Origin of the sequence: Haloarcula montana (assembly GCF_035666295.1) — an archaeon.
Taxonomy (GTDB): Archaea; Halobacteriota; Halobacteria; order Halobacteriales; family Haloarculaceae; genus Haloarcula; species Haloarcula montana.
Map to the genome: position 1 here is coordinate 228,563 of NZ_CP142028.1, position 57,671 is coordinate 286,233.

The 57,671-nt window shown below is 63.6% G+C and carries 51 protein-coding genes (2 of these 51 running past the window's edge); 24 read left to right on the plus strand and 27 right to left on the minus strand.

Features of this window, described 5'->3' with window-relative positions; genetic code table 11:
- Window positions 1-455: the 5' portion of a carbohydrate ABC transporter permease gene (locus VJ109_RS16820; protein WP_324760470.1), read on the minus strand. 406 nt of this gene lie to the left of the window's left edge; only the first 455 of its 861 coding nucleotides appear in the window; it begins with the start codon at window positions 453-455; its stop codon lies off the left edge, out of view.
- Between the two features lies 1 nt (window position 456).
- The gene (locus tag VJ109_RS16825; RefSeq protein ID WP_324760471.1) at window positions 457-1,449 is read right to left on the minus strand and encodes a carbohydrate ABC transporter permease; all 993 of its coding nucleotides are present in this window, start codon (window positions 1,447-1,449) and stop codon (window positions 457-459) included.
- A 109-nt stretch (window positions 1,450-1,558) separates the two neighbouring features.
- Here VJ109_RS16825 and VJ109_RS16830 point away from each other — a divergent pair, with 109 nt between their 5' ends.
- The 6 genes from VJ109_RS16830 to VJ109_RS16855 all read left to right on the plus strand — a co-directional run bounded on the left by VJ109_RS16830 (window position 1,559) and on the right by VJ109_RS16855 (window position 6,695).
- A complete protein-coding gene (locus tag VJ109_RS16830) occupies window positions 1,559-1,696 on the plus strand; it encodes a hypothetical protein (protein WP_324760473.1) in 138 nt (45 codons plus the stop codon).
- On the plus strand, window positions 1,696-2,673 hold the full coding sequence (locus VJ109_RS16835; protein ID WP_324760475.1) for a YeiH family protein: 978 nt from the start codon (window positions 1,696-1,698) through the stop codon (window positions 2,671-2,673). The genes VJ109_RS16830 and VJ109_RS16835 overlap by 1 nt, the downstream gene beginning before the upstream one ends.
- A gap of 57 nt (window positions 2,674-2,730) precedes the next feature.
- Window positions 2,731-3,054 carry a UxaA family hydrolase gene (locus VJ109_RS16840; protein ID WP_276223522.1) on the plus strand — a complete coding sequence of 108 codons (324 nt, stop codon included), beginning with the start codon at window positions 2,731-2,733 and terminating at the stop codon, window positions 3,052-3,054.
- Between the two features lie 2 nt (window positions 3,055-3,056).
- Window positions 3,057-4,223, plus strand: a complete 1,167-nt coding sequence (locus VJ109_RS16845; RefSeq protein WP_324760478.1) for a UxaA family hydrolase — start codon at window positions 3,057-3,059, stop codon at window positions 4,221-4,223.
- Window positions 4,223-5,227 (plus strand): Ldh family oxidoreductase, encoded by a 1,005-nt coding sequence (locus tag VJ109_RS16850; protein WP_324760479.1) that lies wholly within the window; start codon window positions 4,223-4,225, stop codon window positions 5,225-5,227. Before VJ109_RS16845 ends, VJ109_RS16850 begins: the two co-directional genes overlap by 1 nt.
- A 76-nt stretch (window positions 5,228-5,303) precedes the next feature.
- Entirely contained in the window at window positions 5,304-6,695 is a 1,392-nt protein-coding gene (locus VJ109_RS16855; RefSeq protein ID WP_324760482.1) for an ABC transporter substrate-binding protein, read from the plus strand.
- Window positions 6,696-6,819: 124 nt separating this feature from the next.
- Here the strand turns inward: VJ109_RS16855 and VJ109_RS16860 are convergent, their stop codons facing one another.
- On the minus strand, window positions 6,820-7,722 hold the full coding sequence (locus VJ109_RS16860) for a dihydrodipicolinate synthase family protein (protein ID WP_324760484.1): 903 nt from the start codon (window positions 7,720-7,722) through the stop codon (window positions 6,820-6,822).
- A gap of 64 nt (window positions 7,723-7,786) precedes the next feature.
- Complete coding sequence (locus VJ109_RS16865) at window positions 7,787-10,165, minus strand: methyl-accepting chemotaxis protein (RefSeq protein WP_324760485.1); 2,379 nt, start codon at window positions 10,163-10,165, stop codon at window positions 7,787-7,789.
- 122 nt (window positions 10,166-10,287) lie between these two features.
- On the opposite strand from VJ109_RS16865, the gene VJ109_RS16870 reads away from it, so the two are divergent.
- Window positions 10,288-11,265, plus strand: coding sequence for a DUF726 domain-containing protein (locus VJ109_RS16870; protein WP_324760487.1), 978 nt, complete (start codon window positions 10,288-10,290; stop codon window positions 11,263-11,265).
- Window positions 11,266-11,327: 62 nt separating this feature from the next.
- Window positions 11,328-12,809, plus strand: coding sequence for an aldehyde dehydrogenase family protein (locus tag VJ109_RS16875; protein WP_324760488.1), 1,482 nt, complete (start codon window positions 11,328-11,330; stop codon window positions 12,807-12,809).
- A gap of 13 nt (window positions 12,810-12,822) precedes the next feature.
- On the opposite strand, the gene gfo6 is transcribed toward VJ109_RS16875, so the two are convergent.
- A complete protein-coding gene (gfo6, locus tag VJ109_RS16880; protein ID WP_324760489.1) occupies window positions 12,823-13,908 on the minus strand; it encodes a D-xylose 1-dehydrogenase Gfo6 in 1,086 nt (361 codons plus the stop codon).
- 84 nt (window positions 13,909-13,992) lie between these two features.
- On the opposite strand from gfo6, the gene VJ109_RS16885 reads away from it, so the two are divergent.
- Complete coding sequence (locus tag VJ109_RS16885) at window positions 13,993-14,166, plus strand: hypothetical protein (protein ID WP_324760491.1); 174 nt, start codon at window positions 13,993-13,995, stop codon at window positions 14,164-14,166.
- Window positions 14,167-14,442: 276 nt separating this feature from the next.
- On the opposite strand, the gene VJ109_RS16890 is transcribed toward VJ109_RS16885, so the two are convergent.
- From VJ109_RS16890 to VJ109_RS16905, 4 genes are all read right to left on the minus strand, one after another.
- Window positions 14,443-16,125, minus strand: coding sequence for a sensor histidine kinase (locus VJ109_RS16890; protein ID WP_324760493.1), 1,683 nt, complete (start codon window positions 16,123-16,125; stop codon window positions 14,443-14,445).
- 450 nt (window positions 16,126-16,575) lie between these two features.
- Entirely contained in the window at window positions 16,576-17,820 is a 1,245-nt protein-coding gene (locus VJ109_RS16895) for an inorganic phosphate transporter (RefSeq protein ID WP_324760495.1), read from the minus strand.
- A gap of 258 nt (window positions 17,821-18,078) precedes the next feature.
- The gene (locus tag VJ109_RS16900) at window positions 18,079-20,556 is read right to left on the minus strand and encodes an efflux RND transporter permease subunit (protein ID WP_324760497.1); all 2,478 of its coding nucleotides are present in this window, start codon (window positions 20,554-20,556) and stop codon (window positions 18,079-18,081) included.
- On the minus strand, window positions 20,556-22,496 hold the full coding sequence (locus tag VJ109_RS16905; RefSeq protein ID WP_324760499.1) for a COG1361 S-layer family protein: 1,941 nt from the start codon (window positions 22,494-22,496) through the stop codon (window positions 20,556-20,558). Before VJ109_RS16905 ends, VJ109_RS16900 begins: the two co-directional genes overlap by 1 nt.
- A gap of 349 nt (window positions 22,497-22,845) precedes the next feature.
- On the opposite strand from VJ109_RS16905, the gene VJ109_RS16910 reads away from it, so the two are divergent.
- Both VJ109_RS16910 and VJ109_RS19550 read left to right on the plus strand, forming a co-directional pair.
- Window positions 22,846-23,193 carry a transcriptional regulator gene (locus VJ109_RS16910; protein ID WP_324760501.1) on the plus strand — a complete coding sequence of 116 codons (348 nt, stop codon included), beginning with the start codon at window positions 22,846-22,848 and terminating at the stop codon, window positions 23,191-23,193.
- Entirely contained in the window at window positions 23,193-23,531 is a 339-nt protein-coding gene (locus VJ109_RS19550; protein WP_434737292.1) for a DUF7521 family protein, read from the plus strand. The genes VJ109_RS16910 and VJ109_RS19550 overlap by 1 nt, the downstream gene beginning before the upstream one ends.
- Window positions 23,532-23,609: 78 nt before the next feature.
- On the opposite strand, the gene VJ109_RS16915 is transcribed toward VJ109_RS19550, so the two are convergent.
- Entirely contained in the window at window positions 23,610-24,410 is an 801-nt protein-coding gene (locus tag VJ109_RS16915) for a TrmB family transcriptional regulator (RefSeq protein ID WP_324760502.1), read from the minus strand.
- A 392-nt stretch (window positions 24,411-24,802) separates the two neighbouring features.
- On the opposite strand from VJ109_RS16915, the gene VJ109_RS16920 reads away from it, so the two are divergent.
- Entirely contained in the window at window positions 24,803-25,603 is an 801-nt protein-coding gene (locus VJ109_RS16920) for a TrmB family transcriptional regulator (protein WP_324760504.1), read from the plus strand.
- A 189-nt stretch (window positions 25,604-25,792) separates the two neighbouring features.
- Window positions 25,793-25,969: a DUF7511 domain-containing protein gene (locus VJ109_RS16925; protein WP_324760505.1), complete on the plus strand. Its 177-nt coding sequence runs from the start codon at window positions 25,793-25,795 to the stop codon at window positions 25,967-25,969.
- Between the two features lie 51 nt (window positions 25,970-26,020).
- Here VJ109_RS16925 and VJ109_RS16930 read toward each other — a convergent pair whose 3' ends face one another.
- The gene (locus VJ109_RS16930; RefSeq protein WP_324760507.1) at window positions 26,021-27,853 is read right to left on the minus strand and encodes a right-handed parallel beta-helix repeat-containing protein; all 1,833 of its coding nucleotides are present in this window, start codon (window positions 27,851-27,853) and stop codon (window positions 26,021-26,023) included.
- Between the two features lie 672 nt (window positions 27,854-28,525).
- Here VJ109_RS16930 and VJ109_RS16935 point away from each other — a divergent pair.
- The 3 genes from VJ109_RS16935 to VJ109_RS16945 all read left to right on the plus strand — a co-directional run bounded on the left by VJ109_RS16935 (window position 28,526) and on the right by VJ109_RS16945 (window position 30,945).
- Window positions 28,526-29,326: a TrmB family transcriptional regulator gene (locus tag VJ109_RS16935; RefSeq protein ID WP_324760509.1), complete on the plus strand. Its 801-nt coding sequence runs from the start codon at window positions 28,526-28,528 to the stop codon at window positions 29,324-29,326.
- 257 nt (window positions 29,327-29,583) lie between these two features.
- Window positions 29,584-30,045, plus strand: a complete 462-nt coding sequence (locus VJ109_RS16940) for a DUF7344 domain-containing protein (protein WP_324760511.1) — start codon at window positions 29,584-29,586, stop codon at window positions 30,043-30,045.
- A 156-nt stretch (window positions 30,046-30,201) separates the two neighbouring features.
- Window positions 30,202-30,945, plus strand: coding sequence for a hypothetical protein (locus tag VJ109_RS16945; RefSeq protein WP_324760513.1), 744 nt, complete (start codon window positions 30,202-30,204; stop codon window positions 30,943-30,945).
- A gap of 111 nt (window positions 30,946-31,056) precedes the next feature.
- Here the strand turns inward: VJ109_RS16945 and VJ109_RS16950 are convergent, their stop codons facing one another.
- The 5 genes from VJ109_RS16950 to VJ109_RS16970 form a co-directional block, all read right to left on the minus strand.
- Window positions 31,057-31,293, minus strand: a complete 237-nt coding sequence (locus VJ109_RS16950) for a DUF8593 domain-containing protein (protein ID WP_324760515.1) — start codon at window positions 31,291-31,293, stop codon at window positions 31,057-31,059.
- A gap of 302 nt (window positions 31,294-31,595) precedes the next feature.
- On the minus strand, window positions 31,596-32,096 hold the full coding sequence (locus VJ109_RS16955; protein ID WP_324760517.1) for an HTH domain-containing protein: 501 nt from the start codon (window positions 32,094-32,096) through the stop codon (window positions 31,596-31,598).
- 231 nt (window positions 32,097-32,327) lie between these two features.
- A complete protein-coding gene (locus VJ109_RS16960; RefSeq protein WP_324760519.1) occupies window positions 32,328-32,570 on the minus strand; it encodes a hypothetical protein in 243 nt (80 codons plus the stop codon).
- Window positions 32,571-32,616: 46 nt separating this feature from the next.
- Window positions 32,617-33,984, minus strand: a complete 1,368-nt coding sequence (locus tag VJ109_RS16965) for a nucleotide sugar dehydrogenase (RefSeq protein WP_324760521.1) — start codon at window positions 33,982-33,984, stop codon at window positions 32,617-32,619.
- The gene (locus VJ109_RS16970; RefSeq protein WP_324760523.1) at window positions 33,981-34,952 is read right to left on the minus strand and encodes a Gfo/Idh/MocA family oxidoreductase; all 972 of its coding nucleotides are present in this window, start codon (window positions 34,950-34,952) and stop codon (window positions 33,981-33,983) included. Before VJ109_RS16970 ends, VJ109_RS16965 begins: the two co-directional genes overlap by 4 nt.
- 292 nt (window positions 34,953-35,244) lie before the next feature.
- Here VJ109_RS16970 and VJ109_RS16975 point away from each other — a divergent pair, with 292 nt between their 5' ends.
- Window positions 35,245-36,147 (plus strand): polysaccharide deacetylase family protein, encoded by a 903-nt coding sequence (locus VJ109_RS16975; RefSeq protein ID WP_324760525.1) that lies wholly within the window; start codon window positions 35,245-35,247, stop codon window positions 36,145-36,147.
- A 31-nt stretch (window positions 36,148-36,178) separates the two neighbouring features.
- Here VJ109_RS16975 and VJ109_RS16980 read toward each other — a convergent pair whose 3' ends face one another.
- A complete protein-coding gene (locus VJ109_RS16980) occupies window positions 36,179-37,375 on the minus strand; it encodes a carboxylate--amine ligase (protein WP_324760527.1) in 1,197 nt (398 codons plus the stop codon).
- Between the two features lie 119 nt (window positions 37,376-37,494).
- The gene (locus VJ109_RS16985; RefSeq protein WP_324760529.1) at window positions 37,495-38,790 is read right to left on the minus strand and encodes a DegT/DnrJ/EryC1/StrS family aminotransferase; all 1,296 of its coding nucleotides are present in this window, start codon (window positions 38,788-38,790) and stop codon (window positions 37,495-37,497) included.
- Between the two features lie 330 nt (window positions 38,791-39,120).
- Here VJ109_RS16985 and VJ109_RS16990 point away from each other — a divergent pair, with 330 nt between their 5' ends.
- The 3 genes from VJ109_RS16990 (at window position 39,121) to VJ109_RS17000 (ending at window position 44,445) form a co-directional block, all read left to right on the plus strand.
- Complete coding sequence (locus VJ109_RS16990) at window positions 39,121-41,523, plus strand: right-handed parallel beta-helix repeat-containing protein (RefSeq protein ID WP_324760530.1); 2,403 nt, start codon at window positions 39,121-39,123, stop codon at window positions 41,521-41,523.
- Window positions 41,524-41,638: 115 nt separating this feature from the next.
- Window positions 41,639-42,940: a sulfatase-like hydrolase/transferase gene (locus tag VJ109_RS16995; RefSeq protein WP_324760532.1), complete on the plus strand. Its 1,302-nt coding sequence runs from the start codon at window positions 41,639-41,641 to the stop codon at window positions 42,938-42,940.
- Window positions 42,941-42,993: 53 nt separating this feature from the next.
- On the plus strand, window positions 42,994-44,445 hold the full coding sequence (locus VJ109_RS17000) for a right-handed parallel beta-helix repeat-containing protein (RefSeq protein ID WP_324760534.1): 1,452 nt from the start codon (window positions 42,994-42,996) through the stop codon (window positions 44,443-44,445).
- A gap of 29 nt (window positions 44,446-44,474) precedes the next feature.
- On the opposite strand, the gene VJ109_RS17005 is transcribed toward VJ109_RS17000, so the two are convergent.
- The 3 genes from VJ109_RS17005 to VJ109_RS17015 form a co-directional block, all read right to left on the minus strand.
- A complete protein-coding gene (locus VJ109_RS17005; RefSeq protein WP_324760536.1) occupies window positions 44,475-45,467 on the minus strand; it encodes a glycosyltransferase family 2 protein in 993 nt (330 codons plus the stop codon).
- A gap of 102 nt (window positions 45,468-45,569) precedes the next feature.
- On the minus strand, window positions 45,570-45,917 hold the full coding sequence (locus VJ109_RS17010; RefSeq protein ID WP_324760538.1) for a DUF5658 family protein: 348 nt from the start codon (window positions 45,915-45,917) through the stop codon (window positions 45,570-45,572).
- Between the two features lie 67 nt (window positions 45,918-45,984).
- On the minus strand, window positions 45,985-47,484 hold the full coding sequence (locus VJ109_RS17015) for a lipopolysaccharide biosynthesis protein (protein ID WP_324760540.1): 1,500 nt from the start codon (window positions 47,482-47,484) through the stop codon (window positions 45,985-45,987).
- Window positions 47,485-47,785: 301 nt separating this feature from the next.
- Between VJ109_RS17015 and VJ109_RS17020 the strand changes: the two genes are divergently transcribed.
- The 4 genes from VJ109_RS17020 (at window position 47,786) to VJ109_RS17035 (ending at window position 52,454) form a co-directional block, all read left to right on the plus strand.
- Window positions 47,786-48,772, plus strand: coding sequence for a glycosyltransferase family 4 protein (locus VJ109_RS17020; RefSeq protein ID WP_324760542.1), 987 nt, complete (start codon window positions 47,786-47,788; stop codon window positions 48,770-48,772).
- A 226-nt stretch (window positions 48,773-48,998) separates the two neighbouring features.
- Complete coding sequence (locus VJ109_RS17025; protein WP_324760543.1) at window positions 48,999-50,063, plus strand: DUF354 domain-containing protein; 1,065 nt, start codon at window positions 48,999-49,001, stop codon at window positions 50,061-50,063.
- Complete coding sequence (gene wecB, locus VJ109_RS17030; protein ID WP_324760545.1) at window positions 50,060-51,190, plus strand: non-hydrolyzing UDP-N-acetylglucosamine 2-epimerase; 1,131 nt, start codon at window positions 50,060-50,062, stop codon at window positions 51,188-51,190. The genes VJ109_RS17025 and wecB overlap by 4 nt, the downstream gene beginning before the upstream one ends.
- Window positions 51,183-52,454 carry a nucleotide sugar dehydrogenase gene (locus VJ109_RS17035; RefSeq protein ID WP_324760547.1) on the plus strand — a complete coding sequence of 424 codons (1,272 nt, stop codon included), beginning with the start codon at window positions 51,183-51,185 and terminating at the stop codon, window positions 52,452-52,454. The genes wecB and VJ109_RS17035 overlap by 8 nt, the downstream gene beginning before the upstream one ends.
- A 95-nt stretch (window positions 52,455-52,549) precedes the next feature.
- On the opposite strand, the gene VJ109_RS17040 is transcribed toward VJ109_RS17035, so the two are convergent.
- The 6 genes from VJ109_RS17040 to VJ109_RS17065 form a co-directional block, all read right to left on the minus strand.
- A complete protein-coding gene (locus VJ109_RS17040; protein WP_324760548.1) occupies window positions 52,550-53,221 on the minus strand; it encodes an HAD family hydrolase in 672 nt (223 codons plus the stop codon).
- The gene (locus VJ109_RS17045) at window positions 53,218-54,336 is read right to left on the minus strand and encodes an ATP-grasp domain-containing protein (protein WP_324760550.1); all 1,119 of its coding nucleotides are present in this window, start codon (window positions 54,334-54,336) and stop codon (window positions 53,218-53,220) included. The genes VJ109_RS17040 and VJ109_RS17045 overlap by 4 nt, the downstream gene beginning before the upstream one ends.
- Complete coding sequence (locus VJ109_RS17050; protein ID WP_324760552.1) at window positions 54,329-55,483, minus strand: glycosyltransferase; 1,155 nt, start codon at window positions 55,481-55,483, stop codon at window positions 54,329-54,331. The genes VJ109_RS17045 and VJ109_RS17050 overlap by 8 nt, the downstream gene beginning before the upstream one ends.
- Before the next feature lie 24 nt (window positions 55,484-55,507).
- Entirely contained in the window at window positions 55,508-56,248 is a 741-nt protein-coding gene (locus VJ109_RS17055) for a polysaccharide deacetylase family protein (protein ID WP_324760554.1), read from the minus strand.
- 75 nt (window positions 56,249-56,323) lie between these two features.
- A complete protein-coding gene (locus tag VJ109_RS17060; protein WP_324760556.1) occupies window positions 56,324-56,905 on the minus strand; it encodes a metal-dependent hydrolase in 582 nt (193 codons plus the stop codon).
- A gap of 11 nt (window positions 56,906-56,916) precedes the next feature.
- Window positions 56,917-57,671: the 3' portion of a DegT/DnrJ/EryC1/StrS family aminotransferase gene (locus VJ109_RS17065; RefSeq protein WP_324760558.1), read on the minus strand. The gene runs 340 nt beyond the window's last position; only the last 755 of its 1,095 coding nucleotides appear in the window; the start codon falls outside the window, past its right edge — the gene reads right to left on this strand; the stop codon is at window positions 56,917-56,919.

A 57,671-nucleotide genomic window follows, 5' to 3' on the forward strand; every position in this document is an offset into this window, starting at 1 on the left:
AGCCCCAGGTAGTCGTTGAGCAGGCCCCACGAGCGCGCCAGGCTGAACAGCGGGATCAGCCGGGCGATGAAGGGCAACATGGCAGTTCCGAGGATGAGCAGGAGGACGGGGAGCTTGAACCGGAAGCGGAGCCGCGAGAGGGCATAGCCCGCCAGCGCGCCCAGGAACACGTCCAGGATAGCGGTCCCGGAGGCGACGATGGCGCTGTTGAGCATATAGCGGAAGAACGGGGCCTGTTCCAGTGCTGCCTGGTAGTTCGCCAACGTCGGGTTCCGCGGGATGTACTCGACGGGGAACGTGACGACGTTGCCGGGCTGTTTGAGCGAGGTAATCAACATCCACAGCACTGGGAACACCGAGACCAGAGCGATGATGAAGATGCTCCCGTAGAAACCGACCTTCTTCCCGACCCACTGGAACCGGTCGATCTCGAGGGGGTTGGAATCGTAGCTCATCTCACCGCACCTCCGGTTCGTACAGCGTCCCGACATAGAGCATCGCGATGCCGAGCGCGATCAGCGTGATGATGCTCGCGGTCGCAGCTCCCTCTCCGAAGTTGAGGCGGTTGAAGGTGATCTGGTGGTCGAACAGCACGAGCGTGGTCGTCGCGGAGGCCGGGCCGCCGCCGGTCAGTCCGTACGGGAGGCCGAAGGCCTGGAACGCCGGGAGGGTCCGGAAGATCAGCGCTACGAGCAGCGTCGGCTTCAACAGCGGCAGCGTGATGTCCCAGAACTGTCTGATCCGACCGGCACCGTCCATCCTGGAGGCCTCGTAGAGAGTGTCCGGGATCGACTGGAGGCCGGCGAGCATGATCAGCGCCATGAACGAACTGGTCTTCCAGATCGTGATAAACAGCATCGAGAGGAGTGCGGTGTCGGGTTTCGCCAGGAACGGGAACGGGGTCTGGAGGAGGCCGATCCGGATCAACAGATCGTTGACCACGCCGTACTGGCCGTTGAACATCCAGGCCCAGATCCGGGCGTTGATGACCGTCGGGATGGCCCAGGGAAAGAGGATCGCGGCCTGAGCGAAGTACTTCCCACGGAAGTCACGGTTGAGCAGCAGTGCCAGGCCCAGTCCGAGGGCAGTCTCGATGGGGACGCTCACGAAGGTGTAGATGAGCGAGACCCGCAGCGCGTTCCAGAACCCGTCGCCGCTGAGGAACTGCTCCAGCAGGGGGCCGCTCCCGTAGAGGCTCCGGTAGTTCTCCAGACCGACGAACTCTTGCGGGGTCATCTCTAGGACGTACCCCTCGTAGAAGCTCCCGACGACGGTGTCGAAGATGGGGTAGAACGACACCGCCAACAGGAACGAAACGACCGGTGTCAGCAGGATTACCGCCAGTTCCTCCTCGGAGAACCGGAGGTCACGATACCGCTGTAATCTGTTCTGCCGTCCCGGACCGTCGCCGTAGTCGGACCCGGACGAACTCTCGACTGTATCTGCCATTCGTCCCCGACGTGGGTCGTCTTTCGTTATAAAACTACGGGGGCGCGCCCGCGGACCGTCCGCACCGGACTGTGAAATTTTATATAGGAGGCGTTCCGGGTTCACTCATATGGACGTGAAGCGTTCGCGCACTCGGACCGAGAGACTCGTGTCCCGCTGTCGTCGGAAAGTCCTGGCCGTAGACCGGGGCTGGAAGGCGACCGCGCTCGGAGTCACGATCGTCCTCGCGACGACGCTGGCTCCCTGATGAGTTCGGTCCGCGAACTGGTACCGGGACTGGTGGTCCTGTCGGTGCTGGCTGCCCTCGCCCGAGTCGTGGGTGACGCCACGCCGCTGAGTCCGTTAGTCGTCGCCATCGCCAGCGGTGCAGGAGTCGCAGCCACCGTCGGCGTACCCGAGTGGGCCGAGGCCGGGATCGACCGTCACAAACTCATGTTAGAGACCGGGATCGTTCTGCTGGGCGCGCAGTTGACCGTCGGCCAACTCGTCGAGACCGGGCCGCTGGTGATCGTACTGGCGATGGGCGTCGTCGTCCTCGGTGTCCTGTTCATCGAGACCGTCGGGAAACGGGTGGGGATCGAGTCACGGACCCGATCGCTGCTCGCTGCCGGTGCGAGCGTCTGTGGCGTCTCGGCAGTACTTGCCGTCGCCGGGAGTATCGACGGCGACGAGGCCGAGATCAGCTACGCCGCGGGCACGGTGTTGCTGTTCGACGCGATCACGTTAGTCGTCTTTCCGATCGTCGGGTCGGCGCTTGGCCTCCCGGATCGTACCTTCGGCATCTGGGCCGGACTGAGCCTCTTCTCGACCGGTCCGGCGGCGGCGGTCGGCTTCGCCGTCTCGGAGACGGCCGGCCAATGGGCGACGATCACCAAACTGGTTCGCAACACCTTCATCGGCGTCCTGGCCGTCGGCTACGCGATCTACTACGCGACCGGGACTGACCGGGCCGACGCGAGGGAGATCTGGTACCGGTTCCCGAAGTTCCTGATCGGGTTCCTGCTCGTCGCGGTCGTCGTCAACCTCGGGCTCATCGGGGCCGGGACACAGGCAGCGATCGGGACGGCCGGGGATTGGCTGTTCGCGCTCGCGTTCGTCGGTCTCGGCTTCGAACTGAACCCACGCCAGCTCAAAGCGACCGGAGCCAAGCCGATCCTGGTCGTGCTCGCGCAGTTCCTGGCGGTGAGCCTGTTGGCACTCGGCGCAGTGACGCTGGTGCTGTGAACATTCGTCGGCCCAGGAGAAAACGTTATCAACTGGGGCGTCCGTCAACCGAAGTGTATGGCCGACAGATATCTAGAGGTCGTCGAACCGGAGGATAACGTCGCGACAGCGCTTCGTGACGTTGAGGCCGGGGAGACAGTCACGGTCGCGGTCGGTGACCAGGAGCGAACGATCGAGATGCTCGACGACGTGAACTTCGGGCACAAACTCGCGATCGAGGACATCGCCGACGGCGAGACCATCACGAAATACGGCAAGAGTATCGGCAACGCAACAGAGGACATCCCGGCTGGGACGTTCGTCCACGTCCACAACGTCGAATCGAACTACGGCCGCGGTGACCTCGCGGGTGACGAAGAAGTCGAGGCGGTCAGCGAGTAACCATGTCCGAATTCCTAGGCTACGAACGGGACGACGGTAGTATCGGCATCCGTAACCACACAGTCATCGTATCGACGGCGCCCTACGCCAACGATACGGTCAAGCGCGCGGCGGACATCGTCGACGACGCGATCCCGATCACACACCCGCTGGGTCGGTGCCAGACCAAGCCCGACGTGTTCCAGACCTACCGGACGCTGCTTGGGTACGCGACCCACCCCAACACGTACGGGGCAGTCGTGGTCGCCCACGCCGGCGAGATCGTCGACGGCGATGAACTGGCCGGAGACGTCGCAGAGACCGGTCGGCCGAGCGCGTCGATCAACATCCACGAGGAGAAGGGTGTGATGAACGCGCTCGACGCCACCGTCGACGCCGCACGAGAGATGGTCCAGGACGCAAGCGCCCAGCGTCGCGTCCCGGCGGACATGTCGAATCTCACGTTCGGGATCAACTGCGCCACCTCGGACACCACCAGCGGTCTCTGCCAGCACAAGGCAACCGCCGGTGCCGTCTGGCGGCTCATCGACGAACACGGCGGTCGTGGCTGCTTCGCCGAGACGCCGGAGTTCTTCGGCGGCGAAGAGGAACTCTCGGAACGGGCGGTCAACGACGAAGTCCGCCAGGAGATCCTCGACCGTGTCGGAAACTGGGACAAGCGTCTCCAGGCCACCGGCTACGACGTTCGTGGCGCCCAGCCGACCCCGGACAACATGGACGGCGGGCTCACCACCATCGAGGAGAAGTCTCTCGGCGCGCTCGTCAAATCCGGCGACGGCCCGATCCAGGACATCGTCGACTACGGTGCGAAGATCCCCGACCAGTCCGGGATGTACATCATGGACACGCCCGGCCACGGGGCCGAGTCCGTCACCGGCATCGGTGCCGGCGGCGCCCACTTCATGGTTATCTCGACCGGCCAGGGTCACACCCTCTCGAACGCCGTCATGCCGACCCTGAAGATCACGGGCAACCCACACAGCGCCGAACGGGTACCCGAACAGACCGATGTCGACGTGAGTGAGGCGCTGGTCGGCGACGAGACCATCGAGTGGGCAACCGACGAACTCTGGGACGAGGTCATCGACATCGTCAACGGCAAAGTGACCCTCAGCGAGGCGATGGGCGAGAGCCAGTTCGCCATCCACCGCATCGGCCCCTCGACATAATGGAGGTCGACCGGCAGCGCGCGGTCGCGGTCGCCGCCGACGCCTTCCGCGCGCACGGGATCTCCGACGCCGACGCCGAGCAGACGGCCGAGGTGCTGGTGAGCGCCGACGCCCGCGGGAAACACTCACACGGACTGCTCCGACTGCCGCGGTTCGTCCGCGGCATCGAACACGGCAACGTCGACCCCGACGGCACGATCGATGTCGTCGACGACCGGGGCGGCGCGGCCACGATCAGCGGCGGCTCGCGGCTCGGTCCGGTCGTCGCCAGCGCCGCAGCCGGGGAGGCGATGGACCGGGCCGACGAGTTCGGCGTCGGCGCGGTCGGCGTCCACGACTCGAACCACCTCGGAATGTTGGGCTACTACACCGACCAACTGCTCCAGGAGGGATACGTCGGCGTCGGTATCACGAACACCGAGCCGGCGATGCCCCCCTACGGCGGCGCCGAACCGGTGTTGGGAACCAACCCCATCGCCATCGGCCTGCCGACCGAGCCGGCGTTCAATCTCGACATGTCCACGTCGGGGATCGCCCGCGGGACCGTTCTCCACTACAAGGAGACTGACCAGGAACTGCCCGAGGGCGTCGCGCTCGACGCCGACGGCCAGCCGACGACAGATCCCGCCGCTGCCCTGGACGGGACGATTCTCCCGTTCGGTGGCGCGAAAGGCTCCGGACTCGCCATCGCCGTCGAGGTGCTGGCCGGCGGCCTGGTCGGCGCCGCGATGGGAACCGACGTTACCGGGACCTACCACACGGAAGACCCCTGTACGAAGGGGGACCTGTTCCTGGCGATCGACCCAGAAGCGCTGGGCGCTCGGGAGTTCAGCGAACGGGCGAGTACGTTCCTGACGCGGCTGACCGAGAGCGAGCAGGCAGCCCACGTCGACGAGATCCGACTGCCGGGCCAGCGCTCCGTCGAACGTGACCGGACGGTTACCACCGTCGAGATCGAGGACGACCTCTGGGACGAGGTCCGAGCGATCGCCGAGAGCGCCTGAGTCCCCTTTCTTTTCCCGTAATTGTAGCATAAAAAACAATAACAATTAATAGGGGTTGTTCCGAACGTGAGTGTGTATGACAGACGAAGTCTCTGACAAGCGTAGGCGGCAGCTTATCAAGACGGTAGCCGGTGGCAGCGTCGTGATGCTCGCCGGATGTGGTGGGGATGGCGGCTCCGGCGACGGCGGGTCCGGTGACGGCGGCTCCGGCGATGGAGGCTCCGGTGACGGTGGCTCGGGCGACGGCGGCTCCGGTGATGGCGGCTCCGGCGACGGCGGTGGCGGATCGACATCGATGACCTACGTCTACCCGGGCTATTTCAGCAACGACGCCGGGAACCTGGTCCCGATGTTCGAGGAGGCCAACAGCAGCATCACCGTCGAGTCCCAGCAGACTCCTTCGGACGCATCCTCGACACGCGAGTACTACGTCAATCAGTTCGTCTCCGGGTCGTCGTCGTTCGACGTGGGGAACATGGACGTCATCTGGCCGGCGGAGTTCGCCGGAAACGGTTGGGCCGCGGAGGTCAGCGATCCGGAAGGTCACACCGACAACATGCTCCAGACGCCCATCGACTCGGTGACCGTCGACGGCACCATGTACGGGATGCCGATCCACACGGACGCCAACGCGCTCTACTACCGGACTGACCTCCTGGAGGAGGCCGGCTACGACGGGCCGCCCGAGACCTACATGGAACTAGTCAACATGGCCCAGGACATCAAAGAGCAGTCCGACGATAACCTCAACGGCTACATCTGGCAGGGTGGCTCCAACGAGGGGCTGACCATCATGTGGCTCAACTGGCTGTGGGGCATGGGCGGCAGCGTCCGTGACGGTAGCGGTAACCTCGTGGTCAACACCGAAGAGGGGATCGCGGCGCTGCAACACGCCGTCGACCTCATCCACGAGTACGAGGTCACACCGGAGTCGATCCCGGCCTCCTCGACGGACCAGAACCGGCAGACGTTCCAGCAGGGCAACACCATCTTCATGCGCAACTGGCCCTACGCCGTCGCGCTGATGAACGAGGACGGCTCGGCCGTCCAGGGGAACTTCGACGTGGCGCCGATGCCGAAAGCGGAGGGCAACCCCGACGCCCAGAACTCCTGTCTGGGCGGGTGGAACCTCTTTATCAACGCCGCGTCCGAGAACAAGGAGGCCGCACAGCAGTTCGCCAGCTACATGGCCTCGATGGAGGCCCAGGAGACGATGGCGCTGGAACACAGCCGTCTCCCCGTCCGGGAGGAACTGTACAGCGACGAGTACTACGAGCAGGCCTCCCAGCTTGAGACGTTCGCAGAGATCGTCGACCAGACCAGCGCCCGCCCGGCGACAGCCCAGTACTCGACGTTCTCCGAGATCGTCTACACCAACTGCAACGCCGCGCTCGTCCAGAACAAAGAGCCCGAAGAAGCGCTCAACGACGCCCAGGAAGAGATCGACAGCGAGGTCAACAACGCCTAACGGCCTCTTCTCGGCAGTCCGACGCCCCAGTCTGCATCACGCCGTTTTCCGGTCGCAATTCCGAGAAGCCCCCGGCTCGCCAGTGTCGTGAGTCCAGCGTCCGAGAAGAACGTGTCGCCAGTCCTCAGACCGTCTGTTCGCCGACCTGCTCGGTGATCCGGCTGTAGGTCGCCGCCAGCGACGCCCGTTCCTCGTCGGTCAGTTCCGGCAACGGCGGGAGTGGACCGCCGATCCCCAGTCCGTCTACCCCCGAGAGGTGTTTGATCGCTGCGGCGGTGGGCATGTCGCTGGTCGCGGTGACGAACGGCGTGACGATTGCCTGCATCAGCCGGCGGGCCTCCGCTAGATCGTCGGCGGCGTAGGCCTCGTAGAGGGCCGACAGTGGGCCGGGAAAGACGTTCGCCGGGCCGGCGATGAGTCCGTCGGCCCCGAGTTCGAGCGAAGCCGTCGCCAGCTGCGTCGCCCCCTGGAAGAGCAGGAAGTCCTCCGGGGTCTCACTGGCGATCCGGTGGTGATAGGTCAGATCGCCGGACGTGTCTTTCAGGCCGGCGATGGTGTCGTGGTCGGCGAGCCGCGTGATCAGATCGACACCGAGTTCGTTGCCCGTCAGCGGCGGGATGTTGTACAACAACAGCGGAAGCGGCGATTCGTCGGCGATGGCAGTGAAGAACCGTTCGAGGCCGGGCTGTGTGGTCCCGAGGTAGTACGGGGAGACGACGACGGCCGCGTCGGCGCCCGCGGCGTCCGCGGCCTCGATGTTGTCAAGGACCGCGTCGACGCTGGTGTCACAACAGCCCGCGAGCACGTCGGCCTCGCCGTCGGTCTCCTCGACCACGATCCGGACGACTCGACGGTTCTGTTCGGTCGTCAGGCTGGGGAACTCGCCGATAGAGCTCCCCGGAAAGAGTCCGTGTACGCCACCGTCGACGAGTTTTCGCGTGAACTGCCTGAGAGCTTCGTCGTCGACCGACCGCTGAGACCCATGGGTAGGCGTCGCCATGGGAACGACTGTTCCCGAGAGATTCATGACTATCGCATGGAGGAGGACTTAGTTATAATTTGGGATGACCCAACACACTCCCGCGGGAAGACTACTCCCGCGTCTCCGGGTCCGAACTGCCCGTCTCGTTCACTTCGAACGTCGAGAGCCGATCCGAGAGTGTCGTGGCACGGTCCCGAAGTTCCTGGGCTTGTTCGGTGACCGTCGAGACGGTCTCACTCTGTTCGGTAGCGGCGTCGGCGACGGACTCGGCCCGTGAGGTCACGTGTTGGCTGATCTCGGCGACGTCGTCGATGTCGCCGGCCACCTCCTGGGTCGTCCGGGCCTGTTCGCCGGTCGCGCGATCGATCTCGCGAGCGTTCTGGTCGGTCTCCTCGATGTGCTCGACGATATCGTCGATGGCAGCGAGCACCTCTTCGACGGTCCCAGCGGCCTCGCCGACGGCGCTGTGCATCTCGTCCATCGCGTCGACGGTCCTGTCGGTCTGTGATTGGACGGCCTCGATCCGGTCGGCGATCTCGTCGGTGGCGTCCCGTGTCTCCTCGGCCAGCTGTTTGACCTCGTCGGCGACGACGGCGAAGCCGTCGCCCTCTCCGCCGGCGGTCGCCGCCTCGATATTGGCGTTCAGCGCGAGCATGTTGGTCTGCTCGGCGATCTCGGCGATGAGGTCCGCCACGTCCCCGATCGCACGCACCTGCTCGTCGAGATCGTCCATCTGCTCGACGGTCTCACCGGCGTGTTGTTGCAGGGCGTCCATCTCATCGAGGGCCGTCCGGGCGGCCGCACGACCCTCGGTCCCGCGCTCGACCGACCGCTCTGCGGACTCGGCGACCTCGCTGGCGCTCGCGGCGACCTCCTCGACGTTCGCCGACAGCGTGGAGGTCTCTTCCGCCATGTTGTCGAGACGCTGGGACTGGTCGCTAGCCCCTTCGGAGATCTGGCTGACCTGACCGCTGACCGTCTCGCTGCGGTCCTCGACGTCCGCTGCCTGCTCGACCACGTCGACACTTGCGGCCGCCACGTCGTCGGCGAACCGTCGGACCTCGGCGACCGTCCCCTCCAGGTCGTCCATCATTTCGTTGAACGCGGCGGCGATCTCCGCCATGGCCTCCGTGTCGACGTCCTCGTCGAGGCGACGGTGGAGTTGTCCGTCGGCACAGGCCCGCATCGTCTCGCCATAGGCGGCCGCTCGCTCCTGGAGCTGTTCGGAGAGCCGGTGTGCGCGGTCCCGAGCGTCCTCCGCGTCGGCCTGTGCCGCCTCGGCGTCGGCGCGTGCGGCCTCTGCGTCATCCAGGGCGGCCTCGGTCTCGGCGAGTTGCTCTTTGAGCGAGGTGCGCATCCCGTCGAAACTCTCGAAGAGCCGACCGATCTCGTCGTCACGCGAGGTCGACAGCTCGACATCGAGATCGCCGGCCTGCATCTGTTCGGCCCGGCGGCGAAGCCGCGTGAGCGGGACGACAGTCTGGCGACCGAGCGCGGTGGCGACGACCCCGAGCGCCAGGATACTGCCGAGGACGATCCCCAGCACGTTCTGGCCGACCGAGCGGCCGATGGCGTAGGCCTCGCTGGTCGGGAGCGACACCGTCACTACCCAGTCGGTCTGTGCGACCGGGGCGAAGGCCAGTACCCGGTCTGCCCGCTCGACCGAACTGACGGTCCCGTTCTCCGCGGTCGCCGAGAACGCAGTGGTATCAGTCACCGTCGCGACCGAATCCGGGTCGTCGGCGGTCCTGCCGCCGGGAGCCAGAACGACATCGCCGCCCGCGTCGACGATCGTCGTCTGTGATTCGGTCCCGCCCGCGACTCCGTCGAGTTGGGCGTCGATCGAGCCGACGACAACGACGGCGCGGTCGGTGTCCGGGACAGGGCTGACGAAGGCCATCACCGTCTGGTTCGAGCGCCGGTAGGCGGCGTCACTGATCGCAACGACCGAGGAGACACTGGAGTACTGCTGGACCGCCTCGACCTGGCGCGTCCAGGGTTGGTCGGTCTCGGCGACCGACTGGCCCGCCAGGTCGAAGGCAGTGCTACTCCGGACCTCGCCGGCTTCGGTGTCGACGACGTGGACGGCGAGGATGTCGAGCGTTCCGAGGTTCTGTGCGCTCCCCAGATAGCGGTCGACGGTTCTGGGCTGTTGGGCCTGCATCGGTCCGGCTGCGGAGATGAACCGCGTCTGGACTTGCATCTCCTCGACCCACCCGCCGATCGCGGTCGCCTGCATCGACGCCCGGGACTGGAGCTGGGTCCGGGTGTCCTCTTGCAGTTCCGATTGGATCTGGAGGTAGCTACCGGTTCCGATCGCCGCGATGACGACCAAGACGACGAGCATCGAGATGGCGAACTTCGCGGCGTACCGCCGGCGCACGAACTCCGGGGTGAGACGACGCGCCACTGCCCCGGCGGCAGAGGCCACGCGGGAGCGTAGCTTTGACTCTTCGTCCGACGAGGCGGACGCTGAACTCGCTGGCATGTGTGAGGCGAGTTAATGATAGTATTTAATAATTCGCCTCCAGCTATCACGTTCGAAGCCGACCGGGCGTTGTGTCAACGATAGTCATAACAATTATGCTATCCGCGTTCGAGAGTTCGCCCGTGCCATCACGACGACAGTTCCTTACGGCACTTAGCGGCACAGCCTCGGCGATCGCTCTGGGAACGGGGACGGTTGCTGCACAGGAGAGTGACGACGACACGGGCCTTCCGGACGGGTTCCCGGAGGCCGAAGAGATCAGTACCACCAAACCGCCGTCGGTCCCGGAGTCGTTCCCGACGGTCTCGACGGACGGCCACTTCACCCCGCTGTCGGACCCCGGGGAGGCCTCGCTCGTCGACGGGGAGACGCCGACGAGCTACGACCTTCAGGGTGACTGGAGTGGGTTCGACGACGCCGACGAGATCCAGGTCCTCGTCCACGGGTTCGTCGATAGCGTCCCACATCTCTGGGGACGGTACCAGACGGACCAGGCCCGAACCGGGCTCAGAGACGCGGGGTATACCGACGCGTTCACCGCCGCGTTCACCTGGGATTCGGACGTGAGCTGGCCCGACGCCAACGAGATCGCCGAGCGGAACGCGCTCAAGTTCGGCCAGTGGGTCCGGGACATCCGCCAGTCGGACGACCGACCGATACGGATCATCGCCCACTCGCTGGGCGCACGGGTCACCTGCTCGCTGCTGGAGGAACTCCACCTGGACGTGAGCCGGTTCTACTCCTCGCAGGGCTCTCACCACACGCCCGAGGAGGGCGTCGTCGACTCGGTCGCCCTGCTGGGCGGGGCGATCGACAACGACGCCGTCCAACTGAACCGGCGGTGGGGCGAGGCCATCGAGTACTCGGCCGGCGAGTTGTACAACTACTATTCAGACAACGACGCCGTACTCGGACAGGGCTACTACGCGATCGACCAGACCGACGCAGTCGGGCACACCGGCATCGCTCACGCACCCGAGGCACCGGAGAACTACACCGACCGGGACGTTACCGACGACGTACAGGCCCACGGCGACTACGACAGCGCCGACAACGAGGTCGGTGTTCTCGACGAAGTCGTCGAGGACTTCGGCGCCTAAACGGCCCCTCCGCCGTTCGGGGCTGCGTAACACTTATAATTCTGATGACCCACCTCACGAGTATGAGCCAGCAAGCAGCGACACGTCTCGACAAGCAGATGCTCATCGGCGGCGAGTGGGTCGACGCCGACGAGCGCACGGACGTCATCCACCCGTACGACGGCGATCTCGTGGGGTCGGTCCCGATGGCCAGCGAGCAGCAGGTCGCCGACGCGGTCGACGCCGCCGAGGCCGCCTTCGAAGCCTCCGACCTGTCCGCCTACCAGCGCTACGAGTTCCTCCATGAGACCGCCCGCCTGGTCGAGGAACGCGCCGACGAGATCGCTCGCATCCTCACCAGCGAACAGGGCAAGCCGATCTCGGAAGCCCGCGGCGAGGTCGACCGGGCCGTCCAGACGCTCGACCTCTCTTCCGAGCAGGCCAAGCGGATGTTCGGCGAGTACGTCCCGATGGACGCCCAGAAGGGCTTCGCCCGGGACCACTGTTTCACCCAGCGCGAACCACTGGGCGTCGTCGCCGCCATCACCCCGTTCAACTTCCCGCTGAACCTGATGGTCCACAAGGTCGGTCCCGCTATCGCCGCCGGCAACGCCGTCGTCGGCAAACCCGCCTCCAACACCCCCCTGACTTCCATCGCACTGTTCGAGTGTCTGGACGACGCTGCCGACGCTGTCGAGTTCGATGTCCCGGACGGTCTGGTCAACGTCGTCACCGGGTCCGGATCGACGACCGGCGACGTCATCCTCGACCACGACGCCGTCGAGGCCATCTCCTTTACCGGGTCGACGCCCGTCGGGAAGTACCTCGCCGACAACAGCGGCATGAAAGAGATCACGCTGGAGCTGGGCGGCAACGACCCGACGATCGTCTGGGACGACACCGACCTCGAAGAAGCCGCGGTCCAGGTCGTCGGCGGTGCCTGTTCGAACGCCGGCCAGGTCTGTAACAGCGTCGAGCGGGTCATCGTCCCCGAACACATCGAAGAGGAGTTCGTCGACGCACTGGTCGACGCCTGTGAAGATCTGGTCGTCGGTGACCCCTTCGACGACGAAACTACCATCGCCTCGATGGTCGACGACAGCCAGTTCGAGGACGTCGTCGAACTGTTCGAGGCGACCGTTGAGGCCGGCGCGACCGTCGAGTGTGGCGGTAACTACGGTGGAGACCTCGGCCCGCGGACCTTCGAGCCGACGGTACTGTCGGGCGTGACCCCGGACATGCCGGCCGCGAAAGAGGAGACGTTCGGCCCGCTGGTCCCGGTCATCACCGTCGAGGACTTCGATGAGGCCCTCGAAGAGGCCAACAACACCAACTACGGCCTCGAAGCCGGCCTGTTTACCCAGGACATCGACCGCGCGAAACGCGCGGCCGACACGATCGACGCCGGCGGCGTCAACATCAACACGGTCAGCGGCTTCCGGGCTGACCACATGCCCTACGGCGGGTTCAAGGACTCGGGCGTCGGCAAGGAAGGCATCAAGTACGCCGTCGAACACTTCTCGCGGGAGAAACTCGTCGGCTTCCACCAGGGTTTCAACGCCTGAGTAGGTCCCGTTCTCAGTCGACGCTGACCCACCGATCCGTCTCAGCGGCTTCGTAGACGGCTTCCATGGCACGCATGTCGACCAGCCCGTGGTCGCCGTCGGCGTCGATCGGTTCGTCGCCGCGGACGCGGTCGGCGAAGTAGTCGAACTCCGCCAACATCTGGTCGACTTTCTCGATAGTCACGGAGGCGCGCCCGTCGCCCCGCGAGACGTGGAGTTCGCGGGTCTGGTCCTGGAAGAACGCCGGTTCGATCCGGACCTGCCCCTCGGTTCCGGTGACGGTGATCCCCGAGGACTGGCGGGCGTTGTGGCTCGCGTAGAACTGACCGTACACTTCCTCGGGGAACGCTACGGAGAACGCGACCGTCTCGTCGACGTCGTCGAAGGCGTCGTGAGTACTGGACGTGTTGCCGGTGACCGAACGCGGGTCGGCGTCGAGCAGGTACCGGGCGGTGTTGAGCGGATAGATCCCGATGTCGAACAGCGCGCCGCCGCCGGCCAGGTCCTCGTCCAAGCGCCACTGGTCGGGGTTCGGATCGATCCGGTCGAGCAGTCGCTGAGACATGTCGCCGGTGACCGACATCGGTTCGCCGACGTAGCCCGCCTCGATCAGGTCCCGCGCCCGCCTGACTGACGGCTCCGTATGCATCCGGTAGGCGATCATCAACTCGACGCCGGCCTCGGCAGCCACGTCCCGGAGTCGGGCGGCTCGCTCGCTGTCCCGTTCCATCGGTTTCTCACAGAGGACCGCCTTGCCCAGGTCGGCTGCTGTCTCGACGTACTCCAGGTGGAGCGCGTTCGGCGTGACGATGTAGACGGCATCGTAGGCGTCGCTCGCGACGCCGTCGTGGAACTGCTCGTAGGTGATCCCGCGGTCGGCTCCCTCCGTCTCGGCGGCGACACGTTCGGCTTTCTCCGTCGAACTGCTGACCATGACTGACGGCTCACAGCGGTCGCTCGCTTCGAGTGCGGGCAGCGCCCGCCCCTTCGTGAACCAGCCCAGGCCGATGACCGCGAACCGTACCGGCTCGACGGTATCGGGGTCGACCGTCACCCAGTCACGCGCACAGCTATCCTCGACGATTGCACTCAACTCCATATCGGCACCACTGCCCCGTGGCTCATAAATCGAACCCCTGCGGTGAACGAAACAGTTTTATGGACCAGGTGAATGAGTCTACCCGTGCCACCGGAGGATACAGATATCTGTCCGTATCCGGGCCACGATACCGTCAGGTGCCCGGAGTGCCGGGCGGATATCCCCGGTCTCGTCCCGGGCGGGACAGCCGAGGACCCACAGCCCCGCTGTCCCGCCTGTGGCGAGGTCATCGATACGGTCGTCATCACCGACGACTAACCCGCCTCACACGGCCAGCAGAGAGTAGAACGAGTCGGACGGATATTCCGTACCACGCACCTACTTTTCCACACCGAGTGCAGCTCTTCTGAGATATACGAGTAAAAACTGAATATCGATACGAAGTTTGCATATCCAGTATTAGAATGTGGGAATATAAGTCTAGATAATCATCTATTCTGGAAATACACTCCTAAACGAACCAAACTCTGAACGACCGGAGTGAGAAGACTTCCATCTTCCTTCTGAGCCGCGATCGGGAGGACGGTGACCGACCTATCCGTTCGACTCCGGGATGCCAGTTATCTCGAAACGAGCGCCCGAGCTATTGGTTACGTGAATGTCCCAGTTATGGGCTTCGACGATGTCGTGGACGATAGAGAGTCCGAATCCGGTTCCGTCATCATTCGTCGTGTATCCGTGTTCGAAGATTCTTCCACATTCCTCAGCGGGTATGCCGTCCCCATCGTCTTCAATATATACGCCGATAGACCCCTCACCGTCTGTCAGGGTTTCGTCAGCTCCGAACGTGCCAACGTGAACGGTAACCGGTGGCTCATTGTGATCGAGTGCATTCCGGAAGAGGTTCTCGAAGACGGTGAGGAGACGATTGCGGTCTGCCTCGACGAGTACGTCCTCCGAAACCCGCATCTCGAACGTGGACTGATCGGTATGTACGTGTTGCCAGGCTTCGGTAGCGACCCCCGCGAGCCGAACTGATTCCCCGGTTTCGACAGTTTCGCCGGCTCGAGCTAGCTTCAATACGTCGTCGATGATTGTCTCCATTCGCTGGAGGTTCCGTTGGATCGTTTCAAACTCGTCGGTCGAGATGTCTTCTCGGAGGAGTTCCAGACGGCCCGTAACCACAGTCAGTGGATTCCGGAGATCATGCGACACGACACTGGCGAATTCGTCAAGCCGCTCGTTCTGGCGCTGAAGCCGGTTCTCCTGGTGCTTTTGGGCAGTGATATCCCGGAATACAACGGTCTGTCCTGTCGCCCCGCGTCCGTATTCAACTCGGGACGACTGATAGGAATAGTACCGCTTGGCACCGTCGACGTGAGTGACAATGTCTTGGGGGCGCTCTTCGTCAAAGATCGGGGCTAATTCCGGATTCAGTTCTCTGAGATGCTCCGCGTCCATCCCAACCTCGATGTCAAAAACACGTCGAGCAGATGGGTTGACATCGGTAAGGGTGTATTCCGAATCGAAGTTCAGTATGGGGTCATCGATATCATTGATAGCCTGGTCCCAGGCAAAGTGATTGACACTAAATAAGTGGGGGTTGGATTCCTCTCGAATGGCGACTAAGAAAATCACGCCAGTTGCTGCGATTCCATACGCCGTGAAGTTGACAGACGTGAGATCGAGCGTATATGCTACTGAAATTACTACGGGAATACTCATGCCTCCGATTAGTAGGCCTACTTGAATTTTCCGTGCCCGGTTGTCAGCAGTCAACAGTTCGCCAACCAGGACTGCAAACGCCGCGAACGTGAGGCCGTATCCAAAAACCCAGAGGTCGAACATCCCCCAAGGGCCAAGCGTCGTCGTAAGCAGTCCGTTCGTCATAGTGACCTGGGAGTAGACGAGCCACTGAGATTGCGGTATCCATACGAAACACTGAGTTATGACTGGAACAATCAACAAGACATGAAATGTATGATCTGAAACCGTTTGTTTGTTGGCGAATTCGGTGGCGAACAGGAACCACGAAATCCCCGTGAACGTGGCTGTAAAGAGGAGGAACCTATCGAAGACCATCGATACCGTCGCGTTCCAGAATATCGTTCCGATACCACTGGTGAGTGCCCAACCCACGCCAGCGAGCATCATCAGAGAGAACCACTTTATCGCCGGTTTATCTACATCGGATCTGACTCGCAGCGCGAGGAGGCCAGTAATCGGTGCCGCTCCGATCATCACCAACCCGATGAGCGGTTTTGCAAAGAGCGGCATTACGTTCTCCCAGACGATTTGACTGCCACCCGGGCGCTATTATCCGATGTCAATATCACATTTCAAAATGCTCAACGATGACGGCGTAGTGGGATCGGCTACGTACCAACAACGATCCTCCACCGAAATCGGTCTCCCTATTCACTCCCGATTCAGGAGTGTTCGTATATAACTCCCCGGGCGCGCTTTTCAGATTTGGGAACTCCATCCCGGACGACCCGATAGTCGAACCCAATTCACACATCGGTCCACCGTCTCGTGTGATCGGGTACAAACACGTCAACATTACCGTCGTCACGTACCGGTGGAACCGGACCAGGGGACGACCGTCTCTTCACCACGGATTGTACGTGATTTTATCAAATATATGGGTATTAATACCATTTGTTAGTTAGAGACATAGAGCAGTGCGATCGACCAGTTTGTAGACACCCGCACTGGCCGGGAGAGTTATTCCAAGAACACGAACACCGGATACGAGGCGACAATCGCCAGCGACGGCGTCAACACCCACATCGTCACGATACGCTTGGCCGCCGCCGGATCGAAGAGGCTTCGCTCATCGATGTCAGCCGGTCCCTCGGCCCCGACATCTGGGATGTCCGGGATCTCGTCTGGCTTCTCTGCGGGTTTCTCTTCTCGGGCGACATCTCCGATGGTCGGCCCGGCAGGCGCGTCCTCAGCGCGTGACGTGACCAATGCGCCAGTCGAGACTGCGACATCCGGACGGTCAGGCGATGGCGTCGCTAACTCCGCCAGCGTCGCTGCCCGACTCGCTCGGCCCCAGCCGAGCCCAATGATCGTTGATGTCGTACTGACGGCGAGACTCGCTGGGATTCCGAACGATGAGAGAACGGTAATAACCGTCCCACCGACCACGGACACGATCAATGACGCGAGAATCGGGAGTTCCGTGATGTCGTCCCCAACCGTCTCTAGCGTGCGACGGGCGATGGTGAAACTCCCTATCCCGAAGGCCCCCACCGCGAGCAGGACGCCCTGATTGACGGTGAGCGATCCCCCCGAACCGACGAGCGGGGCGACGGCGTTCGCAGCGTTCGATGCCCCAGCCGAGAACGCCATGTAACAGCCGATGACGACAACCGAGAGTGATCCGATGGTATCCTGCAGTGATGCGTTCGGATTGATATACGGCCGTGGAATCGCTCCCGATCGGTCGAGTTGGACGAAGTGGAGAGTGAACGTCGTAAACGCGACGTACCGATCGAGATAGGGGTAGATATAGCGCCCGACCACGACCCCGATACACAAACAGGTCAGTGGAGCGACGATCCACGCTGAGACGATCACGAACATCAGTGCCTGATTGAGCGTCCCGGATGCGAGTCCCAATCCGACGATGGCACCCACAGCGGTCATCGATGTCGAGGCCGGGACGCCATAGAGGTTCGAGATCAACAGCGATGCGCCGGTAAAAAACAGCACGGTGACACTGGCGATGGGCGTGAACTGAGCTGCCGGCACGATACTGCTGCTCATCGTCGCGATGACTTCCCGACCGACGGTCCACGCCCCGAGAAAGCCAAAGCCGACGAACAATGCCCCCGCAGTCGTCTTCCGAATGAGGCGTGATCCGACTGCAGGACCGAATGCAACCCCTGTGGAAGACCCTCCGATGTTGAACCCGACGAATATCGCGACACCGATACCGACGACTGCCAGGAATGCCACCATCGTAACTGTCTTATCATTGTCAGACCCAGGTTTATGAGTTCTGCCACCAGTCCAGGTTGACAGCTCCCGTTCGACGCTGGACCGGGGGTTGATTACAGCCAGCGGTGTCAATAGCGCCGGCACCGACCGCTCTCTGGCGAGGACAACGAGGATACCATGCGTCTGTGGCGTACGAGCAGGCCGGAAAGCGGCCAGCAGCGGAGGACGCCTGACCGGCCCTCGATCGGCTCGCGTCGCCGACGAACCACGCTTCTGTGGCTATTGCAGTACCGGACGGAGACGTGCGAACCGATCGAGATCCGACTGATGTATTCGTTCCCAGAGCAACACTGCAGGTGGGAGTGCGACCACCGCCGCGAGGAACGAGTAGGTAACACTCAGACCGATCAGGACCCCGAAGTTACCGAGAATCGGGGTAATGGCCAGTGCGAGCGCGCCGGTCCCCAGCGCGGTCGTCAGCATGCTTCCGAACAGTGCGCCACCGGTTCCTGTCAGCGTCACCATCATCGCTTCGTGTGCTCCTGTCGTCGCATCGTATTCGTCGATGAACCGGTGAGTTGTATGCACCGAATAGGCGATGCCAACCCCGACCGAGATAGAGAGGATCGTCGCTGTCAGTGCGTTCAGCGTGATGTTCAGATATCGCATCGTCCCGAGCAAGAACGCGATGGCCACCAGTATCGGGAAGACGTTGACCACCCCGAGCAGTGGCTTCCGTTCCAAGACCCCGTAGATAATCACGAGGAATGCAGCGGTCAGTCCCACTGCCATGACGAGCCCCTGAATCGCAGACTGGAAGATGCGATCCATCACCGCCGCGAGGACGACGACGCTCCCCGTGGCCGTCGCTTCGAACCGGAGCCTGTCGGCTAGTTCAGCCCCGCCAGCGGTCACTTCTGTCTGTGTGGCGTCGGAGTCTGTCCGATATTCGATCTGAGCGGACTGGTAATCCTCGGTGAGGTATCGTTCGGCCCGATCACTCGCCGAGGACGAGAACAGTTCGTCGTAAATCTGTTCGAGGTTTTGGTCGGGAATTCCGTTGTCGTTCTGGTCGTTTCGGGCGACCAAGGCAGCGAATTCTTCGTTTTGATCCGCGTGGGATTTGATGACGGTGATGATGCTCCGTGCCTCCGCCTGCCCGCCAGGTCCAACTGCAAGTGACTCGGGCGGATTGTCGTTCGGAGCAGCGAGGGCTTCGAGCGCGTGATCTTGCTTGAGGTTCCCCTGGACGTGTATTTTTACAGTACTCCCCTGACTGCTTCCGAACTTATCGTCCAGCAAGTTGATCGTCGACGTGATGGTGTATTCACCTGGACTAAACGGCGCAGGCAACTCTGTGAGATAGGTTGGAATCTCCTCGGGCGGCAGGAAGTCCTCGTTCTCGAACGAGGTACCGACGCCAGACCCGTACGCGCCCATCAGGCCACCGGACAGGAGTAACCCGACGACGATCACCGTTGGGGCGTGCTGGCTCACCTGTGCGGGAAACGCCAGCACTCGTCCGAGGACTGAGTCCTCCGACGCGATCGGAGTAGAGTTGAATTCCGGAACGCCGAGACGCGTGCGTAGGTCATCGCTCACCAGCTTGGCCGCGGGTAAGAACACCCCGAAGAGGAGGAACGTGAAGAGAATCCCAACAGCTGAAGCGATACCCAAGTTCCGAATCGGCGTAAGAGTAGAGATAACGTTCGCACCGAATCCAAACACTGCGGTCACGGTCACGATGACGAACGCGACGATGAGCTGGCTGTTCGCCTCCCGCATCGCTTCGACCGCCGCGAACCCGCGTGCCGTCTCCTCTCGATAGCGATTGATGATGTGGATACCGAAGTCGACGCCGACAGCAAGCAGTAACACCGGGACCGAGATCATCTGCTGGCTAAACGGGATCCGTGCGTATCCGAGGAACCCGAACGTCCAGATAATCGTCATCACGAGCGCGACCAGCCCCAGCAGTACGTCGATGGGGTCACGGTACGCGACCACCAGGAAGACCAGTAACAGGAGTATCACCACTGGCATCACGATCAGCAGCGAATCCGACATCGACTGCCGTATCTCTGCTTCGGTGGTCCCCGATCCGAACGCACGAACGTCGCCCGGCATATCGTCAGCAACCGCCTGGAGGCTCGTCTGGACAGCCGTCAGATCGTCGAAACTCCCGGGGAAGTCGTGCGAGATGGTCGTGATCGATGCGGACGCCGAGACGCTGGTGGGGTTGAAATCGTTCGAGACCGACCCGGCAAATCGGGACTCCCCTTCGAGTTCCCGAACAGCCTGTCTGATTTCAGACTTGGGCGCACGTTCGAGCGTCCGTCGGTATTCTTCCGGTGTGGTCGCCGACGGGTTCAGCTGCTGCGCGATGGTCGGAGCCGGGCCACTCGCCGATTCCATCCGAAGGTCATCACGGTCCGCAACGCGTTCGAGAAGGCGTGCGTCACGGACGAGTGCCTCTTTGGTCAGAACGTTGCTGTCGGTCCGAATGAGTTGCGTCGTGTCTTGCGTGTCTGCCTGGAACGGATCTTCAAACTTCTGGGCGACTGCGTCTTCGGCTTCCTGTTCCGGTAGCCCCTCGGTGAACGCGTCGAGGCCGCCGGCGCTCACTTGCACAGACGCTAACCCGCCGGCAAAGACCCCCGTAACAAGCAGAAACACGACGATAACTGCTCGTGGTCGGTCCACGATCGTCGTGTTGAGGCGTTCTGTCGCCGTTTCAACCCGATCCGCCAGTGACATCAGTCGCGCCTCCAGTAGACGACTGCGACACCACCGACGACTGCCACTCCCAGCCCGAAGATGAGTGGGAGCGGCAGGCCCCCGCCGCTCTGGGGAGCCGCATCGACTGGCTTCCTGAACGTGTCCGACAGATGGGTGTCGCCATCGCTATCCGTATACCGGAAGTCGAACGACATCGGATACGTGCTCCCCGCTGTCGCGGAGGACGCCGCCGTCACCTCGAAGGCCAGCGTCGTGGACTCACCGGGCTCCAACGACTCGATGTAACTGGTGTCCGTCCCACTGATGCTGAGTGGGTCGTCGGCAAACAACCGTGCCTCGATGTCGGTAACCGTCTCGTCGAGGTTGTTCGTCACTTCGACCGAGACGACCCGTGCGTTCCCCACGGTGATCGTTCGGTTTTCGACCGCGAGGTCGAACTCGTTCTCGCCGGCGGCGACGGCGGACTGGACCGACAGCGTGTTGCTCGTCTGCTGGTCACCACTGTCGTCCTCGTAGCCGACGGTAAAGTCGAACTGGCGTGGCCCCTCGCGGGCGCTGTCGGAGCTATCGACGCCGAAACTCACCGTCGTCGACTCGCCGGGTTCGAGGCTGCCGACGGCGTACTGGGTCCCCTGTGGGGAGAGGTTGGAGTGGTCGCTCTCCCAGTTGACCACGGCGTTCTCGACGGTCCGGGGGCCATCGTTGACCAGGGTGGCTTCGAGCGTCCCGTCCTGGCCCGCCTGCAGCGTCCCGGAAACGTCCGACAGCGAGAACTCCTGTTTCGGCGTGGTCTCGATGCCCAACGAGAGACTGTCGTCGGTGCCCGCGTCGCCCTCGGGGTCGTCGTACTTGACCGACGCCGACAACGCGTACGAGCGGACCTCCGAGTTTGCACTCGCAGTCGCGTCGACGGTCACGGTCCGGACCTCCCCGGGGCTCCACTCCCCGACGAACTGTGAGGTGGAGCTGGCTCCGCCGAAGGTGATGTCGCTGCTCTGTGAGGTGACCGCCACCGTCGTATCGTCGACGGTGACCGGTCCGTCGTTGCGAAGTGTCAGTTCGTACTCCCCGGTGTTGCCGACGGGCACCGTCGAGGAGGTGTTGACGACTGCGAACGACTGTTCGGGTGCGGGGGCGATACCGACCGTGTTGTCGACTGACTCCGTTCGGACGCCGTCGGTGTTGTCGAAGGCCACGGACAGGCCGAAGTTGTGCGGCTCGGGCTCGGCGTCACTGGAGGAAGCGACCCGGTACTGGAAGGTTCGGCTCTCGCCGGACTCCCACGTCTCGACAAATCGGGAACTCTGCTCGCCGCCGCCGACGGTGAACTCGCCGTTCTGACTCGCCAGCGTCACTGCAGCGTCAGTTGCGGCCGTCTCACCCGTGTTTTCGACGGTGAGTTCGACGCCGCCCGTCGAACCGACACGCGCGCTCGAATCGACATCGACCACGTCGAAGGTTGCGTCGTCGCTGACCCGGACGGTGACGTACTCAGTTTGGGAACCGCTCTCGGAGTCACGGGAGCCTATCGTCTCGGAGATGTAGCTGTAGTAGTCGTAGTTCAACTCAACGGGGACACGGTAGGTACCGGGGTCGGCGTCATCGTCGACGCTAACGTCGAACGACACCGTCCGCGATGAACCCATGGCGAGATCGCCGGTGAGCTGCCGCGAGGTCGATATCGATATCGGAGCGTCGTTGGAGCCGACATCGACCGTCAACCCGCGGGCAGTGGTCACCTCGTTGTGCAGACTCGGGTTCCTGAGGGAACTGGAATCGAGCTCGCCATTGTTCGAGAGCACGACATCGAATGTCGTCTCCTCACCTACCGAGACAGTGTTGTCCGCGAGCGCGACCTCGATCTCGGGATTTCCGGTTACGGCAGCAGTGGCAGCCCCAGTCGCAGCCGACACCATGACGGCGGCGAAGAGGACGCTCGCAATACTGCTACGCTTCATCGTGTCTCCCCCCGTGGGACAGTGATTGTCGTGAACAGGTCCATATCCTGTAGCAACCGGGAGAGTCTATCAGCCGCTGACGGTGACCGAACAGTGTGCTGCAACAGTTCTCGTATCACGAGCGAACAGATGGAGAGCGGGGAGTTAAACGGGATCCAGATTTTCCAAGCCGGAAAAACTGCGTTAGAGCCGTTCAGAGCCCCCGTTTGATACTCTCATACACACTCGAAGAATTCCCGTGAACAGACGCTTCGGCGGCTTTCACTCCATACGGTGAAATAGTGTGAGTACGTTTTCAGAGCCAGAAAATCAGCAATCATACCAAGCATGCCCGCGAGAACGACTACACGTGAGTGAGGATACCCAGTCGAGCGAGATTTACGCCCTCCTCGACGACGAATACGCTCGTGCTATCCTCACGTCAACGAACGCGAGGGCGAAATCGGCGAAGGAACTCAGTGCTGAGTGTGATGCGTCGCTCCCGACGATCTATCGGCGCACTGACCGTCTCATCAACTGTGGACTGCTCGAGGAACAAACCCAGGTCGAAGCGGGCGGCCACCACTACAGTGTCTACAAGGCACGGCTCAAACGCCTCACAATAGAACTAGCAAACGATGAACTCAAGATCGAAGTCGAAGAACAACCGACGGAGAAAATGGCGGATCGGTTCACCGAGATGTGGGGAGAAATCTAATGCAACCGAGTCAAATTGACCCTTCGGTGATCCCCCCTCACTATCTCGTTCTATTAGCAGTGACATTACTCGCTGTTGGGATGGGGGTATTCATCGCCTACCAAGCCTACCAAGGATACCGTAGAAGTGACAGACGACAAATGCTGTTTCTCGCGATCGGACTCGCCCTCATTACTGTCGCTTCCCCGATACTGTCGCTTATAATTTCGGCTACTGCGTTACAGTTCGAACTTGATCTCGCTGTGTATACACTGTACTCGCCACTGATAAGTAATCTCGTCAAAATTATCGGCACCGGATTCATTATCTATTCACTTTCCTTACGGAGCCACTCGTGAGACGCTCCTGGGTAGCACGGTGTTGCTCTCAGCGTGCGGCGTCGAGAGCATGTTCGAGTGGTCCGCCGCCTGGGTTTCTCAGTACTCCGGAGTCTCCGTATCGAGTCGCCACGTGAAAATCGCCTTCAGGACGACAACCAGACTGTTCGAGTCACCTTCGCCCCAGATGGCGGTCTCCGACCGCGGGTCGGCCGGTGACGCGTCCGCACCGTTGACGAGTGCGCTCACGAGGGTTTTTCGTCCGTCGATCATCATGAGTCGCCCAGCCGGGGTATCCGACCAGACCCACAGCGACTCGAATATCGTCGCTCCGGGGATGTCGTCCTGGATGCGTGCTTGGACATCTGCCGAGACGCCGCCAAGCTTGATGGAGACGCCACGCTCTGCCGCCTCACTCAACACGTCGAGCAAGTCGTCGGTGAGGAGATCCTCAACGGTCATGTATACGATTTCTTCCTCCGCGTTCGCGAAGAACTCTCTGACCCGTTCTGTGACCGCTCTCTGTCCGTCGACCGTCCAGACACCTCGCTGTTCAGCGCGTCGTTCGACGGGTTCGAGTTCACGTAACGCCGTCCGCAGGACCTCAGTACGGTGCTGGAGTTCGTGTTCAAACGTTCGGCTCGCGGTTTCGGCCGAGATGGCCCAGAACTGCTTGGGAGACGACTGGAGGATATCGACGAGTCCCCGGTCGTGTAATTCGTCGATCGCGTCATAGACACGGGTCCGTGGCACCTCTGACACCTGGCTCACGTCTCTGGCTGTCCCCGTCCCCAAACTCGCAAGGGCCACGAACGTCCGCGCAGCGTAGGCACTCAACCCCAATCGTTCGAGTTGCTCGATCGCCGCGGACTGGGGGTCGTCAGTTGGATCGTTGCTCATCAGTTTCGGTAACTCCCGTAGTATGAGCCCGGCCATCTCGCGGGATATGACCGGGCTTGCACGTAGCAGTACGGTGGTTGGGACACGGCACTAGACTACGTGCAGGTGAGGAGTCGCTACCCACCTAATTAGCTCTTTTGTGATTAATCGAGTTAGTCTTCTCTATCCGGGTGCTCCCGGCTTAAAACGTCGCAAAAAGTTCACAACGCTATCGTCACTGTGATAGTTACAAGTGTTGTCACAGAATCGCCACCCAATTACGTTTTTACGTTTCGTGGGCACGTATTACCATTCGAAACAGTGAGAGCTGTTACAGCAGAAGTGACAATACCTATCCGTCCCGGGAAAGAACTGTTAGAACGGTCTCGGGAGTCCCCGGGAGGTTGGGACATATGGATACACGAGAGAGCAGGGACGAAGCGATCGAGGTCCTCCAGCAACTCGGATTGAAAGAATACGAGGCCCGATGTTTCGTCGGATTAACGCGCCTCGAGTCGGGAACTGCGAAGAAACTGAGCGAACTCACCGAGGTTCCACGGACACGCGTCTACGACGCGATTCGCGTGTTGGAGGCCCAGGGGCTGGTCGAAATCCAACACTCGCGCCCACAGCAATTTCGCGTGGTCCCGCTGGAGGAGGCGACCGAAACGCTCCGCGATCAGTACGAGAACCGCGTCGAACGACTACGCGACGCACTCGATACGATCGAAACCGTCGATGAGGGCGACGAATCCCCCGTCCAGCAGATCTGGGCGATGTCCGGGCGCGCCGCAATCGAAAACAGGGCGGAGCAGCTCATCGGCGAGGCAGAAGAGGAGGTCGTGCTCGTCATCGGAGACGAATCACTCTTGACAGCGGATCTCGTCGAGACCCTCAACGAAGTCGGTGATGGGATCGATCTGATTATCGGGACAGTGACGGACCCACTCCAAGAACAAGTGCAAGCGGCTGTGCCCGACGCCACCACGTTCCTCTCCGGGCTGGACTGGTTACACGGCGACACCGTGGGCGGAGACGAAACGGCGATCGGCCGCCTCCTCTTGATCGACCGCTCAACCATCTTAGTGAGTTCGATCATCCCCGATACCAAGACAGAGCGAGCTATCTTCGGGGAGGGGTTCGGAAACGGGCTGGTCGTGATCGCCCGACGGCTCATGGCTCACGGACTGATTCCCGCTCGTGACCCCCGATAGTCGTCACACGACGAATGACAGCAGTCGTCGCCTCCCGCAGTATCGGTCGGAGCGGCAACTCCGCCGTTCAGCAGCGCTCACGGTCCGACTGGGACACCGAACTCGATACGTTCGAGTAACTGCCCAGTCGTCGACAGCGTTGCCGTAGCCATAGCATAACAATACCCGACCAAGCAGTACGACGTATCCATGTTCGTTGACCCAGGATATGAAAGTCTGCGGCACTTCGAGTCGAAAGTCGTCGAGTACGATGATTCGCTGAGCGAGTGTACGATCTTCGCGACAGATACCGGTGGGGAACAACAGACGACAGCGTGGCTGACAGCACGCGAGGGGTCGTACGTCTCGGCCTGCGAGATGCAGTGACACCGTCTGTCACCGGCTGTGACATCCGGGCCACCACGTCCACGACCGGTCTCAACTGTTGAATTCGCTGATCACAGCCATCACATCTTGTATCTCGACTGGTTCGCCGCCGATCGTGCCGCCGGAGTTGTACTCGGTAATCGCGTCCATCACCTCGCCGATCTGAATCCCGGACTGCCCGTTCGTATCGAACCGAGCGACCGTCTCATCGGACCCCTGCTGGAGCGCGAGCGACGCACTGTCCTGGGCGAGCACGTTCGCGGTCGTTGGCGTGGTTTCGCTGTGGATCGCAGCAACAACGGGCCGGCTCGTCGCGACCGTCTGATCCAGTTCGACGCTCGTATCGGTGCCGCTGTTCGGGCTGGTGACCGATCCGAGAAGGGTGTCTAGATCGCCATCGGACGTGCTCCAGATACCAAGGGACCTGCCCGTTGGGCCGAACGCGTAGTTGGAGACGGTCACACTCGTCCCGTCAGTCGTCTGGTCGGCGATCCCAACCCCGGCCTCCGGGTTCAGGTCCAGCGTCTCGTTTTCGAGCGTTCGTTGCTCGATGTAGCGGTCGCCGCTGCCGGTGGCCACCGTCGTGTTCTCGATGGTGACAGTCCCGTTCTCGACGGTTACGGGGACGGTACTCACGTCGATTCGTGAGTCGACGATCCGGCAGTTCTCGCTGTCGAGAACGTCGATTCCCCGTCGGTCGTCACCCGTTCCTTCGATCGTGCAGTCCCGGAAAACCGTCCCGTCCCGGCCTTCGATACGGGCCGTGACGCCGTCCGCCGCCTCCCCTGTGAACGTACAGTTCTCGAAGACCGGTGCCGATTCGGCCGGTGTTGCGGCCGGGAACGCTCTGACGGCCGGTACCGCTCCCCGGTTGACGGTGACCGTCGTCTCGTTCACGCGGGCGCCGCCGTTCGCACGGTGGAAGACGATCCCGCCGAAGCTCTCGGCCGCGTCTGTGCCGAAGGTGATCTCACAGTTGTCGATCACTTGGTCGGATCTGTTGCGCAGTCGGATTCCCCGGGCGTTGAGCGTCCCCCAGCCGGGCGTCTTCGAATCGACGACGACGGTCACGTCCTCGGCTCGTGCTCCCGTCGTCCCCAACCGAACGCCCGCGACGTTGTTGTTCCGGTAGGTTCCCCCGATCACGTTGACGGCGCCGTCCTGTCCATCGGAGCCCCCCGGTGACGACGCGTACAGCCCGTTGTCCGAGTAGTTCTCCACCTGACAGTCGACGAACGTCAACTCTCCGGCGTGGTTTTCGGTGACGTAGATGCCGGTGAGTGAGTTGTTGTCGTCGACGTTCCGAGTGACGAGGTTCTCGACGCGAGCTGTCCCGTTCGCATCGCGCACCTCGATCTTGATGACGCCGATCTGGTTCGAACAGGAACCGAGGTAGGCGACGTTTCGGACCGTCGAATCGCCTTCGAGAAAGAGATGCAACGGTCCGCCGGCGCTGGCCTCGCGGAAGTCGAACGTGACGTTTTCGAGCAACAGATCCCGCACGCCCTGGAAAGCTACCCAGGGATGGCCGCCACGACACTGTCCCGCCGCTGGGACGAACTGGGCTGGGTCCGATCCCGTCCCGACCACGCCGAGATGTTCGATGTCGGACAGCGAAAAGTAATCGATCTCGTAGGTGCCAGGCTCGAACGCCAGCAGCGTCTCGTCGTCGGCGTACTCCTCGAAGAGGAAGTTCACCGGCTCTTCGCCGGCCGGGTTCGCCCCTGCCTCTACTGCGTCTACCACCGTCCCGAACTCGTCTGCGTGGGGGAGTTGGTCGTCGACCTGGGTTCCTGTGGTTGCCTGTGACGATCCGCTGGTCCCGATTCCGGCGATACCTGTCGTTCCTGCAGCAGCTGCAATGAGAAGATCTCGACGTTTCATTGTAGGGCAGACGGACGGTAGACGCCCGCGCTCTTTGTTATGCGAGACCTGGGTCGGGTAATACGCCCCTATGTCCGAGAACCACCGGAATCGTCGAACAGCGTTCCACGGCGGCACGGCCGGAGCTGTACGACAGCCCGCTGTTACCCGTGACTGGACCCTCGACGGCCGCAGCCGCTCGTTCGGGACATTGTCGGGTAGCAGACGCCCAGCAGCGTCGACAGTTTCCGGTCGATCGCACGCGGTAGGCCAAGGACTGATCGTCACGACACTGGCGGTTCAGGGATGGCTCGGCTCCGATGTGGCGCTGGCAGATCGAAAGCCGGCCGGAAAGGGCCGGGTCAGCACGCAGCAGCAGGGTGGTTGGGACACAGCACTAACTGCGTGCAGAGTAGCCTGAGTATCCCTCTCGTATAGACCTTTGGTGATTATGTGAGTCACAACCTGGAATATCCGGGTAAAGCGGACGCTCAGTATCAATTATGATAAAATAGTATCGGCGAGATGATGTCTAAAGGGTCAGTTATCGTCCCTATTATCAACTATTTCAGAACTGTCTCTTTCGTCTCGTCTCCGCGAACGATCGCGTCGTTATTATAGTGACAATACCTATCCGTGCCGGGAGTGAATGGCTCAAACGGGTTCCGGAATTTCCCCGGAAGGTTGGGACACATGAATACAAACGAAGGCTTAGAAGAAGCGATAGAAGTACTGCAACAACTGGGTTTGAAAGAGTACGAAGCCCGGTGTTTCGTCGGACTCGCTCGCGTCCAATCCGGAACGGCAAAGAAGTTGAGCGAGACGACAGAGGTACCACGGACACGCGTATACGACGCGATTCGCGTGTTGGAGGCCCAGGGGCTGGTCGAGATCCAGCATTCGAGTCCCCAGCAGTTCCGCGCCGTCCCCCTGGACGAAGCGATCGAAACGCTTCGCGACCAGTACGAGACGCGCGTCGATCGATTGCGTGACGCCCTCGATACGGTCGACCAAGTCGACGACGAGGAGGAATCGCCAGTACAGGAAGTCTGGGCGATGTCCGGCCACGACGGGATCGAGAACCGGGCCGACCAACTCATCGGCGAGGCAGAAGAGGAGGTCGTCCTCGTCATCGGTGATAGCTCGCTGTTGACCGACGATCTCATCGAAACGCTGACTGATGTCCAACGGGAAGTCGATCTGGTCATCGGCGCGTTGACCGAGACCCTCATGGAGGAGATACAGGCAGCGATCCCGAACGCGACGACGTTCGTCTCGGGACTGGAGTGGTTACACGGGACCGCCGTAACCGAAGACGAGACGGCGATCGGTCGGTTGCTCCTCGTGGATCGGTCGGCGATTCTCGTCAGTTCGATCCTCCCCGAGTCCAAAGAGGAACAGGCGGTCTTCGGCACGGGGTTCGGAAACGGGCTGGTCGTGATCGCCCGCCGGCTCATGGCCCAGGGGTTGCTCCCTGCACACGATCCGGAGTAACCCTGTGGCCGTCCACACTGTCGGCCCGACTGTTCCGGACCGATCGGACGACGGACGCCCCGTTGGTGACCTCGGTCGGTTCAGGGGACCGTTGAAGCCGACCACCACGACGGATGGGAGTGGGTACTGGCGTGGGGTCACCGTCCGTTGTGGTTTGGCGCGGCATAACAATGTACTGCTCGGCCGTCGTCCCGACGAATGCATCGAGAGACCGACACCGCTCCAGCGTGTACCGCGCGGGCTCGCTCTACAGTTCGATGAGTGATATACAACAGAACGAGGAGAGCGATTCGGTCGCAGTGCCCGACCAGTGGATAGACGAACCCATGCGGGGTCTCCTCCAGCGACTGGCCGCCGGGAGCGTTCCGGAGACGGCAGCCGAGTCAGCGACGATCGACGAGGTCTTCGACGTTCTCAAGGCCCCCGAACACCGGTACGTTCTGACCTATCTGCTCCGATCCGAGGGCGAGATTACGATCACTGCACTGGTCGATTACGTTCTCGCGAAGACAGACTCGACCGGCGACGGCGAGGAGCTTCGACAGCGGCTCACGACCGAGTTGACGACCACCCACCTTCCGACCCTCGCCGAGCGTGGGTTTATCGAGTACAACATGGAACGGCAGTTGGTCCGCGAGTCCGAGACAACTGCACAGGTCGAACCGTATCTCACGCTCGCGCTCGCCCAGCAGCGATTGCTGAGCGAGCGCGATAGCTGATTCTCCCGGCGGTATTGCTCCGTCGTTTTTGCGAGCTGTGCCCGGACGGTTGCTACGGGCAGCAGCGTAAGCTTCCCCTTCTCGGTTCCTGGGCGCGCAAGCTAAGTAGTCTGAGCGGTATGGTTCCCTATAGACGGTCGGTAGGCGCCTATTACCGTGTCTCAATCCACGCCGCACCTCGACGATATCGTCGAAAGTGATCCCCGGATCGACCACGAGTCCCTCCGGTGGATCGATACGGACGGTTCGCCATTGCTACTGGTCGGTGTCGTCCACGATCACCCGGCCAGCGAGTACCGCGTCTCGGCACTCGTCGAAGCGGTCGATCCCGAGACCGTCGCGCTCGAACTCCCCGAGTTGGTCGTGTCGGCCGACAGTCGTGATCACGCCGCTGCGGCTGTCGGCGGCGAGATGGCAGCAGCGATCGCGGCGTCCGGGGCCACCCCGGTCGTCGGAATCGATCTCCCCGGACGACAGACAGTCAGGACGCTCGTCGCCGAACTCCGGGAACAGCAACCGGCGCTCCGGACAGTCCTGCGAACGGGGCGGTCGATCGTCCGTATGGGGGGACACGCAGTCGCGAGTCGACTGGTTCAGGCCGGGGTTCCCGGCCTGTCTTCGATAGCGACGCTGGATCGCACTCAGAAATACGATCTCCAGAGGGACGCGTCACCGTCGGCGCAGGCCGAGCACGAAGCTGCCCACCGACACCGTAGTACGACGTTACTCCGGGCGTTCGAGCCGCCACCATCGACATCGGTGTTGGACGCCGTCCGGGAGCGATACATGGCAGCGCGCCTGGAATCGATCCGGGAGGACGGACTCGTCGTCGCTGTTGTCGGGTATAGCCATCTCGATCGGATAGAAACGCGCATTCGACACGACTGCACGGACTGCTAGTGGCTGTCGTCCCGGTAAGCCGGGAACGTAGCATCGTCGGTAACAGGCTACGCTGACCTGCCACAGGGAGTCCCGCTCTCACCAGCGACCACACCGCGTGTGGTCGAGGCTTCAGTCCTTGAGAACGACAGCGTCGTCCGTGAACTCGGACACCTTCGAGTGGCGGAGTTCGTAGACTGCTTCGTTCTCCTTCGTCCAGCCGAGGCGTTTGCGGATGCTCTGTGAGAGGCCTGAGCTCGGTGTGACGTGGGCTCTGTTCCCTTCGATCGACTCGATCGTCCCGATCTCGTCACCGCTTGCTGTCTTCACTGTCATTCCTTCGTCGGCGGCTTCGAACTGTCGTGCCATAGGTAGTTACAGACATCGCCGTTGACCGGCGTGTCTATCTGACCGAACACAGGACGGCACTATTGTAATGACAGTGCTATCTACCGTTCGACTGGGATTACTTCCGGCGGCTGTTCGTGGAGGAACGCCTTATACACTGGTAAATCTCCGCATTCGCGGTTATTTTCTCCCCGACCGCGATTCTCGAAGCCGTCGCCATAGCCACGTACGTGTACATCTCCGGTCGGTAAGCAGTGATTCACAGTCGTCGTTCGGTTTTGCGTAGGGGTTGTGGATATGCGACCGAACGGAGGGGGCGAGGATCAGGGGTGGGCGAACGGTCGGTCGGTCAACGGATCAGCGGAGGGAAAGTCGGCGACTGTGGCCAGTCCGTCCATCGCCGAGAGCGTATCGTCCGCCTTTCGACAGGGGAAGACGCCCCACAACTCCTCGTCACGGGAGATGGCGAGACAGACGACCGGCGGGACGATCACCGTGTAGGTATCCTCACACGCCGACTGGACCGTTCGTTCCGCGAAGAACGGTTCCAGTGAGGCATCGTGTGTCTGTGCCCACGTTCGGAGCCTGGCGATATTCTGCAGCACTGATCGGCCGTCCGTAAGCCGCGGTGCCGTCTCCGGACAGATTCGATCGCCCCAGACCGTACAGGTCACCGATTCGATGCAGTCGTCCTCTTGGAGCTGTTCGAGTCGTTCGACGATCGCCTGCTGTCGCTCGTGGGCACCGTGGGGTGCAAGCGACCGGACGAACAGTTCGACGCTGAATTCCGGGCTCGGGTCCGATGAGTCTGGATTCGATTCCATAGCTTCACTCGAAGGGTGTGACGACCGGATCACTGGGTGTAGCGTACAGGAACTGACTTTCGGTACCATCGGGCGTGCTGTGGTGGTGCCTCATTGTCACACCTCATCTGCCGGACGGCATCAAAGGGGTCGATTTTCACGCGGAGGCGAATTTTGATAAAAGAGACAACACGATGGGGTCCGACGACTGGTCGTTCCCCGATCGGGACAGCGTGAACCGATCGGCCCAGATCACAGATACCCGAGTGATTCGAGTTGGTCTGCGACGGACTCGCTACCGGACTGCTGCTCGGTCTCGTCCGCGACCGGCAACCCGTCGGATTCCGCGGAGTGGTAGCGAAGTTCCGCGAGTAACTGCGCGAGCGCGAACTCGACGTACTCGTCGACGGAGTCGAACTCGGTCCCGTCGATCCGCCCTGCTAACTCGACGGCGATCTGCTCCGGGATCTCGATCGTCCTGGTCCGGTCGGTCATCGTCGGCCCCCCCAACCGCCCCGGAGCGGTCGGCGTCGTGTCGGTCTCACGGCCATCGACCTCCAACGGTGTAGACCGGCGTTTCGACAGCCTGAGTGTCGATGACCCCCCGACCGTCGAGGATCGGCGCGTCGAACCGCTCCCAGTCCAGTCGGGTAAACTCCTCGTGCGGGGTCGCGAGCACGACCACGTCCGGCGATACTCCGTCGATCTCGTCGACTGTCCGCGGGCGCATCGGTTCGAGTTCGCTCCAGTCCTCGACCAGCGGGTCGACGGCCCAGACCGTCGCACCGAGTGCACCGAGTTCGTCGGCGAGCGGGATCGACGGGCTGTTCCGGAGTTCCGCGATGTTCGCCTTGTAGGTCACACCGAGCAGGAGGACGTCCGCTGTTTCCGCGTCGACACCGTCGTCGTCGAGGATGGCCTCGACCATCGATGCGGTGAAGGCGGGCATGCCGTCGTTGCGTTCACGAGCGGCCGTCAGGACCGACGCGTCGGCGTCGAACTGTCCGCTGAGGAAGTACGGATAGACGGGGATACAGTGGCCGCCGACACCCGGACCGGGATCGTGGAGGTCACAGAAGGGCTGGGTGTTCGCCACGTCGATCCCCTCGTTGACGTCGATGTCCATCTCCTGGGCGTAGAGGGCGAGCTGATTGGCGATCGCGATGTTCGCGTCGCGATAGATCCCCTCGAAGACCTTGACCGCCTCGGCGGTCGCCGCGTCCGTCGTGGCGAGCACCTCGTTGTCGGTGATCGCGTCGTAGATGAGTGTCGCGACACGTGTACTCTCCTCGTCGACGCCCCCGACGACCTTCGGATGCGTCCCCCGGATATCGGCGAGTGCCTGGCCGCTGACGGTCCGTTCGGGGCAGGCGGCGACGCCGAACTCGCCGGCTTCGAGGTCGCTCTCTTCGAGCAGTGTCGGCCGGACCCTGTCGACTGTTGTCCGGGGCGGAACCGTCGATTCGACGATCACCACGTCGCCCGGGGATAGCCCCGTCGCGATCGTCGAGACGACCTCGTCGAGGATCGACAGATCGGGTTCCTTGTCCGTGGTGAGTAGGGTCGGAACCATGACGACGTGGACCGCGGCCGCGTCGGCCGCCGCGTCGCCGTCCGTCGTCGCCCACAGGCTCCCGTCTTCGACCGTCTCGGCGACGAGCGCTTCGAGTCCCGGTTCGCGTTGGATGGGTGAGGTACCGCCGTTGATCCGCTCGACGACAGCCGGGTCGACATCGACACCGACGGTGTTTCCGGTCACGTCCGCGTAGACGCCCGCCAGCGGCAGCCCCATCTTCCCGAGGCCGTAGACGGCGACCGGAATATCCCCGCTCGTGAGTGCCGTCCGCTGGGCAGCCGTATCGCTCTCGGCACCGTACAGTCCCGGTCGATCGGCAACTGTCTCGCTCACGGCTGGGCCACCTCCGGAACCGGAGCGAGGGCCAACCCTTCGATCCGCTCGACCACCTCCAGTACGTCGAGCGCGTCTTCGGCGGTGACGACCGGCTCGGTCCCGTTCTGGACGGCCTCGACGAACGACGCGAGTTCGGCTTTCAACGGCTCGCCGTTCTCGATCATCGGGCGCTCGACGACGCTCTCGTGTCGGTACCGGATGTCGCCGTCGGACTCGATGTATTCCGGGAGTGAACGCCGGTGGATCTCGACGGTCTGACTGATCATGTCCACGTTGACCCGGCAGGATTCGGCCGTGATCGACAGTTTCCGGACTTTCTCCTGGGTGAGTCGGCTCGCGGTGATCGTCGAGACGGTCCCGCCCGCGAACTCGAACTGTGCCGTTGCGTGGCGGTCGTCGCGAGCGATCGCCGAGAGCGACTCGATCGAGTCGTCGACCAGCGACAGGAGGATGTCGACGTCGTGGATCATCAGGTCCATGACGACGTTGTCCTCGGTCTCGCGGGCCAGGGGCGGCCCGAGACGGTCGATATCGACCGATACGACGTCGAGATCGGGGACGATGTCGGCGAGGATCTTGATCGCCGGGTTGAACCGCTCGATGTGGCCGACCTGGAGCGTCACACCGGCCGCCCGTGCGTCCAGGGCGAGCTCGCGCCCCCGAGCGTGATCGTCGACGAACGGCTTCTCGACGAGGACGTCGACCCCCGCGTCGATACACTCTTGGACGATATCGGCGTGGAAGCGCGTCGGCACGGCGATCGAGGCGACATCGACTTCGTCCAGTAGTTCCCCTCTAGACATCGGTGTCACGCCGTGTTCCACGGCGATCTCCCTGGCCCGGCTCGAATCGGTGTCGGCAACTCCGACGAGGGTCGTGTCCGGCAGCTCGTTGTACACCCGGGCGTGGTGTTGCCCCATACTTCCCACGCCGATAACCCCAGCGGTGACGGTGTCGCCGGTCATCGATCACTCCGCTGTACGGCCAGCCGTGCCGGCGGTCGGTCCGTTCCGAGCCGCTCGTCCGCCCTCTCTCTGTGCACCAAAAACGGTCGTTGCATGGGTGTACTTCCCCTGTCAACGGTGTTTGTTATCCTTAGCTTGTCACCGGTAAGGCCCAGCTATGTGTCAGGGAGACGGATCGGCTCGACCGGTCTCTGGCCACTGGCGATCCGTTTACGAGGAGGTTTGATCGTAAGCGAACGGTAACTAACCGGATCGTTGCCGAGGACCGACTAATGAGTAGAGTGACCTCCTAATGGGCTCGTTCGTCATCTCGATCGACGCCGAACTCGCTTGGGGATTCCACGATCTCTCCGAGTTCCCGACGGATCGAATCGAGACCGGTCGCGACGGGTGGTCCTGGCTGTTGGACTGCCTGAACGAACACAGTATCCCGGCGACGTGGGCCGTCGTCGGGCATCTCATGCTGGACGACTGTGACGGTGTCCACGCCGACCTCCCGTCGATCGACGGCTGGTTCGACCACGAGCGGGACCGGTGGAGCGACCGATCTGACCTCCGTTTCAGCCCCGACCTCGTGGACGACGTGGTCCAATCGGAGACGGACCACGAGATCGCCAGTCACACGTTTTCCCACGTGCTGTTCGACGATCCCCGCGTGACCGAGCGGATCGCCCGCAGTGAACTCGACGCTGCGGTGGAGGCGGCGAACCGGTTCGGCATCGACTACGAGACGTTGATCTTCCCGCGGAACGCGGTTGGGTACCGTGAACTCCTCGACGAGTTCGGGTTCACGTGTTACCGGAGTCGCCGACCCAGACCGTCGAGCACTCCCGGCCGCATCGCCGAGAAGCTCCTCGCAGCCGTCGACCCGAACCATCTGAACCTCATCACACCGACCGTCGACGAGTACGGACTGGTCGACGTGCCACCGTCGCTGTATCTGTTCGGCTTCGAAGGCTGGCCCCGGCAGGTTGCGGGGACAGTCGGCGTCGATCCGATCGTTCGGCAGGCCAAACGGGGAATCGACCGCGCCAGCCGGACTGACGGACTCTTCCACGTCTGGCTGCATCCCAACGACATCTGCACCGAACAGGACGAACGCAGAATTGCCAGCATCGTGGCCTACGCGGCGCAGAAACGGGATACGACTTCGCTATCGGTCGAGACGATGGCGACCGTCGCGGACCGGAGCTGACGGCACCGCCGCCGGGAACCGACCGGACCGCTCACTCCCCGCCGAGGACCCCGTCTGCGATGTTCAGCCAGTCACGGGCGAATGGGGCCGGGTCGTCGAGACTGAAGTAATCGAAGTGCGGTTGAGTGACCAGCGACGACGCGATGTTCCAGACGGTGCCCGGCACCGACGGCCGCTCGGTGAGAGCGTACTCCTCCGTGAGGACGCTGTGGAGATGCGCGGCTTCGCCACGGACGAGGTGGCTGGCCACGCCGCTGTGGTAGTCGCTGCGGTGGTCTCCGACGGGACGGTCGTTGGCGAGTCGCCACCAGTAGTAGGGGTAGTCGAGGCCGGCGTGGCTGTCCATCGGGAGGCTGGAAGGGATTCGCGGATTGATCTCTAGGAGTGAGAACGTGCCGTCGTCGTCGCGGATGAACCCGACCGAGGCGATCCCCTCCCAGTCGAGTTCGTCAAGCAGCGCCCTGCCGGCCGCTTCCAACCCCGGAAGGTCGACGGCCTCGTGGTAGATGCTCGGTCCACGCGAGTATTTGTACCCCCGGACCAGTCTCTTCTGGGAGGTGACGACCGCCTCGCCGTCCCGGTAGAGCCCCCGGAAACAGTACTCGGTCCCGTCGACGTAGGCCTGTGCGATCGGCACGTGTCCCATCTCCGCGACGATGCCGTCGACGTCCGGTCTCTGTCCGGGTTCGAGAAACGTCGTCTTCGGAGGCGTCCGGAACTGTCCGTCGGGGACGGTCTCGGTGTTGTCCGGGGTCAGGATGGCGTGCCGACCTTTGACGATCCGTTCGCGACCCCAATCCTCGACCTCGTCTAGCAGACACGTCTCGGGCACCGTGACGCCCGCCCGCTCGGCCGCATCGAACAGTTCGATCCGGTCGTGGACACGACGCAACTGTTCGAACGTCGGCCACGGCGTCTTGAGATGGTCGGCAAAGCGCTCGCGGTCCTTCGCGAGGACGTATACGTCCGGTTCCCGAACCGGGACGATCAGTCCGACGTCGTCTCGCCGTGCGAGCGCGAGTAAAGCGTCGCTATATCCCTGGAGATCTGTGGCCGGATCGGGGACCGTCTCCGTCTCGCCACAGTACCGGGAACTGAACGACGGCGGCCGGGCCTGGTCGGAGACGGCGATCGTGTTGATCCCCTGTCGGCCCAACGATCGGACGGCGCTGAGTGATCCGCCCGTCCCGATCGCGGGGACGACTGCGGACTCGACTGAACTGGCCATACCGAACGGTGGCGGAGTTGGTGGTAAGTTATGGAGCTAGTACTCGACGGGCGACTCCGCGACGGACGGGCTGTCAGGGCCAGCACTGAACCGTTCCAGCAACGACGCTACTCGTGGGCTCACTCGTTCCTCCGAGAGCCAGGGTCGTCCGAGCGCCCCACCGTCTCCCGAACCGTCTCGACGATCAGCCGTCGGTCGCGGTCGTCGACGTACGGATGGGTCGGGAGCGTGAGGATTCTCCGCTGGAGGGCGCCGGCGCCGGGGAACACCGTGGGGTCGATCACCGGCCAGTCGTACAGTTTCGCCGTCTGGACCCCCGCCGATCCGAGCGCGCTCCCGATCCGGTCCCGCAGTGGTTCGGTCGCCGCGAGCAGCGGGAACCTGACGTGTTGGAGCTTCGCGAGCCCGTCGACCGGTACGACGTGATCGACGCCCGGACAGTCGGCTAGTTGGTCGGCGTAGTAGCGTGCGGTCCGTTCCCGGTGCTGGCGGTGATCGTCGAGCCGGCCGAACACGCGTCCTGCGACCGTCCCCTGGAAGTCCGATATCGTTTCGAACGGCGGTGCGTACGAGCTATCCGACGGCGAACCGGGATGGGTCGTGGCCCGGTCCGCCAGGCCACCGATGCCGTCGAAGCGCTCTTTCAAACGGGTGAAGGCGTAGTACGGTCGCGGGTGTGACAACAGCGCGTAGCCGGCCATCGTGGCGACGTTGGCCTGGATCGCTGATCGGCCCCGATCGTCGAACTCCAGCGCCGGGGTCCGGGAGGTAACCATGCCACCGCCGACTGGAATCGGCTTCCCTTGCTGGAAGTTCAAGACCGCACAGTCGCCGAACGTACCGAGCCGCGCTCCCTCGTAGGTCGTCCCGAGCGCGTACCCCAGCGCCTCGACGAGGTACGCGCCGTGCCGATCACAGCGGGCGGCGAGGTCGGCGATCGGCGACCCGTATCCGAGGACGTTGATCGAGACGACGGCGAGGGTGTCCTGCCCGATCTCTGCCTCGATCGAACTCGTCTCGCAGGCGAGCGTCCCCGGGTCCACGTCGTAACGAACAGGCTGGAGGCCGATAGATTCGATCACGTCGGGGTAGTCCGAGCTACAGAACGCCGGGATCAGGACCTCACGGCGGTCAGTGTCGCCGCTCGTGGCGAGCGCCTGGAAACACCCTGCGAGCGTTCGCCGAAAGGACGTGTAGGTCGCCGAGTCGTCCGCGTCGAGGAACTGTTCGATCTGCCGTCGAAACTCGTCCCGCCCTGCCCCCCGGAGGTGGCCGTGAACGCCAGCAGCAACATCTGCGAGCCCGACCGGTGTGATCGCCGGCGGAACGAGTCGACACCGTCGGGCCTGTCCCCGCTGGCCGGCGTCGATACGCCCGCCCCGCTGCTTCTCAGTCGCCAGGTCGTTCCGTTCCATCTACCGGGATATCCGTCACCGGTCACAAAGGTAGCCTCTGACTAGACCACTACCGGCTTCGATCAGTCACACTGTAGCGCCGATACGGCCACGAGACCGACAGTAAGTGAGCCATACTGCCGGTAGGAGGGGTATACTGGACGCGGTATCGAGGAGTAGGCGGTGCCTGCGGCTGGGTTACCTTCACAGTCTGCTGCCGTACAGATTAGGCAACTCCGTCTCTACCCAGTAGGTAACTGATACGTATCCAGTTTCGAGCGGTACGTAGCCGCTCCCAACCGTCGCCGTCCCGTAAAAAGGGCCTTTACAGTAAGTAGATCATACCGACCCATGCCTCAAGGCAACGGTGACTTTCCCGACGATACGAACGAGAAAGGTACACCTACCGAGACAGACGAGAGCGATCGGCGATCGAAGACACCGCTCAGCAGGCGGCGGTTGCTCCAGATCAGTGGTGTCACCATTGCGAGTCCGTTCGCGATCGGGACCGCCGTCGGCGGAGCGTCAGATCACCCTAACACGATCGTGATCGACGGGACGGTCAGCGCAGCGAAATCCACCTACGAGTTCGCAGTCAGTGGGGGCGTCGAACCCCACTCCGAGACTGGCCCCACGGAGGTCAAAGACACGATCGACGGGAGTTCGGTCACGGGGGCCGTCCACCGCGATACGGACGCCTACCGATTTAACGGCGAGCTTACCTCGCTCGATGTCAATGGAGACGCGCAGGTATCCCTTTCCTACGGCGACGAGAGCGGTACTGAAGCGGACCGCTTGCAGCTCGTCGCCGAGAACGACACGTCGATCAACTACACAGTCACGACGACGGGCAAGATGGTCGCCGTAACCGACGGGGATCACCCCGTCGAAGAGGGTGACGAGGTCGTCGAAAACAGCGACGGGACCTGGACCGCCACGGGCTCGGTCGACACCGGAGAGGGCGACACCTTCGATTTCTGGGGAGAGATCGCGTCGATCAGTCCGATGGACGGCGAGTTCACACTCTTCGTGAACGGGAACGAGGTCACGTCGTACGAGTTGACCGGTGAAGACCCACCAGAGACACGCGAACACAGTTACTCCTTCGAGGGGACCGGCGACTCCTGGGCCGACTACTACCTTGAAGTCGAGGACGACGCGGACATGGTCGCCTCGACGCTGGACGGTGCAGTGATCGAGCCTGATTTCCACTGGGTCAGCGACGACGGGACCAAGGCCGCTGGCCGGGTCGATCCCGGCGAACGCCACGCCTACGAGTTCGACAACCTCGTCCTCGACGTGACTATCGAGGGCGAGGCCGACGCCTTCGTCGACGGCCGCGAATCGAACCTCGACTACTACCCTCAGGAGGGCGCGACCGGCGACGACTGGAAGGGCGGCTTCCCGTGGCAGGAGGTCGACGTCGAACGCGAACACAGTTACTCCTTCGAGGGGACCGGCGACTCCTGGGCCGACTACTACCTCGAAGTCGAGGACGACGCGGACATGGTCGCCTCGACGCTGGACGGTGCAGTGATCGAGCCTGATTTCCACTGGGTCAGCGACGACGGGACCAAGGCCGCTGGCCGGGTCGATCCCGGCGAACGCCACGCCTACGAGTTCAACAATCTCGTCCTCGACGTGACCATCGAGGGCGAGGCCGACGCCTTCGTCGACGGCCGCGAATCGAACCTCGACTACTACCCCCAGGATGGCGCGACCGGCGACGGCTGGAAGGGTGGCTTCCCGTGGCAGGACGAGGAGGAGCAGACCACGACATCGACCGACGGCCCAGTCCTCGGTGGCGGCCCCGGGTATCCGAACGCGGTGACGGAGTCCGACGCGGACTACGTCGTCAACTCGCGAAGCGAACTCGACAACGCGCTCGCGAGTGCGAGCAGCGGCGAGACCGTCTTCGTCCCCGGCGGCGAGCAGATCAGTCTGGGGGACCGGCGGTACGACATCCCGGACGGTGTCACGCTGGCGTCCAGTCGTGGCGTCGACGGCTCGTCGGGTGCCCTGCTCTACACGGATTCCGAGCCGTGGAAGTTGTTGACTATCGACGGCAGCGGACGGCTGACCGGCGTTCGCCTGAAGGGGCCTCACCCAGACGACGACACGAGCAAGGACTCCAGTGGCACTGGCGTCCAGACGTTCGGTGCGGGTGAGATCGACAACTGTGACATCTGGGGGTTCTCCTACGCCGGCGTCCGAGTCGCCAGCGGCGACGGCGCACACGTCCATCACAACGTCGTCCGCGAGAACAACACCGGTGGAATCGGCTACGGCGTCGCCGCCGAATCGGGAACGCCGACCATCGAGTACAACTACTTCAACTTCAACCGCCACTCGGTGAAGAGTGCCGGGGATAACCCGGGGTACACCGCCCGGTACAACCACTTCGGGCCGCAATCGACCGGTGGTGTCATCGACGTGCACGAGCCTGCTGGGGTGTCCCTCGAAGTGCACAACAACGTCGTCGAACCGGTCGTCAGCACGAGCGGCCACCGTGACCCGCTCCAGTCCATCCAGATCCGTGGCACGCCGGAAGAAGCCTACGATGTCCACGACAACTGGTTCTTCAACGATCTCGAACCGCGCGACTCCCCCGCCGGCTGGACCAACGAGGCGATCATCCAGGCCACCGAGAGCACCTGGGCGAACATCGACTGGTGGGACAACTACTACGGCGAGGACGCTTCCGTTGGCTACTCGGATGTCATCCCGGGCTACGACGGGTCCCGAAGCCCGTGAGTTCGCCCCCGCGCTGAAGCGCGCGGATTCCGCCGTGGGTAAGCGCGTGCTACCCCTCCGGTAGCAATCCTGTAGCCGGAGCATAACAATCCAGCAGAGCCCGAAACGGGGACCAATGACGAACGTCGCTGTCGTCGTTCTGGATACGGTACGGGCAGACGCGTTCGACGAGCAGTTCGACTGGCTCCCGGGCGCTCGGTTCGACCGAGCGTACTCGACCTCCCACTGGACGGTCCCGGCCCACGCATCGCTGTTTACCGGCCGCTACGCGAGCACGATCGGCGTCCACGGAACCGCGCCGACGCTCGACTGTCGGGAGCGGACGCTTGCAGAAGCGTTCAGCGACGCCGGCCACCGGACCCGCGCGTTCAGCGCCAACGCCCAACTCAACCAGTACGACGGCTGGGATCGCGGCTTCGACGAGTTCGTCCGCACGGCGAACCTCGGGCGGACCGACGATCGAATCTTCGATTGGGGCGCACATATCGAGGCGACCGAACCCGGGCTCTACCGAAACCTCTCCGGGCTGGCTCGCTGTTTCACCGAGGACGTGGATACGCGCCGATCGCTTCGCTACGGCTACGAGCTGTTCCGGACCGAGAGCTACGACGGCGGCGGAGCGGCGATCCGCAAGCGCGTGCGGGAGACGGAGTTCGGCGAGGACGAACTCCTCTTCGTGAACCTGATGGAGGCACACACGCCGTACCATCCACCGCCCGGCGGCTCCGATCCCGTGACCGTCGTCGTCGCCGAAGCTCTCGCCGGAACCGTCACCGATCCCGAGACGGTCCGGGCAGCCTACCGGGAGTCGGTCCGGTATCTCTCCGCGGTCTATCGAGACATCCACGCGGACCTGCTGGATTCGTTCGACTACGTCGTCACCCTCTCCGACCACGGGGAGTTGCTCGGCGAGCACGACCTGTGGAACCACTCGATCAGTCTCCACCCCGAACTGACGCGCGTTCCGGTCGTCGTCAGTGGCGAGGGGATCGAGACGACGCGGCGGTCCGAGGTCGTCAACCTCCTCGACGTGCACCGGACGATCGCCGCTCTCGCGGACGTCCCCGTCGAGTCGGCGGGGCGGGATCTCTTCGGGACGCTGGACCCGCGAGACCAGTTCGTCGAGTCCCACGGACTGCTCCCGTTCCACAGGGCACAGTTCGATCGGCACGGCCTCTCGGAGTCGCTGTTCGATCACTGGCAGACACCGCTCCACGGGTTCGTCACGCCGGACGGGACGTACTGTTACGAGACGGACCCGGAGGCGTTTCGCTGTCTCGGCGAGACAGCGCTCTCGGACCCGAAAGAGCGGCTCGAAGAACTGATCGAGGAGCTCGACAGACAGGCAGTGGTCGACGAACAGCCCGAGGTTACTGACGAGGTCAAACGCCGCCTCGAAGAGCTCGGCTACGCCTGATAGTCCTCCCATTACAAACCAGGAGTGGAGCCTCGACACCACAGGTCCCTATCATGAAACGCAGAGAGTTACTCAAAGCGGCAGGTGCAGCCGGGCTGACAGGACTTGCTGGCGTTGGACTGTACGTTTCTTCGAAGCAGGAGTCGGGTGATGGGTCCGACCAGCCGAACGGATCAGCGGAGGGGACCCCTGCCCAGGCCACGGGGACACCGGCCGAAAAGTGGCCGGAGTGGGAGGAGTTCGGGACGGTGGTCGATGCCGCCGCCGAGGGCGCCGATCCGACCGGCCAGCAGCCGGTCAACTTCCTCTTTGAGGAGTACGCTGACGACGACACACTCCTGGCGTTCGAGCCGGGAACGTATCGGATCGACCCGCTCACTGTGCGCGACCGGACCGGGTTCGGGGTGGTCGGCATCGGCGACGAACCGGCGACGTTCGTCCCGACCGATGGCGATTGCCACGGGGGCCAACCCTGGGTTTCGTTCGGCGGGATCGAGGACTTCCACCTCGAAAACGCCACGTTCGATTTCCGGAGCGCCTCGGGGGGCGGCCCGATACACCTCCTTCTCGGCGGGGAGTCAGTCGTCCGGAACGTGACCTGTCTCGGCTCCTGTTCGAACCAGATCTCGGTGCTCAAGGTGGAAGCCGACGACAGTGGGGCTGTCCGGTTCGAGAACCTCGTGGCCCGGAACACCGACGACAACCAGTCCCTGACTGGCCTCTTCGTCGGCAAGAACCACGCTGGCGACCTCCGCCTCGACGACTGTACCATCGAACGGTTCTCGGATAACGGACTGTACGCTTCCGCACCCGGCGGGGCTGGCGGTGGCAACGGACCCGTCCGCGTCAGCGGCGGCACCTATCGGAACAACAATGTCTCCGGCGTCCGCCTCGGGACGACAGGCTCCAGCGCGACGGACGTGAGGATCGTCGTCGATGCGGAGACCCCCGGGTCCGGCGGACTGAACGCCCGTGGAATCCGCCTACGAAACAAGTCCGGACAGGTGATCGACAACTGTTGGATTCGGTTCGGAGAGAACGCCCCCGAGAGCTTTGGCGGGATCGTCTGCCATGCAGCCAACGGCGGCGCGATCGTCAGGGATACGACGATCACCGTGGACAAAGCGTCGATCCCGGCTATCAGAACCTTCCCAGCCGAGGGGGCGACCGGCGAGACGCTGACCGTCGAAAACTGCACGATGTCCGGCAGCACGGGGGGTGGCGTCCTGGCACGGATCGAAGGCCGGGACGGCACCGTCTTCCGGGACTGCACGATCGAACACCGGGGGGAACAGCGACACGGACTTCGGTTTATCGACAGTTCGAACTGCCGGATCGTCGACTCACGAATCGACGTGACCGGTGACCCGGTTTCGGCTGAGAACGGGACGGTCACCGTCGAGAACAGTACGATCGTGCGCAACGGTACCGAGTACTCCGTCGAACAGACGACACTCGAAGACGAAACGTTCGAACCCGAACCGCCAGAGACCGCCCAGCCGTAGCGTTCTGGACCCGCTCACGCGACGTGTGCTTACGTGTTCTCGCCGTCGTCGACTGGGGCCGTGGCGGCCGGGACGATCGGCCCCTGCTGGACCGTCTCGACGCGTTCGGTCGGGAACGATTCGGGACGCTCTGGCGCGCCGACCATCCCTCCGACGACCCCGACGAGACCGAACAGTTTGCCGATCAGGAACCCGGCTCCACCCTTGAGGCCGCGTTCGTGGACGAGCACACCGGACGCCAGAACCGAAAGCAGGAGCCAGAGTCCGAACGCCGGACGGAACAGGACGGCGCCGACGCCGACACAGAGCCACGCGGCCAGTGCCAGTCGGTACCGGATTCGCCCGAGATGTTTTTTGAGGAGCCGCTTCGAGCCGATCGATCGGCGAAGCGCCTGTCCTGACCCGACGGTATATCCACGTTTGAGCCGCCTGAACGGCTCCGAGAGGGAGTTCCGCGACGTGTGTTCGGCAGCCACCTCCGGCAGACGGACGAGCGTGTATCCAGCCCCGGTTAGCTGGTACCCGAGGTGGATGTCCTCTAACGATCTGAGATACGGGTCGAACCCACCGACCGATCGGAGGGCGTCTCGACTGTACAGCGAGACTCCACGTACCGCATCCACTTCGATGGCCGTCGTCTCACTCGGGGGCGTGTCGAGATAGCCGTCGACCGCGCCGATGTCGGCCCGCCCCGCCAGCGTCGAGAGTGCCCGTTCGAGCCACGGTCGCTTGATGACCATGTCGCCGTCGACGAAGAGGATCGGGTCGCCATCCGTCGTCGCTGTGCCGATGTACCGACCCGCACCTGGCGTCGTCAGTTCGTCGTCGGGAATCCGGACGATCGTGACGGGGTATTCCGCCGCGATATCGACGGTCCGGTCCGTCGAATTCGAATCGACCAGGACGATCTCGGCGTCGACGAGGCCGTGGGTCGCAGCCAGGACAGACTCGATACAGTCACGGATACGCTCTTCCTCGTTGTAGGTCACGATCACGACCGACACGGGTGTGGTGTCGGTCACGTGTCTCTCACCGTCACTGTCCGAGTGTACGTGCGTTCCATCCGTGCTCGGACGGGGACGCGCTACCGGTTTGGTTATGGCTCGACTACGAGAGCGGACCTGTCAGGACAGCGCCACCACCGCGAGGAGTGCGGTGTTCCAGACCGTGACAGCGACGCCGACGACTCCCAGGCCAAGCGGAACACCCAGTCGATGCGGCCGTGGAACGTATCGCCAGAGAACGAACATCCCTCCGAGGAAACCGGCCTTCAACGCGAGCAACACCGCGGGTCCGTACTGTTCGAGGAGTGGGGCGACGAGCGGCCCCGTCTCGACGATACCGCCCGTATGGATACCGATCCAGGTCGTCGCGACGTCCCCGAACCCGTAGAAGACGACGGCGACCATCCACGATCGATCGAGCGCTGTCCACGGGCGGTCGTCGGACGCGAACTCGCCAGGATGGCTCATACGGATTCGCTACCGGCCAGTCCCACATGAGAACGCACAGACTACCGGGTCCGAACCGCCCCGGCGACTAGCGATCCGGTGTGATATCGAACTCGAACGGGACCGGGACCTTCGCGAGTATCTCGACGGTCTCCTCGACGTCGACCGCTCCGGTGACCAGTGCCGTGGCGGTGAAAACCCCCAGTCCGACCACCGGGACGACCAGTAGTGCCACGATGTCGGCCCCGATCAGGCGATCCAGGCCACCGATAACCAGCGCCGAAACGACGATCGTCAGGAGAACCCGCACCGGCCGGAGATCGACCAGCGGGTCGTAGCCGATCCGCCAGGACGCCCAGACGAGCAACAGGAACATCGACCCGTAGGCGATGCTGGTGGCGACCGCCGCGCCGTTGATGCCGTAGGCCCGGATGAGAACGGCGTTCAACACGAGGTTCCCGACGGCGGCGACGCCGACGGCGACGATCACCGTCTTCAGCTGGCCGGAGCCCTGGCAGATCGCCTGCAACGGACGGGCAACGGCGAAGCCGACGGTGCCGGGCAACAACAGGAGCAGCGGGGTCGTCGCGACGGCGAAGGGCTCGCCGTAGTACAGCGGGACGACACGATCCGCGAGTGTCCCCAGTCCCACGGCCAGAAGGAGGACGAGCAACGTCGTGTACCGGGTGACTCGGCCGGCGATCCGTGTGATCTGCTCGGTCGCCTGCTCGCTCCAGAGGGATGAACTGGAGTGCAACAGCATCGTCTGGAGGACCATCGGGACGATCCAGATGTACTCCGCCAGCGACAGCGCCGCCTTGTAGTAGCCGGTCGCCTCCCCGCCCACGAGCGTCCGGACCATGACGACATCGACGTGAAACAGGGACATCACGAGCAACACGAGGACGATGTTGAGGCCGTTGAACGAGAGGAACTCCCGGACGGGCAGCGACCGCGGGACATCGAACAGTCGACGGACGGATACCCGCCGGAGGATGACCCCTCCAGCGACGACGGCGACGAGGGCGTTGGCGGCGATGTGTCCGACCAGCATCCCGACGACGCCCAGTCCGGAGACGACGAGCCCGATACCGACCACGACGGTGACGGCCTTCTTGACGACACCGAGCGGCCCGTTGACGCGTTCGAGACCGAACCCGAGGAGGGTATGCATCGCGAATCCCCGGCACTGTCCGACGAGGACGAAGCCGGCGAGGATGTAGAGATACGGTGTAAAACCCGTTCCGAAGACGGCGGCGTACCCGGCCCGGGTGACGGCGACGAGGACGGCGCTTCCCACCACAGCTAACACCACTGCGAGCACGAAGTAGAACTGGAGGACCCGTTCGATCCAGGCCTCGGTCTCCCGTTCCTCGGCGACGAACTTCTGGACGCCCTCGGTGATCGCCGAACTGATCGGGATCATATACAACGAGTACATCGAGAGCAACACCGCGTAATCACCGTACCCCCCAGGGCCGAGGAGACGGACGATGATCGGCGTCGAGACGACCGCCAGAACAGTCGTGAGCATCTTCGGTCCGATCAGCGAGAGGAACCGACCGAAGAATCCCCGTGTTCCCGTCATACCCGCTGACCGTTCGGCGCTGTTTCCATCACGATATGTGGCCGTCTCGCCGAGCGAACGCCGGACGGTCGACGGTACCGATCGATCGGCGACACAGCCAGTCGGTTTGCACACGGCCATCCGGGAGCCCAGACACCGCTGGATGATCCGACAGACACCGCACGCGAGAGGTTCATTCGGTTACACCAACCACGTTACAGTGGTAGTTATTGGTCGGCTACTCTGGGTGAGCGGCGTCGTCGGTCCGGACCGGCAGGAAAGGATGGCATAACAAAACTGCCGGCAGCGCTGTCTCCAGCCAATGGACTCTCTGGCCGAGCAGGAGCCGGACCCCCGGCCCCAGGCAGGCGACCACCGTCGCGTCCTCAATCTGGTAACGACGAGGACAACGTTCTATACACAACAGATAGAGGCCCTCGACGCGATCGGCGTCACCTCCCGGACGCTCGCTGTTCCGGGGAGCCACAACCGCGACGACCAGGGTGGCAATTCGCGGTCGCTCACGGATTACCTCCGGTTCTATCCGACTGCGCTCTCCGAATCCTTCGGGCGGTACGATCTGATCCACGCCAACTACGGGCTGACGGGGCCTGTGGCGCTCGCTCAACCCAACAAGAAGGTAGTACTTTCGCTGTGGGGGTCGGATCTCTACGGCCGGTACGCTGCCGTCTCCGAACTGTGTGCTCGCCTGGCGGACGCCGTCATCGTGATGAGCGAGGAGATGGCCGCGGCCGTCCCCGCCGACTGTCACGTCATCCCCCACGGCGTCGACTTCGAACTGTTTCGCCCTATCGCGCAGTCGACGGCGCAGTCCGACCTCGGCTGGGACCCCGACGTGGCCCACGTCCTGTTTCCCTACGCGACCAGCCGGCCGGAGAAGGACTTCCCACGGGCCGAACGGGTCGTCGAGGCCGCCAGGGAGCAGATCGACGGGAGGGTCGAACTGCACGCGATACACGGCGTCGATCACGACCGCATACCGGTCTACATGAACGCCGCCGACACGCTCCTGTTGACATCGAAACACGAGGGGTCGCCCAACTCCGTCAAGGAGGCGCTGGCCTGTGGATTGCCGGTCGTCTCGACGGACGTGGGGGACGTTCGCGAACGACTCGCCGGCGTCTCGCCCGGCGGCGTGGGACAGACGACCGCCGAACTGACCGCGGAACTGCTCGAAGTCCTCCGGCAGCCTGGCAGGCGGTCCAACGGCCGCGAGCAGGCACGCGATCTCAGTCTGGAGCGGATGGCCCGCCGGATCGACGAGGTCTACGACAGCGTCCTCTCGTAGACACACGGGAACAGCTATCACGGCGCTAAGGCCGCGTATCGGCCGCTTCGACCGTTCTATCTGCCGTTTTCGTCCGAAAGTTCCGCATAACAAAACCCCGAACGGCGGACCCACTAGGCGAAGCAATGCTACACGAACTTCTCGCCGGTCGGCCACCGTGTGCTCGCTCGCCGGACGGACGACGCGGTCGTCCGGCTCCAGAACGCCAACGCGCACCACTGCGGACATGAACGTCGCCTTCGATATCGGGCATCCGGCACAGGCACACCTGTTCAGGAACGCGATCACCGAACTCGTCGACCGGGGTGCCGAGGTGACGGTTCTCTCCCGGGAGAAGGAAGTGACGACGGCGCTGCTCGACGCCTACGGGATCGAGCACACGCCGCTGTCGACGAACCGGGGCCGACTCGGTGGGTTTCCCGGGCTCGCCGTCGAGTGGGGCCAGCGAAGCTTCCGAGTGGTTCGCTCGCTTCGGGCCGCCGACCCTGATGTCGTCGTGAGCCACGTCAACCCGCCAGCAGTGTACGCCAGCCGGCTTGTCGGCGCGACATCGATCGTCTTCACCGACGTCGAAGTCACCCCGCTGATCTCGAACGTCACGTATCCACTCGCCGATGTCATCTGCACGCCGGAGAACTTCGGCCACGATATCGGCTCGAACCAGCGTCGCTACAACGGTTTTCACGAGCTGGCGTATCTCCACCCCAGCCGGTTCGAACCCGACCCGGCGCGACTCGCGACTCACGGCGTCGACACCGACCGACCGTACAGCGTCCTCCGCTTCGTCGGCTGGGACGCCTACCACGACGCCGGGCAGGAAGGCATCTCCACCGCGACGAAACGCGAGCTGATCGAGCGGCTGAGCGAGCATGGGCCGGTCTACATCACCAGCGAGGCCGACCTCCCGCCGGACCTCCAGCAGTACCGGCTCCCCGTTCCACCGCATCTGGCACACGACCTGCTCGCGCACGCGAACCTCTACGTCGGGGACTCACAGGCGATGGCCGCCGAATCCGCCGTTCTCGGGACGCCGGCGCTCAGGCTGAACAGCTTCGTCGGCGACGACGACATGTCGAAGTTCGTCGAGTTAGAGGAGGAGTACGGACTGCTGTTCTCGATCCAGGACGAACGGGAGCTGGTCGACCGCGCCGAGGCGCTCACGACCGAGGACAGCGCGGCCTGGCGGTCGAAACGGGACGCGCTCGTCGCCGACAAGATCGACGTGACGGGGTACATGCTGGAGACGATCGGCGAGGCGGCCGGCGAACCCCGACAGCGGGTGATCGCATGAAGCTCGCGATCGTTCTTGGCACCCGGCCCGAGATTCTGAAGCTGCTCCCCGTGATCAGAGCCTGCCAGCGGCGCGACATCGAGTTCACACTGATCCACACCGGCCAACACTACTCGGAGGGCCTTGACGAGGTCTTCTTCGAGACATTGGACCTCCCGCGGCCGGACCATCACCTCTCTGTCGGGTCGTCCACGCACGGCGAACAGACCGGAGAGATGTTGATCGAACTGGCGTCGCTGTTCGAAGCGGAGGCCTTCGACGTGGTCGTCGTCCAGGGCGACACGAACACCGTTCTCGCGGGGGCGCTCGCGGCGAGCAAACTCGACACCGAACTGGCTCACGTCGAAGCCGGCCTCCGGAGCTACGACCGGGAGATGCCCGAGGAGACCAACCGGCGGTTGACCGATCACGTCTCGGAGTACCTCTTCGCGCCGACCGAGGATACCCGGGTAAACCTCCGTGAAGAGGGGATACCCGACGAGCGTATCTTCGTGACGGGCAACACCGTCGTCGACACGGTCCTGAACAACCGGCAACTCGCAGCCGACCGGAGTACGGTCCTCGACGAGACGGGGATCGGGGACCACCCGTTCGTCCTGCTGACGGCACACCGGGCCGAGAACGTCGACGATCGCGACCGGTTCGCCGATATCCTCGACGGTGTCAGTCGGTTCGCCGCACGAGAGGGCCTGACCGTCCTCTACCCCATCCATCCGCGAGCACGGAAGCAGCTCGAAGCGTTCGATCTCACGCTCCCGGCGGAGATCCAGCTCCTGGACCCGCTGGGATACCTGGAGTTTCTCGCGCTGGAAGACGCCGCATCGCTCGTGGTCACCGACTCCGGCGGCGTCCAGGAGGAGGCCTGTATCCTCGGGACCCCCTGTGTGACGGTTCGGGACAGTACCGAGCGCCCGGAGACCGTGGACAACGGCGCGAACGCTCTCGCCGGCACCGATCCGGACAGTATCGTGCGGGAAGCCGAGGCCATGAGCCGGTCGACGGGGGAGTGGGAGAACCCCTTCGGCGACGGGAACGCCGGCGAGCGGATCGTCTCGACGCTGGTCGACGCCGTCGCCGAGAGCCCCGACAAACACCGCCCGGTCCAGGAGGTGCGAACCGATGACTGACGCCGACGTCTGCGTCTACGGACTCGGCTACATCGGCCTTCCGACGGCCGCCGTCTTGGCGGACAGCGGCCACGATGTCACGGGGTACGACGTGGACACGGAACTGCTCCGATCGATCCGGGACGGGACTGTCTCGATCGGAGAGCAGGGGCTGGAGGCGCTCGTCACGGAGGTCGTCGCCTCCGGCGCGCTCTCGGTGAACGAGACGCCCGTCGAGGCCGACTACCACGTGATCTGCGTGCCGACGCCGCTGGACTCCGCGGGGCAGACCGCCGATCTCGGGATGGTCGAGGCGGCGACCGAGGACGTCGCCGCCGCGTTGACGCCCGGATCGACGGTGATCCTCGAATCGACGGTCCCGCCGGGGACGACGACCGGGACCGTCAGCCCGATCCTCGAAGCGAGCGGGCTGGTCGCGGGGACGGAGTTCGGGCTCGTCTTCTCGCCCGAGACGGTCCTCCCGGGGAACATCCTCAGGGAGCTGCGTTCGAACAACCGTATCGTCGGTGGGATCGACGACGCCTCGACCGTCGCCGGGACCCACCTCTACGAATCGTTCACCGACGGGGAGATCCACGAGACCGACGCGACGACGGCGGAGATGGCCAAGCTGGCACAGAACACGTTCCGTGATGTCAACATCGCCTACGCGAACGAACTCGCGAAGATCGCTCACGGGAACGGCGTCGACTCGGCGGAACTCGTCGACCTCGCGAACACCCATCCGCGGGTGACGGTCCACCGCCCGGGGCCTGGCGTCGGGGGCCACTGTATCCCCATCGATCCGTGGTTCCTGATCGAAGATACCGACCACGACGCGCTCATCGGGACGGCCCGGCGCGTGAACGACTCGATGGTCGACTACGTCGTCGAGATGCTCCGCGGGGAGGTGGGGCCGCTTGCGGGCCGGACGGTCGGCGTCCTCGGCCTGGCGTACAAAGGCAACGTCTCGGACGCCAGAGAGAGCCCCGGGATGCGGGTCGTCGAGCGCCTCCGCGGGGAGGGTGCGACGGTACTCGTCAACGATCCCCACGTCAGCGACGAAGCCATGGAGTTCTCCTCGCTGGACGACCTGTTCGATCGATCCGACGGCGTCATCGTCACCACGGACCACGACGAGTACGCCGCGTACACGCCACCCCAGCAGGCCGAATCGGAGGCGCCGGTATTAGAGGACGGCTCGGGCGACCTCATCGTCGACACGAAACGCGTGCTGGACCCGGAGGAGTGGACCGCCAGCGGCTATCGACTCGTCCAACTGTGATCCGGTCGCGGTGACGAGGGTCCGTGCGTGGTGGCGACCGACCCACCACTTCGGAGCCGAGCAGCGACGGAAAATAGATGTGTTCTGCGGGATGGTCAGCTTTCGACGGCCACCGTCGACAGCGACGCGCTCAGTTCGGCGAGGCTGTCGATTTCGAGATCCGGAACCGCGTTCTCAATATCCGGTTCCCGGTCGGCGTGACGACCTCGGCGAATCCGGACCGTCGTCATGCCGATCTCGTTGGGAATCCGAACGTCGAAGCGGGGGTCGTCGCCGACGTAGACGGCGTCCTCGGGCGACACCCACAGGTCCGAGAGGATCGCGTCGAAGACCTCGCGTTCGCGTTTCGAGTAGCCGATCGTCGGTGAGACCAGGACGGCGTCGAAGTACTCCTCGATACCGAGCCGGCGGAGCTTCGCGCGACCGCCCCGACCGTCCGTCAGTAGCCCCAGCTGAACGGACTCACTCAGCTCCGAGAGGACCGGCTCGGTGTCCGCGTAGGGGGACAGCGGCGTCGTCGCCGAGTGATAGGCTTCGACGAGTTCCCCGCCGAGATGGGAGGGGAGATCGTGCCGGTCCAGGAGCCGATCGAACGTCCCCTCGGTGATCCCCTCCTCGAAGTACATCGTCACCAACTCCTCGTGGAAGCGACGGCCTGTTCGTGACTCCAGTCGGTCCGCTCCAGCGCGCAGTCCCGCCTCGGCGTACGCCTCGTAGTCGTACAGCGTGTCGTCGAGATCGAAACAGACCGCACTGAGGTCGGTCATTGGGTCGGTTTCGGTGACGGTGTCTGCTCGCCCCCGATGCGATACGTCTCTCCGCTGGGCGCCCGGAACACCTCGTCCCAGTACCGCGACATCCAGGTCCCCCACCGAACGTCGACCGGCGGGAGGTCCTCGCCGAGCGCGTGTTTGAGGCCGAGATACGGCATGTTCGCCCCGGCCCCGACACACATGACGATCGTCCCGGCGACGCGGGGGTTGATCTCGATGAGTTTCGGGGTGCCGTCGGCGTCGTACTTGAACTGGAGGTTGACGTTGTACTCCAGCTCCAGCTCTCGGCAGATGTCGCCGGCTTCTTCGATGAGTTGTTCGTTCTCCTCGACGACGCCCTGGAACGTGATCCCGGCGCGGGTCTGGGCTCTGGTTCGCGGGACGACGGGGCCGACGGAGTCACCCAGCGCCAGCGCGTCGACGCTGTACTCCGCTCCGGGCAGGTACTCCATGACGACTAATTCGGGGAACGGGTCCGCCTGGGCGAGCACCGGCCGGACCTCTTCGAGCGTCGTGACCGCCTCCTCGGGTTTCTCCTCGAGCAGTCGCGTGAGTTGGTCGGCGTCGTCGTCGAGGATGCGAAACCCCCGCATCCCGCTGCCGACGGTGGGTTTGAAACAGATCGGTCGCTCGGGATAGCCCAGTGCGTCCGCCGCTTCGACGAACGACGCCTCGTCGTCGACGTGGACGAACTCCGGCGCCGAGTCGAAGCCGCGCTCTTCGAGGAACTCGTACAGCGCGGCCTTGTCGTTTGCGACCGACAGCGCGTCGGCATCCGAAACCATCACACGGGCCGGGATCTCGCCGCGGCGTTCGGCCAGCGGCTGGAGTTCGTCGGTGGTCAGCGGGAGAACGACGTCGATGTCGGCCTCCGCCGCGAGTTCGGCGATCCGCGGGACGTACGCCTCGTCGGTGCCCGCGGGGACCCTGTAGCCGTCGTCGACCAGCGCGAACCCGTAGGCGTCCGGGTCCATGTCGACGCCGACGATGTGGACCGGTCGCTCCGTCGCCCGAAGACTCCTGATGATCCCCCAGGCGCCGGGTGCGCCCGCGCCGGTCAGGAGCACTGTCACCTCGTCGTTTCCGGTCGTCGTCCGTGTCTCACTCATCGGAGGCTCCGTTCTGTCGCGGTCCGCCCGCCCGATCGTCGCTTCCGTCGGTGCCGCCGTCGGGCTGGGCCTCCCGTTGCTGTCGGGAAGCCGGGACGCCTTCAGCCAGGCCGTCGCTTGCTGCCGGGGTCGCCGGCCGGGAGCTGTCCGTCGCTGTCTCCGTGGTATCCTGGTCAGTCTCAACCGATCGTTCCAGGTGTTCGTTGTCCGCCATATCCCGGATTCCGGCGTAGATGACGAGGAGGGCACCGAGAAGCACAGTGAGGAACCACGATCCGCTGTCCCCGCGTCGGGTTCGAACGGCGTTGACGAACCCGGCGACACCGCCGGCCAACGCGCCGATTCCGAGCGGGTACAGCAACGCCAGCGGGTTGTAACTCTCCAGGAGGTACTTCTCTTTGAGCCGCCAGCGGAAGCTCCGGAACAGCATCGCCGAGACGTGCGGGATGTACTCCTTGTAGTCGATGTGGCTCTTCCATCCCTCGGTGTAGGCGTACTCCGAGGAGCGGGGTACGTCGGCGATCCGGACGTTGGCGACGTTGAGCCGGACGAGCAGGTCGTTGCAGTAGCCGTAGTACTCGTACATGCCGTCGATATCCGTCCGTTCGAGTGCCGACAGCGAGATGGCGGTGTAGCCGTTCTGGGAGTCCATCGACTCCCAGTAGCCGCTCGCGATCTTCGTGAGATACGAGAGCACGACGTTGCCGAAGAGCCGGAACCGCGGCATCTCGGCCCGGTCCTCGGGGCGTGCGAAGCGGTTCCCCTTGGTGTAGTCGGCGACACCGTCGACGATGGGATCGATGTACCGCGTGAGCTCTCCCGGGTCCATTTGATCGTCGCCGCCGAGGACGACTGTCACGTCGATCGCTTCGTCACGCGCACGCTGATACCCGGTCTTGATCGCCCCGCCGACGCCGCGGTTGTGGTCGTGTTGGATCGGGACGACAAGCTCCTCGAACCGGCCCTCGTGGCGATCGTTGCGGTCGTCCGCGTGGCGTGTGATCTCCGACCAGGTGTCGTCGGTCGATCCGTCGTCGACGACGTACGCACGGTCGAGAAACGGCGGGAGACCGTCGATGACGTCCCCCACGAACCCCGATTCGTTGTAGGCCGGTACGACCGCGGCGATCGTGTGGTCTCTATACATCTGTCACTGTCCTGGTTGTCTCGTTCATTTGTTGTAACTGTCTTCGACGAACTCGCGCCGCGCTTTTCGGGTAGTGTGCTGGCAGGCAATGGAGATGCTCTGCTCGATGCGATCCTCGAACTCCGCGTCGGATTCGCCCCACAGCCCCGGATGTGTCAGTATCTGGATGGGATGGGACGCGTCCGGTAGTTCCGGCGGCTCCGTCCGCCAGCGCTGCCCGGAGTCGGCGATATAGTCGATGTCGCTGAACAGCGCCGGCGCGTACGTGTTGGTGAACCCATCGAAGGGCCGATCGAGGACCCACGACGGGGGGACGTGAAAGGAGACGGTCTCCGGCCGTTCCGAGAGGACCGTCGCCAGGACATCCCGTTCCCGTTCGACCCAGGATTCGAGCAGGCTGTCGTCGGGCGGCTGTTCCGAGTCCCAGTACTCGTGGGTGCTGGTGTGGAGTGCGACCTCGTGGCCGAGCGCTTCGATGGCCCGGAGCTGATCACGGCGCTTCCCTTCGAGCGGGTTGTAGAGGGCGGACGTGACCAGAACGCAGTAGGTCGCCTCGATCCCACGCTCGGCTTCGATACGTGCGGTCGTCAGTGCGTTCTCTATCGAGAGGTCGATGTCGTGTCTGAGTAGTACCTCCCCGTGACCTGCGCCGTCAGAAAACGTCCTGAACTCATAGCCCAGATCGGCCAGCCGATCGAGAAACGACCGGTACCAGTCGTAGGTAAACTCGACTGATGTGAGCGATTGGCTCGGTTGCTTGTCCATTCAGTTCCCACTGCGATACAGAAGCCGTTAGTAATCGTTCGCATACCGAAACAGCAGGGGAGTAGGGAGTCCCAACTACGAAAACCGTCGATCGATCGCCCGGACCAGACGCCCGGGAATCGCCACACCAGGTGTGCCGTCGAACAGCCAGACGACAGCGGTGACGGCCGGGAGTCCGACCATCACGAGGAGTTCGAGCGCCCCCATCGTCGGAACCCCGGAAAGAAACTCACGGAGGTAGAACACGCCCCGCCCGATTCCGCGGTCTACCTCGTAGGTGTTGGCCTCGACGACCGGCCAGAAGACGCGGTTCGGGTCCGGCGGCTCGCCCGTCCGGAGCGGATTCAGCACGTCGCCAAGCAAATGCGACCAGTAGCCGACGACGAAGGCAACGCCCAGCGACTGACGGCCGGACAACCGCCCGAGGACCAGCGCCGCGGCGCCGAGCGGGATCGCGACGAACAGGGAGTGACCGACCGCATAGCCCGTGGGGAACACGCCGAGTCCCCACGAGAGCGGTTTGTCGACGAGGTCCGGGACGAGTGTAGCGACAACGAGCGCGATCGTGGCGTCCTCTTCGGGTGGGTCGTAACCGAGGGCTCGGCAGCCAACCGAGTACAGCAGGTACCCGGCGGCCGCGTGTTCCCACGGCCACATTCAGGGCACACTCACTGGACTTGGAGGCCGGCCTCACTGACGGTCTCGACGACGTGGTCGATCTCGTCGGCGGTCAGTCCGGGATGGACCGGCAGCGAGAGGACCGACTCGGCGGCCGCCTCCGCGGCCGGCGCAGTGGCGTCGTACTCCTCGTAGGCTTCGAGTCGGTGGATCGGCTTGGGGTAGTAGACCGCAGCCCCGACCCCGCCGGCTTCGAGCCGTTCCCGGAGCCCACTCCGGTCGTCACACCGGACGGTGTACTGGTGGTAGGCGTGGTGCGCATCCGACGGTTCGGCCGGGGGTTCGATCCCGGGGACGTCGTCGAGTCCGTTCGACAGTACCGCAGCGTGGTATCGGCGTTGCTCGACCCACGCCGGGAGCTTGGCCAGTTGTTCACGGCCGATCGCGGCGGCGAGACTGGTCATCCGGAGGTTGTGTCCCACGCGCTCGTGGGCGTACGGGCCACCGTCGGCGTCCCGGCCGTGGTTGATGAAACACCGGGCGCGCTCGGCGACGGCTTCGTCGTCGGTCACCACCATCCCGCCCTCGCCGGTCGTCATGTTCTTCGTCGGGTAAAACGAGAACGCCGCGGCGTCCCCGAAGCTCCCGACAGGCTGGCCCTGATAGCGTGCGCCGTGTGCCTGGGCCGCGTCTTCGATCAGGAACACGTCCTCCTCGGTCGCGATGTCGGACAGCGCCGCCATCTCTGCCGGGAGGCCGTAGAGGTGGACCGCCAGGATCGCGTCGGCGTCGGTCTCGCGGACGG

Bases quoted from the DNA above. Each gene is read 5' to 3' on its own strand.
- VJ109_RS16900 (WP_324760497.1), bottom strand. From the start codon at position 20,556: ATGTCACTGGCGGATCGGGTTGAAACGGCGACAGAACGCCTCAACACG.
- VJ109_RS17040 (WP_324760548.1), bottom strand. From the start codon at position 53,221: ATGACCGACCTCAGTGCGGTCTGTTTCGATCTCGACGACACGCTGTAC.
- VJ109_RS16935 (WP_324760509.1), top strand. From the start codon at position 28,526: ATGAATACAAACGAAGGCTTAGAAGAAGCGATAGAAGTACTGCAACAA.
- VJ109_RS16920 (WP_324760504.1), top strand. From the start codon at position 24,803: ATGGATACACGAGAGAGCAGGGACGAAGCGATCGAGGTCCTCCAGCAA.
- VJ109_RS16840 (WP_276223522.1), top strand. From the start codon at position 2,731: ATGGCCGACAGATATCTAGAGGTCGTCGAACCGGAGGATAACGTCGCG.
- VJ109_RS16875 (WP_324760488.1), top strand. From the start codon at position 11,328: ATGAGCCAGCAAGCAGCGACACGTCTCGACAAGCAGATGCTCATCGGC.
- VJ109_RS17020 (WP_324760542.1), top strand. From the start codon at position 47,786: ATGGACTCTCTGGCCGAGCAGGAGCCGGACCCCCGGCCCCAGGCAGGC.
- VJ109_RS16865 (WP_324760485.1), bottom strand. From the start codon at position 10,165: ATGCCAGCGAGTTCAGCGTCCGCCTCGTCGGACGAAGAGTCAAAGCTA.
- VJ109_RS17045 (WP_324760550.1), bottom strand. From the start codon at position 54,336: ATGAGTGAGACACGGACGACGACCGGAAACGACGAGGTGACAGTGCTC.
- VJ109_RS17055 (WP_324760554.1), bottom strand. From the start codon at position 56,248: ATGGACAAGCAACCGAGCCAATCGCTCACATCAGTCGAGTTTACCTAC.
- VJ109_RS17050 (WP_324760552.1), bottom strand. From the start codon at position 55,483: ATGTATAGAGACCACACGATCGCCGCGGTCGTACCGGCCTACAACGAA.
- VJ109_RS19550 (WP_434737292.1), top strand. From the start codon at position 23,193: ATGCAACCGAGTCAAATTGACCCTTCGGTGATCCCCCCTCACTATCTC.
- VJ109_RS16860 (WP_324760484.1), bottom strand. From the start codon at position 7,722: ATGAATCTCTCGGGAACAGTCGTTCCCATGGCGACGCCTACCCATGGG.
- VJ109_RS17015 (WP_324760540.1), bottom strand. From the start codon at position 47,484: ATGACGGGAACACGGGGATTCTTCGGTCGGTTCCTCTCGCTGATCGGA.
- VJ109_RS16925 (WP_324760505.1), top strand. From the start codon at position 25,793: ATGTTCGTTGACCCAGGATATGAAAGTCTGCGGCACTTCGAGTCGAAA.
- VJ109_RS16985 (WP_324760529.1), bottom strand. From the start codon at position 38,790: ATGGAACGGAACGACCTGGCGACTGAGAAGCAGCGGGGCGGGCGTATC.
- VJ109_RS17025 (WP_324760543.1), top strand. From the start codon at position 48,999: ATGAACGTCGCCTTCGATATCGGGCATCCGGCACAGGCACACCTGTTC.
- VJ109_RS16855 (WP_324760482.1), top strand. From the start codon at position 5,304: ATGACAGACGAAGTCTCTGACAAGCGTAGGCGGCAGCTTATCAAGACG.
- VJ109_RS16995 (WP_324760532.1), top strand. From the start codon at position 41,639: ATGACGAACGTCGCTGTCGTCGTTCTGGATACGGTACGGGCAGACGCG.
- VJ109_RS16955 (WP_324760517.1), bottom strand. From the start codon at position 32,096: ATGGAATCGAATCCAGACTCATCGGACCCGAGCCCGGAATTCAGCGTC.
- VJ109_RS16835 (WP_324760475.1), top strand. From the start codon at position 1,696: ATGAGTTCGGTCCGCGAACTGGTACCGGGACTGGTGGTCCTGTCGGTG.
- VJ109_RS16845 (WP_324760478.1), top strand. From the start codon at position 3,057: ATGTCCGAATTCCTAGGCTACGAACGGGACGACGGTAGTATCGGCATC.
- VJ109_RS16895 (WP_324760495.1), bottom strand. From the start codon at position 17,820: ATGGTGGCATTCCTGGCAGTCGTCGGTATCGGTGTCGCGATATTCGTC.
- wecB (WP_324760545.1), top strand. From the start codon at position 50,060: ATGAAGCTCGCGATCGTTCTTGGCACCCGGCCCGAGATTCTGAAGCTG.
- VJ109_RS16915 (WP_324760502.1), bottom strand. From the start codon at position 24,410: ATGAGCAACGATCCAACTGACGACCCCCAGTCCGCGGCGATCGAGCAA.
- VJ109_RS17010 (WP_324760538.1), bottom strand. From the start codon at position 45,917: ATGAGCCATCCTGGCGAGTTCGCGTCCGACGACCGCCCGTGGACAGCG.
- VJ109_RS16960 (WP_324760519.1), bottom strand. From the start codon at position 32,570: ATGACCGACCGGACCAGGACGATCGAGATCCCGGAGCAGATCGCCGTC.
- gfo6 (WP_324760489.1), bottom strand. From the start codon at position 13,908: ATGGAGTTGAGTGCAATCGTCGAGGATAGCTGTGCGCGTGACTGGGTG.
- VJ109_RS16970 (WP_324760523.1), bottom strand. From the start codon at position 34,952: ATGACCGGCGACACCGTCACCGCTGGGGTTATCGGCGTGGGAAGTATG.
- VJ109_RS17000 (WP_324760534.1), top strand. From the start codon at position 42,994: ATGAAACGCAGAGAGTTACTCAAAGCGGCAGGTGCAGCCGGGCTGACA.
- VJ109_RS16825 (WP_324760471.1), bottom strand. From the start codon at position 1,449: ATGGCAGATACAGTCGAGAGTTCGTCCGGGTCCGACTACGGCGACGGT.
- VJ109_RS16940 (WP_324760511.1), top strand. From the start codon at position 29,584: ATGAGTGATATACAACAGAACGAGGAGAGCGATTCGGTCGCAGTGCCC.
- VJ109_RS16990 (WP_324760530.1), top strand. From the start codon at position 39,121: ATGCCTCAAGGCAACGGTGACTTTCCCGACGATACGAACGAGAAAGGT.
- VJ109_RS16890 (WP_324760493.1), bottom strand. From the start codon at position 16,125: ATGCCGCTCTTTGCAAAACCGCTCATCGGGTTGGTGATGATCGGAGCG.
- VJ109_RS16830 (WP_324760473.1), top strand. From the start codon at position 1,559: ATGGACGTGAAGCGTTCGCGCACTCGGACCGAGAGACTCGTGTCCCGC.
- VJ109_RS16950 (WP_324760515.1), bottom strand. From the start codon at position 31,293: ATGGCACGACAGTTCGAAGCCGCCGACGAAGGAATGACAGTGAAGACA.
- VJ109_RS17060 (WP_324760556.1), bottom strand. From the start codon at position 56,905: ATGTGGCCGTGGGAACACGCGGCCGCCGGGTACCTGCTGTACTCGGTT.
- VJ109_RS16975 (WP_324760525.1), top strand. From the start codon at position 35,245: ATGGGCTCGTTCGTCATCTCGATCGACGCCGAACTCGCTTGGGGATTC.
- VJ109_RS16850 (WP_324760479.1), top strand. From the start codon at position 4,223: ATGGAGGTCGACCGGCAGCGCGCGGTCGCGGTCGCCGCCGACGCCTTC.
- VJ109_RS16905 (WP_324760499.1), bottom strand. From the start codon at position 22,496: ATGAAGCGTAGCAGTATTGCGAGCGTCCTCTTCGCCGCCGTCATGGTG.
- VJ109_RS16980 (WP_324760527.1), bottom strand. From the start codon at position 37,375: ATGGCCAGTTCAGTCGAGTCCGCAGTCGTCCCCGCGATCGGGACGGGC.
- VJ109_RS16930 (WP_324760507.1), bottom strand. From the start codon at position 27,853: ATGAAACGTCGAGATCTTCTCATTGCAGCTGCTGCAGGAACGACAGGT.
- VJ109_RS17035 (WP_324760547.1), top strand. From the start codon at position 51,183: ATGACTGACGCCGACGTCTGCGTCTACGGACTCGGCTACATCGGCCTT.